The organism is Actinophytocola sediminis, assembly GCF_054779715.1.
Window position 1 is genome coordinate 1 of record NZ_BAAGXS010000022.1, and the last position, 49,634, is coordinate 49,634.

Here is a 49,634-nt window from a genome sequence, read left to right on the forward strand (position 1 = left end):
CCGCCGGGCGGCGGGGTCGAGCCGGGCAGCGGCGGGCCGCCGGGCAGGTCGCCCGCGCCCTGTGCGGTGCGCACCGGCGTCGGCTCCGGCTCCTCGCGGACCGGCGGCCACGGCTCGCCACGCTCCCTGGCCAGCTCGCCCTGGGTCTTGATGGGCGGCTTGTCCGACGGCGTGCGGCCACCGAACTCGTTGAACGCGGTGATCCGAGGACGCTTCTCCACCTTCGAGAAGATCCGCTCCAGGTCCTTGCGCTGGAGGGTCTCCCTGTCCAGCAGCTCGACCACGAGGTTGTCGAGCACGTCGCGGTAGGTGTTGAGCACGTCCCACGCCTCGGTGTGCGCGGCCTCGATGAGCTTGCGCACCTCCTCGTCGATCTCGTGCGCGACCTCCAGCGAGTAGTCCGGCGCGTGGCCCATGGAGCGGCCGACGAACGGGTCGCCCTGCTCCTGGCCGTACTTGACCGCGCCGAGCCTGGCGGACATGCCGTACTCGGTGACCATCGCCTTGGCGATCTTGGTCGCCTGCTCGATGTCGCTGGACGCGCCGGTGGTCGGCTCGTGGAACACCAGCTCCTCGGCCGAGCGCCCGCCGAGGGCGAACACCAGCCTGGCGATCATCTCCGAGCGGGTCATCAGCTGCTTGTCGTCCTCCGGCACGACCAGCGCGTGCCCGCCGGTGCGCCCACGCGGCAGGATCGTCAGCTTGTACACCGGCTCGAGGTCGGGCATCGCCCACGCGGCGAGCGCGTGCCCGCCCTCGTGGTAGGCGGTGATCTTCTTCTCCTTCTCGGAGATGATCCGCGACTTGCGGGCCGGCCCGCCGATCACCCGGTCGACCGACTCCTCCAGCGCGACACTGTTGATCATCGTGCCGTTTTCCCGCGCGGTGAGCAGGGCGGCCTCGTTGATCACGTTGGCCAGGTCGGCGCCGGACATGCCCACGGTGCGCTTGGCCAGGCCCTCGAGGTCGGCGTCCGGGTCGAACGGCTTGCCCTTCGAGTGCACCTCGAGGATCCGCCTGCGGCCCATCAGGTCCGGTGGGGACACCGGGATCTGCCGGTCGAAGCGGCCGGGACGCAGCAGCGCCGGGTCGAGGATGTCGGGGCGGTTGGTGGCCGCGATCAGGATGATGCCGCCGCGCGCGTCGAAGCCGTCCATCTCGACCAGCAGCTGGTTGAGGGTCTGCTCCCGCTCGTCGTGGCCACCGCCGAGGCCGGCGCCGCGCTGGCGGCCGACCGCGTCGATCTCGTCGACGAAGATGATGCACGGCGCGTTCTGCTTGGCCTGCTCGAACAGGTCACGCACCCGGGAGGCGCCGACACCGACGAACATCTCGACGAAGTCCGAGCCGGAGATCGAGTAGAACGGCACGGCCGCCTCGCCGGCGACCGCACGGGCCAGCAGCGTCTTGCCGGTGCCCGGCGGGCCGTAGAGCAGCACACCCTTGGGAATCTTGGCGCCGAGCGCCTGGTAGCGGCCGGGGTTCTGCAGGAAGTCCTTGATCTCGTAGAGCTCCTCGACCGCCTCGTCGGCTCCCGCGACGTCGGCGAACGTGGTCTTCGGCATGTCCTTCGGCAACTGCTTGGCCTTGGACTTGCCGAAGTTGAGCACCCGGTTCCCGCCGCCCTGGACGTTGTTCATCATCCACATCAGGAGGATGAGCAGCAGGCCGAGCGGGATCAGGAAGATCAGGATCTGGGTGAGGAAGGACTCGGTGGTCACCGTGGTGTTGAACTCGAGCTTGTCCCCAGCCCGTTCCTGCAGCTGGCGATAGATGTCGCCGGTGGCCGCGGACGGGAACTTCGTGATGATCTGGGTGACCTGCTGCCCGTCCTGTTCGACAGGCTCGCGCAGGGTCAGCTTGAGCTGTTGTTCCTTGTCCTCGAGCTCGGCCTTCTCGACGTTGTTCTCGGTCACCTGGGTGACGGCCTTGGAGGTGGGCACCTCGGTGTAGCCGCGGGTGTCGTCGAACAGCAGGGTGATCAAGAAGTAGAGCAGCAACACCACCAAGATCCACACCAGCGGGTTGCGCAGCAGGCGCTTGCGGTCCATCAACTTACGGCCGCGGTGCGGCCCGACCCTCCCTGACTTGCACGTAGGGCAATGGCGCCCATTACCCGGCCGGACAAGGCACTCCGGTCCACCCAGCGTACCGCCCGCACCACAGTGCCCACGTCGTCAAGTGCCCGGCGTGATGCTCCGCCCAACTCAACGGCCGTGGGGGCGAATCGGTTCCCACGACAGCTGTGCAGGTCAGAGCGGTTACCGCCGGTCGGAGGTGACTTCCCGGACCAGTTCGCCGAGGCGATGGCGCAGGGTGGCCGCGTCGGTCGGGGCGATGGTCGTCCAGCCGTCGCGGGTCTGGGTCAGGTAGCGACCGGTCTCGTTGTCGAACCAGGACAGCACCGGTGAGCGGCGCCGGCCACGCACGTCGGTACGGCTGTTGACCGCGAGCTGACCACCCCTGCGGTTGGCGAGCGTGGTCAGCTTGACCAGCGCCTTGCGCTCCAGCTCACTCGTGCGCTGGGAGCCGCCGGCAGCGACCAGCGCCAGCTCGTCGGCCGGCACGGAGATCGACTGCTCGGTGCCCCGCTGCGCCCCCGGCAGCAGGCCGACGATCGCCGAGACCAGGCCGTCGCGCGGGACGCTGCGCAGCCGCAGCTGCTGCTGGTGCTGCACGGCCAGCACGGCACCGGCCCGGCCGGCCGCGGCCAGCGCGAGCACCGGTGGCGCGGTCAGCTCCGGCAGGAAGACCGCGTCGATGCTCACGTCGGCCTGGGTGAGCGTGCCGAACCAGTCCTCCAGCTCCGGCTCGAGCCGGCCACGATGGTCGATCAGCCCGTCGGCGACCAGGTCCTCCCGCACCCGGCGGCGCAGCGCCGCCCGCTCGTCCATGGTGGTGCCGTGCGAGCGGACCTCGAGCGGATAGGGCAGCTCGCCCGCGCCGATCGCCTCCCAGAGGAAGTCCAGGGCCAGCGGGCCGAGCCGCCGCTCACCCGGCATGTCAGGCGTCCCCGTTGTCGCCGCCGATGACCGGCGGAGCGGCCAGCTGGTCGTTGCCGAACGCGCTGTCCGGGTCGCCCTCGATCAGGTAGGCGGGCCGGTCGTGCTCGTCGTCGTCCTCGCCGTTGGCCCGCCGGCCGCCGGCGCCCATGCCGCCGCCGGCACCCATGCCGCCTCGGCCGGCGCCACCGCCGGGAGCCAGCCCACCGGGTCCGCCCATGCCGCGCGGACCGGCGCCCTGGCCGGTGCCGGCACCCGAGCCGGCGCCGGTGCCGCCCGCACCACCAGCGCCCTGGCCACCGAAGTTGCCGAACGCGGGACCGAAACCGCCGGAGCCGGCCGCCGGCATCGACGGGCCACCGCCCGGCCCGAAGGCCGGTGCGCTCGGCGGGGCCGAGGTCGGCAGCGAGGTGGGGTTGTAGCCGGCGGTCGAGGTGCCGGGCAGGGTGCCCGGGATGTTCAGGTCACCGGCGTCGAGGTCCTCGTAGCCCGGGATGATGCCCGAGTTCGCGCCGCCCCCGGCGCCACCGGGGGCGATGCCGACATAGCCGCCGCCAGGGCCGCCGGTGCCGGTGCTGCCGGGGAAGTCGCCGCCGCCACCGGTGCCGGGGATCTGCACCCCGCCGCCGGTGATCGGCCCGCCGCCACCGGCCGCGGGGTTGATCTTGCCCGTCGGCGGCGGCACGAAGCTGGGGGTCTGCTCGTCGACCGCGCTCATCGCCTGGGTGTAGGCCTCGAGGTAGGTGATCTGCTCGCGCTTGACCGCGTCCGCGGCGTCCCGCTGCGCGCGCAGGTCGGCCTGCATGGCGGCCGGCCCGCCGGTGATCGCGGCCTGCAGCAGCTGCTGCTGGTCGAACTCCTCTGGCGGCGGCAGCTTGCGCACCTCGGTCGCGGCGGTCGACTGGCGGGACATCTGCACGCCCATCATCTGCGCGGTCTGCCCGGCCTGGCCCGCGGCCTGGGCCAGCGGCGAGAGCGCGGCGCGGGCCGAGTCCGACGCCACGCCGGTCCACGCGCCCTGGATGGCGGTGACCGCCTCGAACAGGCCGTTGGCCGCCTCGGCCAGCCGGTTGCCGCCGTCGTTGAACGCGCGGCCCAGGGAGTCGGCGGTGGACGGGCTGTTGTTCGTGGTGGCGAAGGCGTAGAGCTGCTTGCTGGTGTAGCCGTTCCAGTTGGGCACGTCGCCGATGACCCGGTCATCGCCCATCCGGACCTCGGTGGACAGCTCGGTCGCCTGGTAGTCGGTGACCGAGGTGCGCACGTCGGTGTAGGTGGAGCGGTCCTCGTCCGGCATGCGCTGCATGGCGCGGTAGGTGTCCGACGCGCGGTCGCCGGCGTACTCGTGCGTGTCGTAATGGTCGTGCTGCTCGTTGCCGTTGGGCGCCATCGCGCTCCCCCTTAGCTAGTCGTCCTTGACCCTCGGGATGGCGATGGCCGCGAACTCGTCTGCCACGGCACACGGTTCGTACTTGCCCTCACCAGCCGAGAGTGGCGCCGCGCTGACGCCGAAGAGGTTCTCACCCGGCAGTTCCACCACGATCTCGCAGGCGTTGATCGAGGCGGTCTGCTTCTTGACCGCGGTCAGGCCGTCGACGGTCGTCTGGGTGACGGTGACGTCCTCGGACGGGCGCACGCTGGACAGGTCCAGCCCTGGCTGCACGCCGGCGATCAACGAGGTCTCGTTCTCCCAGGTGCAGATGTCGTGCCCGTCGGAGATGCTGTTGCCCTCCCGGCCCTGCGCGGACCCGCCGAGCCGCTGCGCCTCCGCCGGCTCGAGCAACCCGCACAGCTGGGACAGGGAGTAGTCGGCCGCCGACTCGTCGCCGTCGGTCGACGGCGGCGGCTCGCTCGAGGTCTGGTCGACCTGGCGGTCGGCCGAGGTCGGCTCGCCGGCGGTCGACTCGCCACCACACGCGGTGAGCACCGTGAGGCTGGCGGCGCCGACAAGCAGCGCCGCCGTCGTCACGGCACGGTTCACGCCTGGCGTCCGTAGGTCTGCGCGAAGTCGTCGTCGACAGCGACGTAGTTGTCGATACTGCGCCGCAGAGCCTCCTCCGCCTTCTCCGTCTCGTCGAACAGCAGCCGCAGCGCCGCGACGAACGAGTCGTCGCCCTCGTAGCGGGCGACCGACTTGCTGGCCATGGCCTGGCCGACCGGGTTGGCCCCGAGCTGGACCTCCCAGCCACCACCCGTGCCACCGCTCTGCAGCAGCGAGGTGAGCTGGTCCTTGACCTTGCCTATCTTCGTCAACGCGTCCTCGGCGGCGGCGGCTTCGATGGACACCTGGCCGCTGGCAGCCGCGGCACTGAACGCGCCAACTGCGCTTCCGATTGACTCGAACACCCGTGCTCCCCATGGTGTGACCGGTCCGCACCGCCTAGACGCGACGCGCCACCGAGGTCGAGATTAGCTCACCGCCCCGACGGCCCGGAACGGAATCGCGGAACTTTTCGGGGCACCGACCAGCAGGCACTACGCACCGTGACTCGTCGAGGTGCGCGCCGGTCAGGTCAGGAGGAGTAGACCCGGGGGTCGAGCGTGCCGATGTAGGGCAGGTCGCGGTAGCGCTCGGCGAAGTCCAGGCCGTAGCCGACGACGAACTCGTTGGGGATCTCGAAACCGACGTAACGCACCGGCACCTCGACCTTCACCGCGTCCGGTTTGCGCAGTAGCGTGCACACCTCCAGCGACGCCGGGTTGCGCGACTGCAGGTTCTTGAGCAGCCAGGACAGCGTCAGGCCGGAGTCGATGATGTCCTCGACGATCAGCACGTGCCGGCCGGCGATGTCCCGGTCGAGGTCCTTGAGGATGCGCACCACACCCGAGGACGAGGTGGCCGAGCCGTAGGAGCTGACCGCCATGAACTCCATCTGCACCGGCACGGTCAGCGCACGGGCCAGGTCGGTCATGAACATGACCGCGCCCTTGAGCACCCCGACCAGCACCAGGTCGTCGCGGGCACCGGCCTCCGGGTAGTCGTCGGAGACGGTCTTCGCCAGCTCCCCGATCTTCTGGTCGATCTCTTTCTCGGTGATCAGCACGGAGGCGATGTCGTCGCCGTACACAAGGTCCCCTCTCCACTCACCCGGATACGGTGAGCCTGCCACGGACCCGGCTGACCTCAAAGCCACCGGGTAACCACACACCGCCCTGACCGCGCCACTCGCCGATCAGTGCGTCTACCGACCGGAGTTGCCCGTCGGTCAGCTCCCTTACCCCCATGCCGAGCAGCCATCGTCGCAGCACGCGGCGACGCAGCGCGGGCGGCTCCCCCGCCAGCTCGGCGAGGTCGAGTGCCTGGTCGTGCCGGGCGCGGTCGAAGACCCGCGCGGCCAGCACGTCGAGCGCCTCGGTGTCCTCGCGCAGCTGGGTGGCGGTCCTGGTCAGCGCGGCGGCGACGCCGCCGTGCAGGACGTCCTCCAGCAGGGGGAGCACCTCGAGGCGCAGGCGGACGCGGGTGAACGCGGGGTTCGCGTTGTGCGGGTCCTGCCACGGGTCGAGGCCAAGCTCGGCGCACGCGGCGGCGGTGGTCGTGCGCGGCAGGTCGAGCAGCGGTCGGCCCCACGGCGGGTCGAGACGGCGCATGCCGGCGATCGAGCGGGGACCGGAGCCGCGGCCGAGGCCGAGCAGCACGGTCTCGGCCTGGTCGTCGCGGGTGTGGCCGAGCAGGACGAGGGTGTCGGGCGCGGCCGTGCGTAACGCGGCGTAGCGGGCCTTGCGGGCGGCGGCCTCCGGGCCGCCCGGCCCGGTGACGTCGACCGCCAGCACGTGCGCCTCGGCCAGGCCGAGGCCGCGGAGTTGGGTGGCGGCGCGGGCGGCGACCTCGGCGGAGTCGTCCTGGAGGCGATGGTCGACGATCAGGCCGAGCACGGTCAGCCCGCGGCGCTCGGCGAGCTGCGCGGTGGCCGCGGCGAGCGCGAGGGAGTCCGCGCCACCGGACACCGCGACCGCGACCCTGGCCGGGCTACCGGCATCGTCAAGCAACGAACGCACCGACCGCCGAACATCGTCAAGATCGCTCACTGTCCCGCCTCCCCGGGATTAATTGTTGTGGTCACGTTGAATCGATGGCTTCCGGATCCGTACGTACCGGGGGTTGAGTTGCGTTCCGTTCCCCTTGGGTGCGGTTGGGAACATCGCGGCTCGGGCAAGCTGTGACGTGCGGTTGACAGCGAGTGGCTCACCGGTGGACGCGGTGGACCCAGGCTGCGGGGTCGCCGAGTTCGGCGCGGAGCGGGAGGGTGTCCGGGGAGGTCCACACCGCGTTGAAGCCGTCCATGCCGACCGCGTCGACGACGTGGCGGGTGAACGCCGCGCCGACGGCGTACTGCTTGACCTTGGCGTCGACGCCGAGCAGGGTGCGCAGGATCCGGTCGAGCATGCCGCCGCCGCGTCTGCGGGCGGTGAACCGGGCGCGGATGGTGGCCACGGTGGGCACCACGGTCGGCCCGACCGCGTCCATCACGTGGTCGGCGTGGCCCTCCAGCAGCGTGGACAGCGCGATCAGCCGATCGAACACGGCGCGCTGGCCAGGGGTCTGGAGCAGCTCCACCAGCCCGACCGGCCCGCCGCTGGAGGTGGTGTCGTCCTCGGAGCGGCGACGGACGGCCTTGATCATGTCCGGCAGCCGGTTCAGCGAGCCGGAGGTGGACTCGTCGAGGCCGGTGAGGAAGCCGCGGACCTCGCCGGCGAAGTAGTCGCGCAGCCACGGCACGGCCGTGAACTGCAGCCGGTGGGTGCATTCGTGCAGGCAGACCCACATCCGGAAGTCCTCGCCCGGCACGTCGAGGGCGCGCTGGGCGGCGATGATGTTGGGCGCGACCAGCAGCAACCGGCCGCCGGCGCCACTGAACGGGTCGTACTGGCCGAGCACCCGGCCGCCGAGGTAGGCCAGCACCATGCCGGCCTGGACACCGGCGCTGCCGGCGAGCACGCCGCCGACGGCCTTGTTCGAGCCGGTGGTCGGCAGGGCGCCCTCGGTCAGCGCCTCGAGGCCCTCGGCCGCGGCGGCCACCCAGCCGCGCCGGTCGACGACCTCGCCCTGCGGCAGCGGCAGGCCGGCGCCGAGGCCGGTCAGCTCGCGGACGTGGGTCTCGGCGACGCCGGTGACCTCGCGCAACTGCTCGACCGTGCGGTTGGCCTCCTCCATGGGGACCACCGGACCCGGCTTGATCAGTCGGTGGGCGGTGGCCACGGCGATACCCCAGTCGACCGGCGTGCGGTTCCCCGTCGACTCATCCGACTCCGCGGCAGCACTCACACCAGCGACGCTACCCGACGAATCGTGCGCGGGCGCCGCGGTGCCTACCCGCATCCGCAGCCGCGGAGGGTGGCGGCGATGGCGTCCAGCGCGGGGCGCGCGCTGGAGTCGGTGTCGCCGGTCATCATGGCAAACACCATGACCCGGCCGTCCTGGTTCAGCACGACCCCGGCGAGGGAGTTGACGCCGGACAGGGTGCCGGTCTTGGCGCGGACGTAGCCCTTGCCGGCCACCGCTTCCCCGGAGACATAGCGATTGTTGAGTGTGCCACTACCGCCGGCCACCGGCAGGCCGCCGAGCATCGGGCGCAGCTTGGCGGTGCGCGGGTCCTCGCCGTCCGGCGCGGCGGCGACCTTGAGGATCTCGCCGAGCAGCTTGGCCGGCACCCGGTTCTCCGTCGACAGTCCGCTGCCGTCGGCCAGCTCGACCCCGGTCACGTCGAAACCGTTGTCGCGCAGTACTTCCAGCGTGGCGTCCCGGCCGCCGTCAAAGGAGACCTCCTTGCCGGCGACCCGCGCGACCTCCCTGGCGATGGTTTCCCCGAGCACGTTGTCCGAGGTGCGCAGGATGGTGTCGACCTGCTCGACCATCGACGCGGAGCGGACCTCGGCGAGCACCTTGGCATCCGCCGGCGCGGTCACCTCGGCTTCGGCGGACACGGTCGCGCCCAGCCGGGCGGCGAACTCATCGGCCAGCGCCCGCGCCGGGTTGGCGGTACGGGTGCCGTTCTGTGCCTTGGCGTCGGCCCGCCCGCCGTCGAGCATGGCGGGGACGATGGGCGTGATGTACCCGGCGCCGATGTCGACGGACAGCCAGCCGCGGGCCGAGCTCTCGCCGGAGTAGCGGCTCAGGTCGACCTGGACGGTCTGCACGGGTGTGCCACTGGCCTTGACCTGGTCGACCAGGTCACTGAGATGGGGCGCGCCCGGGTAGACCGAGACGACGTCCGGCTTGAGGGAGGACAGCGTCGGGTCGCCGCCGCCGACGATGACCACCGAGCCAGGTTCGCTGCCTTCGACGACCTTGGTGCTGAGCTGGGCGGTGTGGTCGACGCTGAGCAGCGCGGCGGCCGCGGTGAGCAGCTTGGTGGTGGAGGCGGGGGTCAGCGGGGTGTCCGGGTCGCTCTGCCAGAGGGTCTCGCCGGTGACCGGGTCCAGGACGATGCCGGTGAGCGTGCCGAGCGCCGGTGCGGCGGCCGGGCCGGCGAGCGCGGCCTGGACGCCGGCGGCGGTCGGTGCCGGGCCGTCGGCGCCGGGGGCGCGCAGGCTGGGGGCGAACTCGATCGGCGCGGCCGGCGGGTTGATGGCGACGTCGGGTTCGCCCTCGGTGAGGCCGAGCCGGTCGGACAGTCCCGGCACGCCGAAGATCACGCCCGCGGCGATCCCGAGCACCGCGACCACGGCGATGGCGGTGATGAGCAGGCGTTTGCGGTTGGCCGGGGTGGCGGGGCGATCGGCTGGTTCGGGGGTGGGTGCCGGTTCGGGGTCGGGCTCGATCCGTTGTGGGGCGGCGCGGGGTGGTTCCGGCGGGGGCCACGGGTCCTTGCGGGGAGCCGCTGGCGGTTGGTCCCAGAAGGCGGTGCCGTTGGCCGGGCCTGGCGGGGGTGTGACGGGACGAACGCGGATGGTCGCCTCGCCCGGGGCGTTGGGGCGGTAGGCGGCCGGCCGTTCCTGACGGGGCTGTTCGTGCCACAGGTGGTCGCGACGGGGTTGGTCCTGGCGGGGCCCGTGAGTCGGCTGGTCTGGGCGGCCGAGCCCCTGGGGAGGCTGGTCGGGGCGGCCGGGTCTCTGGCGGGACTGGTCGAACCGCTGGCCCTGCTGGCCCTGGTCTGGACGAGGGTCGTCCTGGCGGGGCTGATCCCAGCGGACCTGTTCTTCACGGGGCTGGTCCCGACGAGGCCGAGTCAGATTCTGGCGGGTCCGGTCCTCGTCAACCCGGCCCCAACGACCATGATCCGCACGAACCTGGTCCTGGCGGGGCTGGTCCTCCTGCGACTGATCCGCACCGGGCCGACCGACCAGGTTCTCGTCCGATCGCTCCGCCGCCGGCTCGCCGAACCACGCCTGCTCCCGAGCCTGTTCCGGCGCCCGCGCCGGCTCCTCGGGCTGCTCGGCCCGAGCCGCCGCCACCGGAGCGGCGTCCCGGTCATCGTCGTCCGCAGCGGGCCGATCGGCCGGAGCCTGGTCCTGCCCGAAGGCACCCGAACCAGCAGAAGCGCCCCGCGCCGTCGGCGAATCCGGCCATGCCGGGTCCCGCCGATCACCCTCCGCACCCGAGGTCTCCGGCTGCGCCAGGTCCTGGGGCACCTCGTCACCGGGTCGGTCGTCATCGGCATCAGCCGACGCCGGCAGCGGCAAATCCTCGGTCACCGCATCACCAGGCCGATCACCACCGGCGCCAGGCGACGCCGGCTCCTCCGCCACCTCGTCACCAGGCCGGTCATCATCGGCATCAGCCGACGCCGGCAGCGGCAAATCCTCGGTCACCGCATCACCAGGCCGATCACCACCGGCATCAGGCGACGCCGGCTCCTCGGCGACCGCATCACCAGGTCGGTCGTCCTCGGCGTCCGGCGACTCCGCCAGCGGGTCCTCATCCCCGGGCCGGTCATCACCGGCATCAGCCGACGCCGGCAGCGGCAGGTCCTGAGTCACCGCGTCCCCACCGGCGGACTCCGGGACAGGCAGATTCTCGGTCGCCGCCGCACCAGGCCGCTCGTCCTCGGCCTCCGCCGGCTCCGGCAGTGGCAAAGCCTGGGTCACCGCGGCACCAGGCCGGCTCTCGTCAGCACCCGACTCCGGCTCGGCCGCGGCCTGCTCGTCATCGACCGGCTCCGGCCAGGCAGGCTCGGCCGCCGGCACCGGCAACTCCTCCGTCGGGCCGGCGGCAGGCGAACCGTCGTCATCGACGGTCGGCCAGCCATCCCCTGACTGCGGCACATGCCCTCCCCGGTGTGGTTCCCTCCGGTGCATCACACTAATGGCACCAGAAGATCAGCCGACCTGAGCGAGGGGCAGCGTGGAGTTCGACGTAACGATCGAGATCCCCAAAGGGGTGCGAAACAAGTACGAGATGGATCACATCACGGGGCGCATCCGGCTCGACCGGACCCTCTTCACCGCCACGCAGTACCCGGCCGACTACGGCTTCGTCGAGAACAGCCTCGGCGAGGACGGCGACCCGCTGGACGCCCTGGTCCTGGTCCAGGAGCCGACCTTCCCCGGCTGCCTGATCAAGTCCCGGGCCATCGGCATGTTCCGGATGACCGACGAGAAGGGCGGCGACGACAAGGTCCTGTGTGTACCCGCCGAGGACCCGCGCAGCGAGCACCTACGCGACATCCATCACCTCGCCGAGTACCACCGCCTGGAGATCCAGCACTTCTTCGAGGTCTACAAGGACCTCGAACCCGGCAAGAGCGTCGAGGGCGCCACCTGGGTCGGCCGCACCGAGGCCGAGGCCGAGATCGTCCGCTCGTACCAACGCCTCAAGGACGAGGGCATGCCGCACTAGCGACGAAAAGGCCCCGCACATCCGTCCACTGTGGAACGAGATGTGCGGGGCCCCACCTCCCCCGGTCCTCAGTGGACGGCCGCGGGCGCGTCCGCCTCGTCGTCGGCGGCCCGCTGGATGCCCGACTTGTCCGAAAGCGGCACCTCCTTGAGGAACCACATCAACAGGAACCCGACGGCGACCACGATCCCGCCGACGGTGAACACCGTGTCCACGCCGCTGGTGAACGCCTCCAGGATCGGCCGCGACTGCTCCGGCGGCAGCGAGTTCAGGAACGACGTGTCGTTCAGGTCGATCCCGCCCTGCGCGCCACCGCCCGGCAGGTTGTTGAGCGTCACGGTGAACAGGATGGACAGGAACACCGCGGTGCCGACCGTGCCGCCGATGGAGCGGAAGAAGGTCGCCGACGAGGTGGCCACGCCCATGTCCTTGGCCGGCACGTCGTTCTGGATCGCCAGGATCAGCGTCTGCATGCACAGCCCGAGCCCGATCCCGGCCAGGCCCATGAGCAGCATCGTCTGACTGAGCGGGGTGTCCACCCCGATCTGCCCGAACAGGAACATCGACGCCGAGACGATGCCCAGCCCCGCGATCGGGAAGCGCTTGTACCGCCCGGTCCGGGAGATCAGGATGCCGCTGCTCATCGACGCGACCAGGATGCCGGCGGTCATCGGCAGGCTCAGCAGCCCCGACTCGGTCGGCGTCGCGCCCTTGACGATCTGCAGGTACAGCGGCAACGACATCATCATGCCGAACATGCCGAGGCCCATGATGAAGTTGATCAGGTTGGTCATGGTGAACACCGACCGCCGGAACAACCGCAGCGGCAACAGCGCCGCGTCACCCATGTGCCGTTCCACCAACAGGAACAGCACGATCCCGAGCACACCGATCCCGTACATCGCGAGCGAGGTGGTCGATCCCCAACCCCACTCGCGGCCCTGCTCGGCCACGATCAGCAGCGGCACCAACGCCATGGTGAGCGCGCCCGCGCCCCAGTAGTCGACCCGTTGCTTGACCTTGACGTGCGGCACGTTGAGGAACTTGGCGACCACGAACAGCGCGACGATCCCGATCGGCAGGTTCACCAGGAACACCCAGCGCCAGCCGTCGATCCCGGCGAAGGTGCCGACGCCGGCGAAGAACCCGCCGACCACCGGACCGGCCACACTGGACAGTCCCCAGACACCCATGAAGTAGCCCTGGTACCGACTGCGTTCCCGGGGCGAGACCAGGTCGGCGATGATCGCCAACGCCAGCGACATCAGACCGCCGGCGCCGAGCCCCTGCACCGCGCGGAACGCGGCCAGCTCGTACATGGAGTTCGCGACCCCGGAGAGCACCGAGCCGACCAGGAACAGCGTGATCGCCGCCAGGTACATCGGTTTGCGCCCGAGGATGTCGGACAGCTTGCCGTACAACGGGGTGGAGAGCGTCGAGGTGATCAGGTACGCGGTGGTCACCCAGGCCTGGATGGTCTGCCCGTGTAACTGGTCGGCGATTGTCTTGGTGGCCGAGGCCATGATCGTCATGTCGAGCGCGGCGAGCAGCATGCCGAGAATGAGCCCGGCGAGCACGGTCAGGATCTCGCGGTGTGACAGTACGGTCCGTCTCCCCGAAGACGAACCATCCACCTCGGGCGCGTCGCGCGAGGTTGGTTCGGACATCTACTACTCCCCTTCGGAACGCGCCTTGGCGCATTCGCTGATCATCATCGGTAACGCGTGTTCGTGGTCGGCCACGAAGCGCTCGAGCAGCGTGAGGAACTGGGACACGTCTTCGGGCTCCCACTGCTTGACCACCCCGGCCAGCGCCAGCCCGAGCCGGCGGCGCTGCTGTTCGAGCAGTTGGATGCCGGCCGGTGTCGGCGCGAGCACGCTGGCCCGGCCGTCATCCGGGTCCGCGCGCCGCTCCACCAACCCGTCGCGGACGAGCCCAGCGATCTGCCGGGAGACCGTGGACGGGTCGGAGTGGATCGCCGTGGCGAGTTCGCTCGACCGGCTTGGGCCAACGGCGACCATGGTCTTGAGCAGGATGATCGTCGAGCGGTCGACGCCGCCCACCCGGCTCATCCGGTTGCCCAGGGTCGCCTGCTGCTTGCCCAGCCCGAAGATGGCACCCGCGAGGCGGCGACCGACCTCGACGTCCTCGTCGGTCGGCTTGCCCAGCGGGGTCTCCGGAGCGACCATGAATGCTCTCCCATTGCGTGCATCATCCAACTAGTTGCTCGATACAAGCATGAACCTCTGACGGCCCGCTCGACAACTGAAAATTCTGTGAGCCCGATCGCTCTCGTGAAGGATTCAGCATCATTGAGGTCGATTCGTTAACTCTCCACGGTTCCCTGGTGCCCGCCGAGCAAGCAGACTCTGCCCATGCGTCGAGTTCTCTGTGTCCTGTTGACCGTCGCCGCCGCGCTGCTCTGCGCCCCAGCGGTCTCGGCCGCCGCGCCGTCGGGCGGGACGCACTGCCCAGCACCCGACCCGCGAACGCCCAAGCAGCAGCTGCGCGCCGAGTGGATCGCCAGCGTGGCCAACATCGACTGGCCGTCCCGCACCGGGCTCACCGCCGCACAGCAGCGGGCCGAGCTCGTCGGCTGGTACGACGAGGCGGTCGAGCTCGGACTCAACGCCGTGGTCGTGCAGGTCCGGCCGACGGCGGACGCGTTCTGGCCGTCGCCGTTCGAGCCGTGGTCGCACTGGCTGAGCGGGGCGCAGGGCACCGATCCCGGCTACGACCCGCTCGCGTTCGCGGTCGCCGAGGCGCACAAGCGGAACCTGGAGTTCCACGCCTGGTTCAACCCGTACCGGGTCTCCATGGGCACCGACGTGAACGCGCTGGTGCCGACCCACCCGGCGCGCGTGCACCCCGAGTGGGTCATTCCCTACGGCGGGAAGCTGTACTACAACCCCGGGATCCCGGCGGTCCGCGAGTTCACCATCGACGCGATCATGGACGCGGTGCGCCGCTACGACGTGGACGCCGTGCACTTCGACGACTACTTCTACCCGTATCCGGTGGCCGGCCAGACCTTCGCCGACGCGGACACCTACGCCGAGTACGGCGGGGCGTTCGACACCATCGCGGACTGGCGGCGGGACAACGTCGACCGGCTGATCGCCGAGCTGTCGGCCGAGATCCGGGCGGTCAAGCCGCACGTGCAGTTCGGCGTCAGCCCGTTCGCCATCTGGCGCAACGCCTCGACCGACCCCACCGGCTCACCTACTCAGGGTGGCGTGCAGACCTACGACGACCTGTACGCGGACACCCGGAAGTGGGTGCGCGAGGAGTGGATCGACTACATCGTGCCGCAGGTCTACTGGAACATCGGCTTCACCGTCGCCGACTACGCCAAGCTCGTGCCGTGGTGGTCGGACGTGGTCGCCGGCACCGATGTGGCGCTGTATGTCGGGCAGGCCAACTACAAGGTCGCCGACCCGGCGCAGGGCGCGCCGTGGCACGACCCGAACGAGATGAGCGGGCACCTGACGTTCAACCGCGACCATCCGCAGGTCCGCGGCGACATCTACTTCTCGGCCGCCCAGGTGCGCAAGAACGCGTTGGGGCACATGGACATCGTCAAGTCCGAGCACTACGCCGACCCGGCGTTCACGCCGACCCCCGGCCGGCTGGCCGCCCGCGGCCCCCGGACCCCGGTGCTCGTCGACGTCGACCGGACCAGGGACGGCGCCCGGCTGCGCCTGGTCGGCACCGACCGCCGCACGGCGGCCTACGGGGTCTACCGGGTCGAGGGCACCCAGGCACACTGCGCGACCGTCGACGGCCGCAACCTGGTGGCCACGCTGCGCGCCGACGCCGGCCCGGTGACGTTCGTGGACCCCGGCGCACAGCACGGAACGAAGTACACCTACGTGGTAACCGCACTAGACCGAGCACACAACGAGAGCACCGCCAGCCACCCCCGCACACTCAGGTAACCATGCCCTGAATGAGGCATTGAGGACGTTGAGCGTCCCGAATGCCCCATTCAGGGCGGTGAGCCTAGGCCCAGCCGGGCATCGGGTAGCCGGCCAGCAGTTCGGCGATCTCGGCGGCGATCGTGCCGAGCGCCTGCTCGTCGGCGCTGTCAGCGGCGGCGATCGCGCGGTCCATCCACTCCGCGACCTGCGGCATCTGCTCGACGCCCAGGCCGCGGGTGGTGATCGCCGAGGTGCCGAGCCGCAGGCCGGACGGGTCGAACGGCTTGCGCGGGTCGAACGGCACGGTGTTGTAGTTCAGCTCGATGCCGGCCAGGTCGAGCGCCTTGGCCGCGGGCTTGCCGCCGATGCCCTTGCTGGTGAGGTCCATCAGGATCAGGTGGTTGTCGGTCCCGCCGGAGACCAGGTCGAACCCGCGGGCGGTGAGCGCGTCGGCCAGCGCGGCCGCGTTGGCGACCACCGCCGCCGCGTACTCGCGGAACGACGGCTGGGCCGCCTCGGCCAGCGCGACCGCGATCGCCGCCGTGGTGTGGTTGTGCGGGCCGCCCTGCAGGCCGGGGAACACGGCCTTGTCCAGGGCCTTCGCGTGGGCCGCGTCGGACATCAGCATCGCGCCGCGCGGGCCGCGCAGCGTCTTGTGCGTGGTGGTGGAGATGACCTCCGCGTAGCCGACCGGCGAGGGGTGCGCGCCCCCGGCGACCAGGCCGGCGATGTGCGCGATGTCGGCCACCAGGACCGCGCCGACCTCGCGGGCGATCTCGGCGAAGGCCGGGAAGTCGATGGTCCTCGGGATGGCCGTGCCGCCGCAGAAGATCAGCTTCGGGCGCTCGGCGAGAGCAAGGTCACGCACCTCGTCCAGGTCGATCCGGCCGGTGTCCTTGCGCACGCCGTACTGCACGGCGCGGAACCACTTGCCGGTGGCCGAGACCGACCAGCCGTGGGTGAGGTGGCCGCCGGCGGGCAGCGCCATGCCCATGATGGTGTCGCCGGGGGCGGCGAGCGCGAGGTAGATCGCCAGGTTGGCGGGCGAGCCCGAGTACGGCTGCACGTTGGCGTGGTCAACCCCGAACAGCGACTTCGCCCGTTCGATGGCCATCGACTCGATCGGGTCGATGAACTGTTGCCCCTCGTAGTAACGCTTGCCGGCGTAGCCCTCGGAGTACTTGTTGGTCAACACCGTTCCGGTGGCCTCGAGGACCGCGGTGGACACATAGTTCTCCGAGGCGATCAGCCGCACCTTGTCGAACTGGCGCTTCGCCTCGCCTTCGATGAGCTGGGCGAGCACTGGATCGGCCGCGGCCAGGTGCGAGATCGCCGGCTGGTGCATGGTGCGTGCCTCCATGAACGGGGTTTACGTGCGCTCAAGACACTATCGGCCCGTGCGGTAGAGGTGGGCTCGCAGGCTGACGGCCAGTCGGGTGGCGTCGTCGTGGTCGCCGAGCGGCGCGTCCGGCCACTCGTCCAGCCGCGTCCACCAGTACTCGCGCGGCGTGCCCGGGTACCTCGGGATCAGGTGGAGGTGCAGATGGTCGACCGCGTGCCCGACGACCATGGAGTACACGTGCTCGGCGCCGGCCACCGTCCGCAGCGCCGCCGCGCCGCGCGCCAGCCACCGCCCGACCGCGGCGGCCTCGTCCTCGGTGAGGTCGCCGAGCCCGGCCACATGCCGGCGAGGTTCGACGATCAGGTGGCCGAGATAGACCGGCGAGCCGTCCTGTCCCGGCGCGTCGGTCGAGGTGTGCGAGACGACGACCAGGTCGTCCTCGGCGACGGGCCCGCCGGGCATCGAGGTCGGGTTCCGGTGCTTGGCACAGACGAAGCAGTCCACGCCGCCGACGGTACAAATCCGCTTGCCGCGCATGTTGGACTTCTCGGTATGACTGACCCGATCCTGGCCGCGTTCCACACCCAGCTGCGCGATGTGGTCCGGCCGTCACTCGACGGCGGCATGTTCGAGCGCGTCGGGCCGGTGATCCGGTGCACGAGCAAGGAGCCGGACGGGTGGAACGGGGTCGAGTGGTCCGCGCTCGACGCGTCGACCGCCGACGGGGTGATCGCCGAGCAGCTCGCGTACTTCGCCGAGCGGGGCAGGCGGATCGAGTGGAAGTACTACTCCTACGACCAGCCTGCCGACCTCCCCGACCGGCTGCGGGCCGCGGGGCTGGCGGCGGGACCGGTCGAGGCACTGATGATCGCCGAGGTCGCCGACACCCCGCTGGACACGCCGCCGCCGGCCGGGATCGAGTTCCGCATCGCGACCTCCGACGAGGACCTGGCGCTGGTCAAGCAGGTGCACGACGAGGTGTTCGGCGGGGACCACACGCTGTTGGTCGAGGAGTTGCGCGCGCGGTCGCGCAGCACCCCCGAGGCACTCGCCGCGGTACTGGCCGTGGCCGACGACGGCCAGCCGGTATGCGCGGCCAGGGTCGACTTCCACGTCGGCACGGCGTTCGCGAGCCTGTGGGGCGGCGGCACGTTGCCGGCGTGGCGCCACCGGGGGGTGTACCGGGCGATGGTCAGCTACCGGGCACGGCTGGCCGCCGAGCGCGGGTACCGGTACCTGCGCACCGACGCGTTGCCGACCAGCCGGCCGATCCTGGAACGGTTGGGGTTCCGGCAGATCTGCACCACCACCCCGTTCACGCCGGCCGCCTAGCACGGTCGACGAGCTCTCGGATGAGGTCCACGACCTCGTCCGGGGTGAAGTCCATGGCGTTCTCCGAGACCGTGAACTCGAACTTGCACTGGCCGGGCTGCGGCTGCGGTTGCGCCCGCGCCAGCACCTGAACGCCCCGCGCGGCGATGATCTCCCGATTCGCCCGGTCGGCCTCATCGGCGGCGACCGGCAGGAAGACATGGAACATCGGCGTCTGCGGCGGGTTCGGGTGGACGACGGCGGTTCCGTCACCGGTGATCGCGGCGGCGATGGCGACGGCGTGGTCGCGGTAGGCCGCCATGCTGGCCGGTCGTTCGTCGAGCCCGATCAGCGCGGCGAGCGCGAGCGGCCACGGCGTTGGCAGCGTTCCGCCGAGCCGGTGGCGCCACACCGCGGCCTCGTCGATGACGTCGGACGGCCCGGCGAGCATCCCACCGCTCACGCCTTCGAGTCCTTTGTAGAGGGACACGTACACGGTGTCGAACAGCGCGGCGATCTCGGCGTACGGCCGGTCGTAGAAGGGCTGGGACTCCCAGAGACGGGCGCCGTCCAGGTGCACGGCCGCGCCGTGTTCGCGCGCCCAGGCGGTCTGGGCGACGAGTTCCTCCCAGGACGGGAGAAGTCCACCGATCTCCCGCTGGGGCAACTCGAGCAGCAGCGCGGCCGCCGGCTCGGTCACCACGGTGGCGAGGTGCTCGAGCCGCAGCAGCTCGTGCGGCTCACCGACCGGGACGAACCGCAGCCCGTGCACGGCGGAGTAGCCGTGTGACTCCCAGAGTTCGAGGTGGTTGGCCGGATGGGCGAGGAAGGCGCGCCGCCCGGTGCGCTCGGCGTGCACGCGGAGGGCGACCTGCTGGGTCATGGTGCCGGTGGGGAAGAACAGCGCGCGGGGCTTGTCGAGCAGCTCGGCGATCCGCTGCTCGAGCGCCTCGACCGGCTCCGCCACCGAGGTCTCCTCGGACACCTGGTCGAGCATCCGCCGCAACATCACCGCCGGCCGCCGACGCAGCGGGGCGTGACTGACCAGGGAGCGCTGGATGTCCATGCACCCAGTGTGTCGGGCCTGTCGAACGACTTGCCGACCCAACGGTGCGGTGTAATCCAATAGAATTCACTACATGACAAGCAGAGGCGGCAGGGGATGAGACTGACCGCTGCAGAGGTTGGATATTTCGAGGACTACCAGGAGGAGGAGGCCCTTGAGGTAGGAATCATCGGCATCGACGAGCTTGGCGTTCGGAGATCCTTGTCGTTCCAGCGATCCTCCTTCGACGAGCCGGATCAACAGGATGTCGAGAACGAAATGGATTCCTATAATATCTCAACTGAACGAGGGTTCACGATCTACGGCGGCCTGCGGAGTGTGCGACTCGCCCGGTCGCAGCTCACCGTGGAGTTTGCCGCCGAAGACGCGCGAATTCTGGGCATCACGACACCGGTGGAAGTTGATCTGAGCGGGTCAGGGGCAGACCTGCTGACCCTTTCGGCAAAACTTCGCAACATCCTGGACTGGGGCGCCCAGGACAAACGACCGGAGATGATCGGACTGTGATGCTGGTCGACTTCTACTACCGCGCGCGGAGGAACGTGCGGAGTGTCGCGAGCAGCGTGCGAAGATCGGTACGCGTGAGGGTGATCGCGGCACCGGTGTAGTTGTGCCTGATGACGACCGTCTCGCCGTCCAGGGACAGGTGACACGCGTCGCCGGCGAACTGCCAGGTCCGGTCGTGGCGAACATGGTGGTCGACCAGGTCGAGCGTGGCGTCGTCCGTGCCGATCTCGGACTCGAGGAAATCGTCGAGCGGGGTCAGCGCGGTTGGCGCGGACACTTCGAGTTCGTGGTCGACAATGGCGAACTGAACCTGCGTTGTCCCGTAGCTCATGAAGGTTCCCGCGGCTTCCGCACACCACGCGGGTAAGCGGTGACGATGTCACAAATTCGCGGCACGGCCGGACCGGATTTCAGATGACCCTCGATCAGCACATCCCGGTACGTGCCCCGAAAACGACGCTTGGTCGCGTCGTAGCCGTCATGCCGCATGGCGTCGAGAAAAGCCTGCCGAACGGCGTGAAGAACTTCAGCACGCGACCACGAGTCAGGAAAGAACATACTGACCTTGGTCATGGCCGACGGAATATGCGGGCCGCAGACCTGGGCCTTGTAGACCCCGTGCTGATCCGGTCCCGCGATAATTTTCGCAACACGCAACCCACCTCCGTCGACACCACCTTCACGATGGTGATACCCGGTGCAGCGCTCCTTACTCGGCCGATAGTGACCGTAGAAGATGTGCTGGGCCAACCGCGGCGACAGTCGATCCAACCCATCCCAGCGAAGCCGCTTACGCACCTTGGCGATGGCGACCGCCCAGTCGTGCGGATCGTCGCGCAATGTCGCGGGATCGAACCAGGTCCGCGCGGCAGGCGGACGCAGCACGGCCCGTATCGCCGGCTCGGCGACGGAAGCATGCCCGGCGGTGACCGTCACCGGCTCCGACAACGGAACAGGCAACAACTCGGCGGCCGCCGAGATCGACGCCGCGGAATCGTTCCCCACGCTTTCCACCATGGCCAGCGCACGCCGGTACATGGTGACGGCCAGTTCCCGTTGGTCGACGCGAACAGGGTCCGGCTCGTCGGCGCCAGTGATCACCCCGGTGAGCTCCGCCTGCTGCGTCATGGTCAGCACGGGACGCGCGGCGGGCGCAGGTTCGAGCTTGTCCGTCGCGATGAGTTCGCCTGCCTGACGCTGCGCCCAGGCGAGAGTGGCGGCATAGGTATCGAGGGCGACCGCGACCTGACTGTAGGAATCGGCCATGGCCAGAAACCGTCGCGGCTGCTGTTCGAACCGGGCGTGAAACGCCTCGGCGGCCCGCCCGGACCAGCCGCCGTCGTCCAGCGCGCGAAAACCGTCGCCGACGTTCTCGTAGGAGGTGGCCATCCGGTTGTAGGAATCGGCGAGCAGCCAGATTTCCGCCGGGTCGCCCGGCACCAGGTCCTTGACATTCCGCGAACTCACGAGCCAATTCCTCCGAACCGGCTGACGCCCTCGTCATCTGCTTGTCGGTAGGTTTTGATCGTCTCGGCGAGCCGGTGGCGGATCGACTCCGCCTCACTGGCCAACTGCGACCGCCCCCGCTGCTCCTGAGTGGCGAACTCGTTGACCGCCTCGGTGAGTCGCCGGTGTCCGAACGTCTCGGCACGCGGGGCTTCCTGGGTTGGTTGCTCCGTCAGCTCCTCGGCCACCACGGCCACCCGGTCGCGCAGCACGCCAAGCGCCTCAAGGTCGACTGCGAACCCGTCTGAACTCACCCAGCCCTCCAACCCAGGTCACTTCAGTGCCCGAGCATTCTACAGCGCGGACCCGCAGCGGCAAGATCGACAAAGGAATGAGCGCCATCTTCATCAAAGGCAACTTTCTACGTTCTATGGCCGGCCAGACACCAATACCTCGGATGCACCGCGAACAATGACCCTCTTCAGCAGAGACAGACAGCTGAACGATCGCCTCTCAACCGGCCCGACCCAGGGTCACGGTGCGGGATCCGGGTGCGAAGTCACCGAAGGACTGTTGCCAGGACTCGCCGGGCCAGTAGTACGTCACCTGGCCCTCGACGGGCCGGTAGTGGGCTGTGTAGAGCGTTCTCGACCCCTGCTCGTCGACGGATCGATAAAGCGGCGGCTTCAACATCGCCGCCACGTCCGCACCCGCGGCGCGAATGGCGCGCAGCCGCTCCTGCGTCCGCATGGCCCGCTCCTGCTCGTCGGTCACCGGCAGGTGCTGGTGATTGGCGGCGCAGGCATCCGGGGCCACCGTCGGCGACATGTCCGGCCCCACGAACACCGTCACCGCCTTCGCCGCATCGACAAGGGTGAGGTTCTGGGGGACGGCGATCGGCAGGGACCGCAACCTGCCGACCGCCTCATCGACGGAGTCGCAGGTCTCCAGCAGGTAGCGGACCACGATGAGAATGGCGAAGCCGGGGCCGTAGGCGGAACGCCCGCCCCAGGTGAGCGAGACCGCGAGACCCGCGTCGTTCATCCCGTCCAGCAAGCCCCACAGCATGTCCTGCATCCCGATCACCGGGCGCAGGAAACCGGAGGACACGATGGTGCCCTCGCACTGATCGGGCCGTAGGTCATAGTTGCGCAGCAGAGTGCCGTTCCTGCTGATCTGGGTGCAGGCCGGGGAGAACGGCCGCAGTGCCGCGTGGGTGAGGAAGACTTCCGCCCCTGGCCGGTCGAGCTGGCCGGCCAGGCGGTCCAGCACCGGGACCAGTTCCGGCATGTGCGCACGAAACAGCGTCCGAACACGATCCGCGCCCGCCGGAGTCCGGCCCTCCGCGGTCAGCAGCCCCGCCATCTCCTGCCACCGGACCCGGGCGTGAGCGGCCCACCGCCCGTCGCCGCCGTCGCCGACCTCGATCGCCTGGAAGGTCATGGGTTGTTGGCGCATGGCTGCCGCTCCCCCGGTGAGAATCGGACGAGGAGAAGGCAACCTAACGAATTGGGCAGGCATTCGCCAGGTGTCCACCATCGGCGAATGCCCCCGTTAACGCCAAATTGGACCACGTTCGGGACCATGAAGGCCCGGAACGCGGTCCAACTCGACCGGTCAAACCCCGCGTGACCTGCGGAGCCGCCTAAGGGAATCGAACCCTTGACCTGCTCATTACGAGTGAGCCGCTCTGGCCGACTGAGCTAAGGCGGCGGACGGCGTCAAGTGTAGCGGGCCGTCCTGCGTCACCTGCAGGGCACCAGGCTCGTTAGGTGAGACGGACTCGCTTCTGGACAGGGAGGACCCGGCGATGCGTGCACGCTCACTCGTCGCGACGGCGTTGCCGCTGGTGGCCGTCATCCTGGTGTTCTCTGCCGCGCCCGCGCTCGCGCAGCCGGTCACCACCCCGGTGCCGACGCCGACCAATCCCAGCTCGCCGCCCATGTCGGCGCCGGTGGGGACGCCGCCGCCCGGCCGCGTGGTCGCCGACTCCGGTACCGGGCTCGGCATCGTGCGGATCCTGCCCAACTCCGTGCCGACCAAGGCGATCGTGCCGGGTGCGGAGGCCAAGTTGCCCAAGCAGCCCGCGGTGGAGCTGGGCTTCGGGATCTCCTCCGCTCAGGTCAACTCCGAGTCCTATCTCGAGTTCGAGCACGCCATCGCCCAGGCGGCGCCGGGTGGGCTCGCGCTCCAGGGCGGCACGCCGCAGACTCCGGGCTCGGTCACGCAGACCGCGCCGCCGAACAACGCGCAGCCGACGCACAGTGGGCTCACCCTGCCGGAGACGCCGCTGGACTCGCTGATCACCGCCAGTGCGTTGCAGGGCCAGGTGCACGCGCGGTGGGACGAGGCCCTCGGCCCGTGTGTCGGCACGATCTCCGACGCCTCTACCGAGGTCGCGAGCCTGTCGCTGGTCAACGCCATCCCGACGCTGCCGGACGTGACCGATCTCACCGGGGTGTTCGACGCGCCTCGGCTGGACGCGGCCGCCGATCAGGCGATCGTGGACGGGCTTGGCCGGCTCGCCGGGCCGTTGAGCACCCTTGGCGGCGTGCTGTCGGGCGACGGCGCACCGCGCGCCGACGGCGCCGGGTCCCTGCTGAGCCTGCCGAACACGCTCTCGACCCGATCGGTCGTGCGGCTGGTCGACATCCCCGGCTCGGCCAACAAGGCCGTGCAGGCCACCTCGACGCTGCAGGTGGCGGCGGTCAAGCTGCTCGCCGGCACGCCGTTCGCGATCGATATCCGGGTGGTCAGCCAGCCGACGTTGCAGGTCACGTCCACGGGTGAGGCGAAGACGTCGTCGGTGCGGTACACGGCGCCGGTGCTCGAGGTGTGGCAGGGCGGGCGGAAGATCGGCGGGCTGGACGCGGCGAACCCCACGGTGGACATCCCGATCGGGCTGCCGTTGCCCGGAGTGCCGGGTGCGGAGAAGCTGCCGATCATCGGTGAGCTGCTCGCCAACGGGCAGCGGGTCACCGACGCGGTGCGCAAGCTCGACCTCGGCGTGCTGCGGCTCGGGGTGGCGCAGCTGGACGAGAAGCGCGAAGCCATGACCGACCCGTTCACCGGCTACCAGCTGGGCGCCACCGCCAGGATGCTGGACCTCCAGGTCCTGCCGACCCAGGCGTTGGGGCTGCCGAACCTGCCCTCCGCGCTGGCGCAGGTGTCGATCGGTGAGCAGATCGCGCGGGCCTACGCGCCGGCGGGCGGGGTGGTCTGCCGCGCGGCCGACCAGCCGCAGCCGCCGCCGGAGCCTCGGCCGGAACCGCAGGGCAAGCAGCCGCCCGGGCTGGCGTACACGACCTTGGCCTACAAGACCGTGCCGATGTTCTGGGCGGGGACGGCGATGCTGCTGATCGGGGTGGTGCTGGTGGCCGCGGTGCCGGCGGTGCGCCTACCGAGGGCGTCTGCCGGCGGGCCGACAGACGAGCCCGACGGTCCCGTCGACCCTGAGCCACCGGCCGACGCGAGCGTGCCCGAGCCGGCTGAGGTTGACCCGCCCGCGGTCTCCCCGGACATCGCCGAGACAACCGACTCCGGTGAGGCCGGCAGCGCCGGGAAAACCGACCAGAACTGACTTCCGCAGGAGCCGAACGAGACCACGCCAGCCTGACCGGCGGTGTCACACAATGCGGTGGCGTATTCCGGCTGGGTCTGCCCCGCCGCCTCCCGCAGGGCGAACATACGAGGGTCCATTGTGGTCAACACGGGGGGAATGACGTGAATACACGTGTCGCAACGGTTGTCGGCGCACTTGCGATCGCTCTGGGAGGGATTATCACCTCCACCTCGGTCGCGTCCGCTTCAGCTGAGCAGTTTCACTGCGATCCGTTCGAGTACCTGGTCGGCAGTCAGGGGCATCACGGCGCGGCCATCAGCTGTCACGGCGCACCATTCACCGGGGTCATTGATTGCCGAATCGTGGAGAGTGGCTACATCTACCGGCATTTCGGCAACCGGGCCGGGGATGGCCAGGTATCGACCACCTGGTGCGGGCTCGGCGCTGAGGTTGTCTTCGCGGGTGGTACTCCCTCCTGAGTGGAGGGCCCTGCTTTCCGGCTACCCGTGGTGCATGGTCATCAGCATGGCCTCGATCGCGATGCGGGGCTTGACGTTCAACTCCATCGCCTCCCGGCAGGCGAGTACCGCCTCCAGGCGCCGGAGCGTCGAGTCCGGGTGCCATCGCGCCGCGGCCTGGCGGGTGTCCTGCGCCCGGTCCGGGTGGTTCAACACCGCCGTCGACCCGGCCGTGGTCACCAGTACGTCGCGGTAGAAACCGGCCAGGTCGACCAGTGCGAGGTCGATCGCGTCGCGTTGGGTTCTGGTCGCTCGTGACTTCTGGCGGCGCTCCAGGTCCTTGATCGCGGCCGCGCTGCCTCGGGTGGCCGACGCGGTGCCCTTGCCGGTGCCGCCGTGGCCCATGGCCGTCTTCAGCGCCTCCCGCTCCACCTCGTCCTTCGTGCCGCTGACCTGGCTCGCGTCGGCCTCGGCCGACTTGACCAGATCATCGGCGCAGGTGAAGACGTCGGACACGCGCTGCAGGCTCAGCGGGATCCGCAGCACCGACTCCCGGCGGCTGCGCGCCGCCTCGTCGGCCGCCAGCCTGCGCGCCCGGCCGACATGCCCCCCGCACACCGACGCCGCCCAGGTGGCCATCTCCGCCGGCAGGCCGTCGCGGGTGCGCAGCACGTCGGCGATCGCGGCCGCCGTCGGCGTGCGCAGCCCCAGATGCCGGCACCGCGACCGGATCGTCACCGGCACGTCCTCGGGATGGTCCGACGGCGCGCACAGCAGGAACACCGTGCGCTCCGGTGGCTCCTCGACCGCCTTCAGCAGTGCGTTCGCCGCGCCCTCGGTCAGCCGGTCGGCATCGGTGATGATCACTACCTGCCAGCGGGCGCCGGTCGGCCTGCGGGCCGAGATCTGCACCAGGGCGCGCATCTCGGCGACCGAGATCGACAGCCCTTCCGGCACGACGACGCGCACGTCCGCGTGCGTGCCGGCCATCGCCGTGCGGCAACCGGGGCACTCACCACAGCCGGCACCGGTCTCGCACTGCAACGCGGCCGCGAACGCCCGCGCGGCGACCGACCGGCCGGACCCCGGCGGCCCGGTGAACAGCCACGCGTGCGCCACCGCCGACGCCGAACCGCTGAACGTGCCGTCGACCATCGACGCGGCCACGGTCGCCGACGCGGTCAGTACCCCGACCGCCTCCGGCTGACCGACCACCTGCGACCAGACACTCACGTGCCTAAGTCTCCACCTTCGGCAACGCCGGCACCGGCACGGGGGCCAGGCTGTCGCTGGGCACCAGGCTGGCCAGCCGCCGACCGGCCAGCGCGGTCTGCACGGCGATCCGCACCCGCACCGCCACCTGCTCCGGGCTGCCGTCCGCGTCGACCACCACGTACCGGTCCGGGTCGGCAGCGGCCATCTCGGTGAGCACCCGCTGGACGTGCCAGTGGTGCTCGGTCGGCTTGCTTCTGGCCGCCGTCAGCAGACTCGGGTCGCGGTCCAGCAGGATCGTCACGTCCGGGCGCAGGCGCGCGGTGGCCCAGTCGGCCAGGCCCTCCAGCTCGGCCGGGTCCAGGCCGGCCGCCGCGGACAGGTGCGCCAACGGGCTGTCCACGAAACGCTCCATCACCACCAGCGCGCCCCGGTCGAGCGCTGGCCGGATCTGGCGTTCCACGATGTCGGCGCGCACCGCGGCGGCCACCAGCGCGTGTGCCCGCGCCCCGGTCAGCTGGGCGCCGGCGAGCACCGCCTGCAGCCGGTCGTCGTCCAGCGACGGGTCGCTGGCCAGCAGCACCTCCTTGGTGCCCGGCCGGCGCAGCCAGTCGGCCAGCAGGTGTGCCTGCACGGCCGTGTCCTGGGCGGTGTCGCCCTCCATCGCGACCAGCAGGCCGGTCGCGCGGCGGGGCTTGCGGCGGATGGCGGCCAGCAGGTCTGCCATGATCGGCTCGCTGCGGCGGTCGTCCATCTGCCGGTAGGCGATCACGCCGACCAGCGCCGCGAGCAGGCCGCTGGCCAGCAGCACCGGCCGGGTGCCGTCGATGGTCATCTCCCGGCCCCAGACGACCACGGTGCTCGGCCGCACCAGGCCGACCAGCACCGGCGTCAGGCCCATCGCGACAGCCAGGATGACCTTCATCAGCGCCTGGTAGATCGCGTTGATCCGGCCGCGGATGGCGTCCTCGATCTGCGAGCCGATGATCGTCACACCGGTCAGGAACGCCACCCCGGCGCACCCGCCGATCATCATCACCACGACCAGCGAGACGAACAGGTGCGGGGACAGCGCCACCAGGCACAACACCAGGCCGGCGAGCACGATCGCGACGCCGAACAGGCGGTTGTGCGGCAGCCGCCTGGCCAGCTTCGGCGCGCCGGCCATGCCGGAGGCCAGGCCGATGAACAGGGCGACGAGCAGCAGGCCGAACGCGGACTCGCCGCCGCGGAGGCTGTCGGCGTAGAGCTTGGCCGAGCCGATCAGCGCACCGGCCGCGGCGATCGCGCCGATCAGGCCGATGAGCAGACCGCGCACCAGTGGGGTGCTGCGCACGAACCGGGCGGCGTCGCGGATCATCTCGCGGAAGTTGGGTTTGTCCTCGTCGGCGCGCTGTTCCGACGTGCGGGTCGTCGACGGCGTGGCGGCCCGGATCGACAACTCGGGAATCCGGGTGGCCACCAGGATCGCGCTGGTCAGGTAGAGCAGGCCGTTGATCGCCAGGATGATCTTGGCCATGCCCAGGCCGTCCGGGTCCGGCTGTAGGTCCAGGTTGGTGGTGATGCCGGTGATCGCCGCGTACAGGCCGAAGCCGCTGATCGCCGCGATGCCGTAGGTCATCACCAGGCCGAGCTGGCTGGCCGTCTCCACCTGGTCGGGCCTGCGCAGCAGGTTGGGCACCGCGGCGTCCTTGGACGGGATCCACATCAGCGCACAGCAGCCGATGAGGAAGTTGCCGGCGAACAGCCACCACGTGGTGCCGACGACCGCGATCGACAGGAACAGGCCGCAGCGCAGTACGTCGCAGACCACCATGACCTTGCGCCGATCGAACCGGTCGGCGAACAGGCCGCCGAGCGGGGCGAACAGCAGGCCGGGCAGCAGCTGGGTGAGCACGACGCCGGCGAACGCGAAACTCTCGGCCGGATAGCCGTCGGTCAGTTTGGTGAGCAACCCGGTCAGGGCAAGTAGCGACAGCCAGTCACCAATACTGCACAAATAGGTGACGCCCCACAGTCTCCGGAAACCTCTGATGGCGAGCACGCTGCGCGCGCGGTGCGTAATGGACGCGTGCGACTCGGCCGGCGCACTGACACCGGTATCCGAGCCTGAACCCGTTCCCCCGCTGATTCCAGCCACCCCATCTCCACGGAGCCCGCGCCACCAGGGTAGCCGGCACGCGAGCACGTCTGGATGATCGGACGGTAGTAGGTGTCCGGTCGCACAGTTCTTCGGGGTATATCGACTTAGCTGAAAATAGACGCGATTGTGTCAATCAGACTGGCAATGACCACGATTGCGATCACCGCGACTACCACCAGTAGCAACATGATGATCGCGACACTCGGTGCGGAGGATTTTCGGCCGGCGGCCCCGGCCGGGCGTGCCGCCGGTTCGCCGCGACGCATCCTCGGCCAGCCGATGGGCAGCCGCCGCGGCGGCGCCACCGATCCCGGCGCGCTCGCCTCCCCGGTCTCCTCGGCGGTCTTCGCCAGCTTCTGGGCCTGGATGCCGAACGGCGGCGTCGGCGTCGGATCTGACGACGGTTCGGCCGGCGGCGCAGGCTCCTCGGCCGGCGCGGCGGTGTCGGCGGGTGGGTCGGCCGGTGGCGCCTGGGCCGGGATCTTCGGTTCGGCGACGAGCCCGAGATTGAGTTCGGAGTCCTCGTCGAGCATGCCGGCCATCGCCTCGCGGACCGCGCTGATGTCGGGCATCGGCGGCTCGACCACGCGCACCTTGAGCGGCTCCAACTCGCTGCGACTGCCGGTGACCAGGCCGGACAGCGGATCGGCGAGCATGGGTGGCGGCCCGGGTTCCTGAGTGCCGTCGCTGGTCATTCGGGTCTCCCTGAGCTAACTGTCGGTGACGGTCTGCTTATCAGGGTAGGAGGCTTCCGCGCGTCGGGCCAGATAAACCTGCCGAACCGCCAGGCTCACCCGCACATCGGCCAGCAGCGGATCGAAGAACGCCTTGCGGTAGTGCGGATCCGTGGCCGCCGACGCGGTGAAGTACAGGCCGGAGAACACCGACAGGAAGATCGAGACCTGCACCAGCGCCCGGCTCACCGGCAGCTCGACCCCGAACAGCCGGCCATCGGCCAGCACGTCGACGCCGAGCCAGGTCTGCACCACGGTCTCCCGGATCGCGAGCGCACCGAACAGGACGAACAGCACGAACACCAGCATCGCGAGCACCGCGATCTGCAGGGCCTGGGCGACGAACAGCACCACGGTGACGTTGACGCGTTCGGCGCGGGACAGCGGTTGCGGGTCGACCGGGGCGTCGGCGGTGGCGAGGTCGGCCAGCGGGGTGCCGCGCAGCTGGGCCGCGAGGTCCTCGACCCGGCCGGTGCTGGCCCGGTCGGTCATCGTGCCGAGCTCGTCGGCCTGGGTGGCGATCATGAACAGCACCGAGAGCCCCGCCAGCAGCGCGACCACGGCCCACAGCTGAGGGCGGGGCAGGGCATCGGCGATCTGCCACATCTCGGTGGAGAAGAAGGCGAACATCACGACCAGCACCAGCAGCGGCAACGCCTTGGTGGCCATGGTGCCGACGGTGCCGAGCTGGCGCAGCGCGTTGCGCAGTCCCCAGCCGAGGATCGACCCGGCGCCGACGTAGACGGCGAACAGCACGACCAGCGTGGCGCCGATGTTGATGGTGAGGCTGACCCACAGGTAGCTGCGCAGCCCGATCGCCCAGTCGACCACCGGCAACACCAGCACGTTGAGCGCGAGCGCGGCGATGGCCAGTAATCGGCGGCCCCGCTGGTCGAGGCGGCGCAGCCACTTGGCGACCCACCAGGCCAGGAACGTCGGCAGCACCAGCGCGGCGACCGCGACCACCACGAGCTGGCCGATGACGAAGGCCGGGTTGGCGAGCAGCCGTTCGAGCTCGCCCGCCGGCAGATCCAGCACCGCGGCCAGCGCGGAGACCAGCGGGTCGATGGTCAGCAGGAAGACCAGGGCGGGCACGGCGCGCTGGATCAGCGCCGAGCCCCGCCGGTCCTGCCGGACGACCAGTGGCAGTCCCCGGCGCCGAAACCACGCCTCAACCGCTCGGCGGTCGAGCTCGGGCGGTTGCGGCGCCAGGTCCGGGGCGTCGTTCACCCGGCGAGGCTAACGCCAGGGTCAGGCCTTCGACTTGGCGGTGGACTTCTTCGCCGTGGTCGACTTCGCCGGAGCCTTGCGCCGGGTGGTGGTGGCCCGCTTGGGCGCCGGTCCCTTGGCCCGCTTCTCCGCCAGCAGCTCGGCCGCGCGCTCGTCGGTCAGCTCCTCCACGCTGTCGGACTTGCGCAGCGACGCGTTGTACTCGCCGTCGGTGACATACGGCCCGAACCGGCCGTCCTTGACCACCATCGGCTTGCCGGACACCGGGTCGTTGCCCATCTCCTTGAGCGGCGGCGCGGACGCGGCCGCCTGCCGGCCCCGGCGCTTGGGCTCCGCGTAGAGCTTGAGCGCCTCGTCGAGGGTGACGGTGAAGATGTCCTCCTCCTTGGCCAGCGACCGGGAGTCGGTGCCCTTCTTCAGGTACGGGCCGTAGCGGCCGTTCTGCGCGGTGATCTCCTCGCCACTTGTCGGGTCGTTGCCGACCACCCTGGGCAGCGACAACAGCCGCAGCGCCTCCTCGAGCGCCACCGACTCGACCGACATCGACTTGAGCAGCGAACCCGTACGCGGCTTGACCTTCTTGGCCTTCGGGTCCTCCTGCTCCGGCAGCACCTCGGTGACGTACGGGCCGAAGCGGCCCTCCTTGGCGACGATCTCGTGCCCGGTCACCGGATCGGTGCCCAGCGATCGGCCCTCCACCGGCGTGGCGAACAGCTTCTCCGCCAGCTCGACGTTCAGCTCGTCTGGCGGCAGGTCCTCTGGCAGGTTCGCCCGCTGCGGCTTGTCCGCCCCGTCCGGGCCGTCGCCGTCGCGCTCCAGGTACGGGCCGTAGCGACCGACCCGGACCACCACCGCGCGCCCGGTCTCGTCGGCGAACAGCGGAATCGAGTTGATCTCGCGCGCGTCGATGGTGTCCACACCGGACCCGACGAGCGTCTTCAGTCCCCCGGCGCGACCGACCGAGCCCTGCGGGCCGACGTCACCGCCGAAGTAGAAACCGGTCAGCCACTGGGTGCGCTGCTGCTCGCCGGACGCGATGAGGTCCAGCTCGTCCTCCATGGCCGCGGTGAAGCCGTAGTCGACCAGCCGCCCGAAGTGCCGCTCCAGCAACCCGACCACCGAGAACGCGATCCAGGACGGGACGAGCGCGGAGCCCTTCTTCCACACGTAGCCGCGGTCCTGGATGGTGTTGATGATCGACGCGTAGGTCGACGGCCGGCCGATACCCAGCTCCTCCAGCGTCTTCACCAGGCTGGCCTCGGTGTAGCGCGGCGGCGGGCTGGTGGTGTGCCCATCCGGGTTCAGCTCGGTGGCCGTCACGCCCTGGCCCTTGGCGAGCCTGGGCAGCCTGCGCTCGGCGTCGTCGGCCTCGCCGCCCTCCTCCGAGTCGACCGCCTCGACGTAGGCCCGCAGGAAACCGGCGAAGGTGATGGTCCGGCCGGACGCGGCGAACGTGCACTCCTCGCCGGAGGCGGCCGTGCCGGTGATCCGCACGCTCATCGTGGTGCCGCGCGCGTCGGCCATCTGCGAGGCCACCGTGCGCTGCCAGATCAGCTCGTAGAGCCGGAACTCGTCGGACTCCAGCTCGCCGGCGACCTGCCCCGGGGTGCGGAAGACCTCACCGGCCGGCCGGATCGCCTCGTGCGCCTCCTGGGCGTTCTTGACCTTGCGGTTGTACTGGCGCGGCTGCGGGGAGACGTAGGCGTCCCCGTACAGCTCCCGCGCCTGCGCCCTGGCCGCCGAGATCGCCGTCTCCGACAACGTGGTGGAGTCGGTACGCATGTAGGTGATGTAGCCGTTCTCGTACAGCCGCTGGGCGACCCGCATCGCCCGCTCCGCCGAGAACCGCAGCTTGCGGCCGGCCTCCTGCTGCAGCGTCGAGGTCATGAACGGCGCGTACGGCTTACGGGTGTACGGCTTCTCCTCGACGTTGGACACCGTCAGCGCGGCGCCGGTCAGCGCCTCGGCGAGCCGGCGGGCCTCTGGCTCGTCCAGCCGCAGCACGTTCGTGCCCGACTTGAGCTGGCCGTCCTGGCCGAAGTCGCGGCCGGTGGCCAGGCGGGTGCCGTCGACCGAGAGCAGGCGGGCGCCGAAGTTCCTCGGCTCGGCCTCCTCACCGGCGTCGAGCTTGGCGGAGATGTCCCAGTACGAGGCGGGGACGAACTTCATCCGCTCCCGCTCGCGGTCCACCACGATCCTGGTGGCCACCGACTGGACCCGGCCGGCCGACAGGCCACGGGTGATCTTCTTCCACAGGACCGGGCTGACCTCGTAGCCGTAGAGGCGGTCGAGGATGCGGCGGGTCTCCTGGGCGTCGACGAGGTCCTGGTCCAGCGGTCGGGTGTTCTGCGCCGCGGCGCGGATGGCCGACTCGGTGATCTCGTGGAACACCATCCGGCTGACCGGGACCTTCGGCTTGAGCGCCTCGAGCAGGTGCCAGGCGATCGCCTCGCCCTCGCGGTCACCGTCTGTCGCGAGGTAGAGCTCGTCGACGGTCTTGAGAGCTTCCTTGAGCTCGGTGACCGTGGACTTCTTGTCCGGGGTGACGATGTAGATGGGCTCGAAGCCGTTGTCGACGTTGACGCCGAGGTTGGACCACGACTCGCCCTTGTACTTCGCCGGCACCTCGGCCGCCTTGCGCGGCAGGTCGCGGATGTGGCCGCGGGAGGATTCCACGACGAAGTTCCGGCCGAGGTAGGAGGCGATCTTGCGCGCCTTGGCCGGCGACTCCACGATCACCAACCGGCGCGGCTCTGCCCCGTTGGTCGTGCCGCCGCTCTTCGTCCCCGTAGACCCTGCCACTCGTGTCCCGCTCTCTTGTCAAGCCCACTCTCAGCTCGACAGTGTGCACGTTGCTGTCCGTGTTACCTACCCCCAGGTGCTTCCCAGCACACTTCGCTGAGGCGGTAGTCACCGTTACCTGGGTAGCACACGTTCACGCCGTCTGGCGCACCCGGGATACCGCCGGCCAGGTCGGCTCGGCTGCTTCGAGCGGCGGCCGACCGACGAGTTCGGCCAGTCGCGCCAGCCGGCGGCGACCCGATATTCGCAGGCCCGGACCCTCGTCGCGACCACAGTGGAGGGTGGCGGGCAGACCGGCGCGACCGACCGCGTCGATCAACCGCTCATGGGTTGACGGCGCGAGCGGGTCGAGCGCGAGCCGGTAGCCGCCGTCGGTCCAGCCGCCGACGGCGAGCACCCACAGTCGTAACGCTCCGCCACCGAGAGTGAGGCCGGGCGGCGCGGTCTTCGCGTCGTCGCCGGTGGTCCAGGCGGCGGCCAGCGGGCTGAGGTCGGCGCGGAAGGCCGTGCGCACCAGCAGGCCGTCGGGACACGTGTACAGGCTCGCGTCGACGCCCCGTTCGGCCATCGCCCGGACCAGCGCCCGCGCCCGCCACAGCTCCCCGACGGTGACCGACAGGCGCGCGGCGACGCCACCGAAGCCGCTCAGCCGACCCGGTCCGCACAGCAGCCCCGCGAGGTCCCCCGGTGCCGGCGGGTTCGCCTCGGCGGAGTAGAACGACAACTGCGCCACCCGGCCAAGGGTAGAACACCCGTTCGATCCCGGGAAGCGCTAACCGTGATCGCGGTGGAACAGTCTGCCATCGGCCACCCGGACGAGCGATCAGCCAGGCACCACGCAGCCGGGCGGCGGGTCGGGCAGCGCGGCCGCGGATCCGGCCGGCAGCCGCCACAGCCCGGTGCTGGACATGACCAACACGGACGTGTCGCGGACCGGCACGATCGCGTTGACCGTGCCGACCGAGAACGGCGCCGTCGCGTGCATTTCGCCCTCGCCGGTCACCCAGAGCAGCCGGGTTCGCCGGTCCTCGGTGATCGCCAGCCACCAACCGTCCTCGCCCACCGGCGCGACCGCGTCGACCTCCGGCAGGTAGGACTCGGCGGCGCTGGCGGTCAGCCCACAGCGCTCGTCCAGCCCGCCGGCGAGCGGCGTCCACTCCTGGTCGCCCGGGGCGGCGGTGAACAGCCGGTCGCTCGGCAGGCTGCTGTCGCCGGCCACGATCCGCCGGGAGCCGGGGTGTTCGAGCAGGTGTCGCAGGCCGAACCGCCCGTCGTCCACGCGGGCCGCGCGCGGCAGCCGCACGACCGGCAACGAGGTGGCCTCGACGATGGCCCCGGCCGCCAGCGAGGAGACCTCCAGCCGGCGCACCGTGGGGTCGTGGGCGTCGCCGGTGGTCAGCAGCAGCACACCCGCACTGGACAGCGACCCGACCGCCAGCGAACCGTTCACCACCGCCGGTTTCCCGCCGGGCGCGACCACCCGCACCTCGCGCCCGCGGAACGCGGCGACCAGCCGGTCGTCGACCACGCCGAGTAACGAGGTCCTGGTGTCGTCATTGCGCACGAGCACGGTCACCCGGCCATCGTCGACGGCCAGGATGCCGCCAGGCAGCGCGATGCCGGTGCCGCCGTTGGCCGGGACCAGGGTGTACACCCAGCTGGTCGACGGGAGAACCGACGCGCCACCGCGCGGCGGGCCGCCGTCGATACCTTGCGCCCCGGGGATCACCTGTCGCAGCGGGCCACTGGTCAGCGCGACGGCCTCGGGCGCCTGGGCCGGCACGAACCACACCGGGATCGCCAGCAGCACCGTCGCGGCCGGCAGCAGCCGCGACCAGCCCGCCAGCGAGCGGACCAGCGTGACCAACGCCACGCCGGCCACCGCCAGCCCGGCCACCAACGTCACGGCCGAGCCCGGTGCCATCCCCCACGATCCGGCGGCCGCCACCGCGACCGTGACCAGCGCCACGCCGGCGCCGGCCAGCCACCACCAGCCGGCCCGCGACCGCGTCCGGACACCGTGGGCGACGGCCAGGAGCACGACAAACGCGGCGAGCACGACCAGCCAGGAGCCCGCCGACCCGACGACCTCGGTTCCCGGCAGGCCGTCGCGGCCGTCGTCGGTCAGCGTGCCGTCGGCGTAGCGGTAGGTCGCCTTCGGCGAGCGCCACCACGGCAGCCACAGCGCGACCACCGCCAGCACCGCGAGCAGGGCCGCACTCCAGGCGGTCCACCGAGTCCAGCGCACGATTTCCCCCGGTCACTTCCCCCGCGATGACGACGACGGCGGTCCTGCCCCGGATCATGCCGGGTCAGGACCGCCGTCGTCGTGCGCTCAGCTCAGGAAGAGGCCTGCTCCAGTTCCTTACAGGCCGGCGCCTCCTGCAGCGCCTTGTTCAGCTCCTCGTTGTCCTTGAAGTTGCCCGTCGGGTCGATCTCGGACAGCGCCTGCAGCTCCTCCATCGCGGACATGACGGCGGTCTGGAAGCCGCTGGCGTCCTCGACCGTCGCGTCCTCGACCGTGGTCTTGGCCTTGGTCACCGACTCCTTGGCGGTGCCAACCTGGTCGACGAAGTCGCTGACGGCCTGCTCACCACCGTCGACCGGCGGGGTGCCGGCGTCCTCGAACGCGCTCGCCATGCCGTCCAGCGACGTCTCGAGCGTGCCGAGGTAGGTGACCAGTGCGTCCTTGGCCGCCTGCGGGTCGGCCGAGCCGAGGTCGGGCTGCGTGCTGATCGCCTCGATGTCGTCCTTGACCGACGTGCACACCGTGTCGGCCCAGGCGTTCGGGTCGCTGCTGCCGGAGTCGCCGCCGGCGGAGTCACTCTCTCCGCCTCCGCAACCGGTCACCGCGAAGGCGAGCACGGCCGCGAACGCGGTGATAACCCGTGACTTCATCGTTCTCCTTTAGTTTGTTTGGTTCAGGAGACGCCGTTGGCGACCGGCGTGTCCGCCGGGTCCTCCGCGATCGCGGTGCCGCGCCGCTTGGACACGATGATCGCACCGATGATCAACAGTGCGGCGACGACCGCGATGGTCACTCGCAGACCGGCGTTGGCGTCCGCACCGACGGAGAAGGTCACGATCGCCGGCGCGATCAGCAGCGAGACCAGGTTCATCACCTTGATCAGCGGGTTGATCGCCGGACCGGCGGTGTCCTTGAACGGGTCACCGACAGTGTCACCAATGACGGTCGCCGCGTGCGCCTCGGAACCCTTACCACCGTGGTTGCCGTCCTCGACCAACTTCTTGGCGTTGTCCCACGCGCCGCCGGAGTTGGCCAGGAAGACGGCCATCAACGTACCAGTGGCGATCGCGCCGGCCAGATAGCCCGCCAGCGGACCGACGCCGAGGCCGAAGCCGACCGCGATCGGCGCGAGCACCGCCATCAGCCCAGGGGTCGCCAGCTCGCGCAGCGAGTCGCGGGTGCAGATGTCCACCACGCGGCCGTACTCCGGGCGGACGGTGCCGTCCATGATGCCGGGGTTGGCGTGGAACTGACGACGTACCTCGAACACCACCGCGCCCGCTGCTCTGGACACCGCGTTGACCGCGAGACCGGAGAACATGAACACCACGGCCGCGCCGATCAGGATGCCGACCAGCACGTCGGGGCTGAACACGATGAAGTCGGTCAGGTCGAGGTTCGACGACGCCTCGATCAGCGCGTCGGTGATCGCCGTCAGGTAGGAGCCGAACAACGCGGTCGCCGCCAGCACGGCGGTCGCGATCGCGATGCCCTTGGTGATCGCCTTGGTGGTGTTGCCGACCGCGTCCAGCTCGGTCAGGATCGCCGCGCCCTCGCCCTCGACGTCACCGGACATCTCGGCGATACCCTGCGCGTTGTCCGAGACCGGGCCGAAGGTGTCCATGGCGACGATGACGCCGACCGTGGTCAGCAGGCCGCAGCCGGCCAGCGCGATCGCGAACAGCGCCACGAACAGCGAGCCGGACAGCAGGAACGCGCCGTAGACCGAGGCGCCGATGACCAGCGCGGTGTAGACGGCGGACTCGAAGCCGACCGAGATGCCGGAGAGGATCACGGTCGCCGCGCCGGTGAGCGAGGACTTGCCGACGTCCTTGACCGGCTTGTACTCGGTGCCGGTGAAGTAGCCGGTGAGCCAGAGGATCACGCCGGCGAGCACGATGCCGATGATCACCGCGACGGCCGCGATGAGCGCCGGGCTGCCGACCAGGTTCGGCTCGGCGGAGTCGGTCAGCTCGGAGAACGAGTTCGGCAGGAAGACGAAGGCGGCGACGGTGCACAGCAGCGCGGAGATCACCGCGGAGATGTAGAAGGACCGGTTGATCGCCGTCAGGCCGCTCTCGCCCGGCTTGGCGCGGGTGATGTAGACGCCGATGACCGCGGTGATCACGCCGAGTGCCGGCACGATCAGCGGGAACAGCAGGCCCTGGGCACCGAACGCGGTGGAGCCGAGGATCAGCGCGGCGACCAGGGTCACCGCGTAGGACTCGAACAGGTCCGCGGCCATGCCGGCGCAGTCGCCGACGTTGTCCCCGACGTTGTCGGCGATGGTGGCGGCGTTGCGCGGGTCGTCCTCGGGGATGCCCTGCTCGACCTTGCCGACCAGGTCGGCGCCGACGTCGGCGGCCTTGGTGAAGATGCCACCGCCGACCCGCATGAACATGGCGATCAGCGCGGCGCCGAAGCCGAAGCCCTCGAGCACCTTGGGCGCGTCGCCCGCGTAGACCAGCACCACGACCGCGGCGCCGAACAGGCCGAGACCGACGGTGGCCATACCGACCACACCACCGGTGCGGAAGGCGACGCGCATGGCGATCTCGCGGCCACCCTCCTCCCGTGCGGCGGCGGCGACCCGCAGGTTGGCCTGGGTGGCCAGCCACATGCCGAGATAGCCGATGCCGAACGAGAACACCGCGCCGATCACGAAGAACAGGGAGCGCCCGATCCGCTCGCCCCAGCCCTCCGCTGGCAGGAAGAACAGGACGACGAACACGATCGACCCGAAGATCATCAGCGAGTTTCGCTGACGCTTCAGGTACGCGCCGGCGCCCTCCTGTACGGCCTTGGCGATGTCCTGCATCTTCGAGGTGCCCTGGCCTGCGGCCAGCACCTCCTTGAGCAGCACGTAGCCAACGGCGAGGGCAGCGAGAGCGATCACGGCCACCACGACGATGACGCCGCGATCACCGCCGGTCAGCGGCGGGCCTTCCGCTAGGTACTGCCAGGACATCGGGCCTCCAGGTACTTCTGCCTGATGTTGGCGCGATCACCGGCCGGCCTGGAGCGGCCGGGGCAAAGTCCCTGTTCGGGACGGGTGCGCCACCAGGTATTGATGGGACGACGGCGGAGTCTATTGGTTGGACTCACGCCGCCCGCGAGCCGTCCCGACAAGTGGGTTTTCGGCGGCTTTCGGCTGGCCAGCCATGATCGATCCAGAGTATCGATCCAGAATTCGGCGCCGACGGCGTCGCCTGACCTGTCGGTGCCGTGTGCGAAGCTCCTGGCCGTGGGGACGCAGGCAGCCGTTGGCCGAGGCACCCGGTTACTCGAGCGTGTGCTCGCCGGGGTGCCGGCTGGGGAGAATCCGCTGCGGCATGTGCGGGAGCTGCCAGCACGCGCGGCCACCGAGGTGCCGTGGCCGGCATGGGTGCCCGAGCCGCTGCGCGCGGCGCTGGCGCGGGGTGGGGTCGACGCGCCGTGGGCCCACCAGGCCGAGGCGGCCGAGCAGGTGTGGGCCGGACGGCATGTGGTGATCTCCACCGGCACGGCGTCCGGGAAGTCGCTCGCCTACCAGTTGCCGGTGCTGGCGACGCTGGCCGCGCGGCCGAAGGCGACCGCGCTGTACCTGTCGCCGACCAAGGCGTTGGGTGCCGACCAGCTGCGGTCGCTGTCGGCGGTGGCCGATCCGGCCGTGCGGGCGGCGGCCTTCGACGGGGACACGCCGATGTCGGAGCGGGACTGGGTGCGGGCGTACTCGCGGTGGGTGTTCACCAACCCGGACATGCTGCATCGCGGGATCCTGCCGGGGCACGCGCGGTGGGCGCAGTTCTTCCGGCGGCTCAGCCATGTGGTCGTGGACGAGTGTCACGGCTATCGGGGGGTATTCGGCTCGCACGTGGCGTTGCTGCTGCGGCGGCTGCGGCGGGTCGCGCTGCGGTACGGGTCGGATCCGGTGTTCGTGCTCGCCTCGGCGACGGTGTCCGACCCGGCGGCGTCGGCGTCGTTGCTGGCCGGGGTGCCGTGCGTGGCGGTGACCGAGGACTCCTCGCCGCGCGGGGCGCGGACGGTGGCGTTGTGGGAGCCGCCGCTGTTGCCGGAGCTGGCCGGGGAGAACGGCGCACCGGTGCGGCGGTCGGCGGGGGCGGAGACCTCGCGGATCCTGACCGACCTGGTGGTCGAGGGCGCGCGGACGTTGGCGTTCGTCCGGTCGCGGCGGGGGGCGGAGCTGACCGCGCTGACCGCGCGGCACGCGCTGGCGCAGGTGGATGCCTCGCTGCCCGCGCGGGTGGCGGCGTACCGGGCGGGGTTCCTGCCGGAGGACCGGCGGGCGCTGGAGAGCGCGCTCGCCGACGGGACGTTGCTGGGGGTCGCGAGCACGAACGCGCTCGAGCTGGGGGTGGACATCGCCGGGCTGGACGCGGTGGTGGTCGCCGGCTATCCGGGAACGCTGGCGTCGTTCTGGCAGCAGGCCGGCCGGGCGGGCCGGGCGGGCGATGGCGCGTTGGTGGTGTTCGTGGCCCGCGACGACCCGCTGGACACGTACCTGGTGCACAACCCGACGGCGGTGCTGGACAAGCCGATCGAGGCGACGGTGATCGACCCGTCGAACCCGTACGTGCTGGCCCCGCAGCTGGCCTGCGCCGCGGCCGAGCTGCCGCTGACCGAGGCGTGCCTGCCGGCGTTCGGCGCGCCGGGCGCGGTGCGCCGAGTGCTCGACGACCTGGTGGCCGACGGCGCGCTGCGCCGCAGGCCGACGGGCTGGTTCTGGACCGCGCGCGACCGCCCGCACTCCACTGTGGACATCCGGGGTTCCGGTGGGGACCAGGTGGCGGTGGTGGAGGGCGACTCGGGCCGGATGCTGGGCACGGTCGACTTCGGCTCGTCGTTCACCACGGTGCATCCCGGGGCGGTGTACCTGCACCAGGGGACGTCGTACGTGGTGGACGAGTTGGACCTGGAGTCGGGGTTGGCGTTGGTGCACCAGGAGGATCCGGAGTGGACGACCCAGCCGAGGACGGTCGTGGACATCTCGGTCCTGTCGACCGAGACGCACGGCGAGTTCGCCGACGAGGTGTCGGTATGTCTCGGTGAGGTCGCGGTGACCTCACATGTGGTCGGCTTCCTGCGCCGGCTGCCGACCGGCGAGGTGCTCGACCAGGTGCCGTTGGACCTGCCGGAGCAGACGCTGCACACCAGGGCGGTCTGGTACACGCTGAGCGAGCGGGTGTTGGCGGCCGCCGGGCTGTCCACGGCGGAGGTGCCCGGCGCCCTGCACGCGGCCGAGCACGCGGCGATCGGTCTGCTGCCGCTGTTCGCGACCTGCGACCGGTGGGACATCGGCGGGGTGTCCACCGCACTGCATCCCGACACCGGTGAGGCGACGGTCTTCGTCCACGACGGACATCCCGGTGGCGCCGGCTTCGCCGACCGTGGGCACGCGGCCCTGGTGCCATGGCTGACCGCGACCAGGGACGCGATCGCCGCGTGCGAGTGTCCGGCCGGTTGCCCGTCGTGCGTGCAGTCTCCCAAGTGCGGCAACGGGAACGAGCCGCTGGACAAGGCGGGTGCGGTGGCGGTGCTGACCGAGGTGCTGCGGGTCGTCGACGCCGAGCGGACAGCGGCCTGACTGTCCTTTGTGGACTCTGTGGACTTCTGGGTTCGGCTGAAGCAACGCGCCGGGGGCCGGAGCGGGTTCCGGTGTCCCCCGGCGCGTTGCGTTACGCCAGGCGCGCGAGGAGCGGTCTGCTACCGCTCGGGTCGTCACGTGACCAGTGGTCGCCATCGGCCGGGTGCCCATCACGCACGGAGATTTCGGGGAGGCTGAGCCCTCCGTGTGCGATGGCCATCCCTGGGGCCAGGTTATCGCCGATGGCCCGGTGTTGATCACGCTGCGGGAGGCCGCTTCCTCCAGCGAGCGCCTGACATGCCGCCCGTTCCTGGTCCGACCGCCTGGTTGCGGGAGCGGCGTGGACCGATGGAACGGGTTTCTTCGCGGTGGCGCGACATTTCTGTGCGCGCCCACCGCGCGTTCGCCGGGAGGGTGCTCCCGGCGAAGCCGGTGTTGCTGGCACAGCGGAGCGCAGCCCACTCATCCGCGGTGCCGGTCGTCTCTAGTCCGCGGTCACCAGCCCGGCGACCGGCCGGGCGGAGGTGACGTCGTGGGCGAGTGCGTCGAGCAGCGCGTCCTGGACGATGCTCGAGGCCGGCATCTGCCAGCCACACACCTCGGGACGGACCCGCCAGTGCACGACACCGTGCTGGAGCGGGGTCGGCGGCAGCGGGACGTAGCTGCCGGCCGTGTGGTGGACGAGGTCGGGGAGGTCGGCGAGCGTGCTGGCCAGCGGCTGGCCGGCGTCGACCAGGAAGGTCCAGCGGTCGTCCGGCGTCGCGATGATCGGCACGGGCAGCCCGACCGCGCGGAGCTCACGCGCGGCGGCGCGGCCGAGGTGGCCGGGGACCTCGATGGCGTCGAGGGTGACACCCGTGGCGAGCAGGACGCTGTAGGGGTGACCGCTCCACCAGGTGGCGACCTGCTCCGGTGCGGAGCCGATGCGGTCCTGCCAGTCCTCGTGGACGGGGTGCGGCCCGGTGTCCTCGGTGTGCTCACGGCCCGCCCAGTGCGAGCCCGCCGGATAGGTGCCGGGCAGTACCGACCAGCCGCGCCACGCGAGGCCGATGGCCTGGGCCCGCAGCTCGACGCGGAACGCTCCGCGCCAGCTGTCCGACCATTCCGTATCCAACATGTCGGGTACATGCCTCCTTGTGCTTCGAGCGCTCGCTTCACTGCGAGGCGCTCTGCAACTCACTTAACGACAGAGCGGACGTTCTACGTAATGTGCTGTCGACAACTGGTCGTTGTGGCACGGTGAGCGAATAACGAAAAGATGACGGGCTGAAGCCGCTCGCACCGGTCGTCGCAGGATGTTCGACCAGGGACCTGCCGCTTACCGTGCGGAGACGACCGTTCGCCTTGGACCGGAGTTCTGTTCGGCTGGCCCCGCCCTGGCCCGGGCCGCCGCCGGACCGAAACTGACCAGCACGCCGGGCGGTAACGCGGTGACCTCCACGAATGCGTCCCAGCCCGCGAGCCGGCAGGACTTCATGGTGGCGCGCATGCGGGTGCTGACCCACCGGGCTTTGTCGCACGCCGACCGTTCGCCGCTGATCACGTTGGCGGCAGCGGCGAGGGCCGCCAGATCGGCGGCCGCCGCCGCGCGATGTCTGGTGTCGACGGCGGCCGCCGCCCAGAAGACGGCGACGGTCACCACGAGCACGACCGCGATCCCGCCGACGGCCCCCAGAGTGGCCGACCCCCGGTCGGTCGACGGCCCGTCGCGCGCGGTGGGGATGGCGGTGGGGATGGTGGTGTCCGGGCGTTCGGTCATGGTGGAGGCTCCTTGGGTCAGGGAAGTTGTTCCGGGTTGGGTTCCGCGATCGCATAGGCGTCGGCGCTGAGTTCCAGGCCGGGGATCAGGCCACTGGCCGGGGCGGCGGTCACCGAGACGTGGATCTTGTCGCCGGTGGTGCTGATCCGCACGACCGCGTCGTCCGGGGCGATCTGGCGGGCGGTGGACACGGCTTTGTCCTGCTCGCCCCTCGCGGTGAGGCGGGCGGCCTCTCGTGCGGCGTCGGTGCACTTCAGTTGGTCCATCGCCGCCGCGATGCTGCTCAGGCACAGTGCGAGCACCAGTACGAAACCGGCGAAGACCATTCCCGCCTCGACCGTGACCATGCCGCTGTCGTTGTCGGGCTTTCCAGGGGCGGGCATCAGTTCAGCGAGAAGGCCTGATCGATCATCGCCCGCAGTTTCATCATCACTTCGCCGCCTTTGATCACCAGCAGGAGAATCCCGGCGAGGGCGGCCGCGGCGAGCATGGTTATCACGTACTCGATGGTGGTTGAGCCGTCGTCGGCGAGGAGGAACTCGCGGCGCGGGCGGGGCGGGGTCAGCATTGTGGGTTCTCCCGGTAAGTGGGTGTGCTTGCTTTCTCAGGTGGACAGATGAGTGGCCAGGCCGGTCACCACCGGGGCGACGCCGAGGCAGACGAAGGACGGCAGGAAACACAGGCCAAGCGGCGCCGTGATGAGGACGCCGGCTCGTTGGGCCATGGCCTCGGCCGCGTCGGCGGCGTGCCCACGGGCGGTGGTCGCCAACGTGGTGACCACGTCGGCCAGTGCGGTGCCGGAGCGGGTGGTGTGCCGGGCACTTCTGGCCAGCGCCGCCGTGTCCGGGCAGCGCATCGCCGGCAGCCAGGCGTCGACCGGGTCGGCACCCATGGCCAACAGGTCGGCGGTGGCCCGTAAGGCCTTCGCCGCGTGGTCGGGTAAGTCGTCGAGTACCGCGGTCACCGCGGTAGCGACGGGAAGGCCGGCGCGTAGACAGGCGGCAAGGAGATCCCACGTCGCGGCGAGGGCGAGCGGATCGGCGGTGGGGACCCGGGTGCGAGTCGACCGGCGGGCCAGCCACCAGGTCGCGGCCGCCACCAGCGCACCGAGCGGTGGGCCCTGGGGCAGCCCGGTCAGGACGGCGGTCAGCAGACCCAGGGACGTGGCGAGGGCGACGCGGGTGTGGCGGGGGTTCGGTGTCCAGGTCGTGCTGGCTCCGTGGAGGGTTTTCAGGCGGGCTTTCGCCGTGGCGACGGGAACGGTGAGCACGAGGGCGGCGGCCAGGAGGAGCGGTGTCGAGGTCATCTGGCCACCGCCTGGTTGGTCAGGCGGGCGCACCAGGCGATACCCGCGCAGAGGAACACCGCACCCAGTAGGAGCATGACCCGGCCGGCGGGCGTGGCGGTCAGCACGTGCAGTGGGTTGGCACCGATGAGCTGGCCGATGGCGATGCCCAGGGCGGGCAGCACGGTGAGGACGGTGGCGCTGGTGCGTGGCCCGGCCATGTTTGCCAGGACCCGGCGGGTGAACCGGACGCGTTGGTCGAGGTCGCGGACGACCGCGTCCAGCACGTCGGCCAGCGGCAGACCGTGGCGTTGGGCCAGCGCCCAGGCGCGAGAGAGCCGGGCGAGCACGGTCGGCAGCGTTGTCGGCAGACCGGTGGCGGCCGTGCGCATGGCTCGGTCGAGGTCGCCGTCCAGCCGGGCCGCGGCGGCGATCGCGCGCATCGGCCCGGCGGCCGACGGGTGGGCGTCCTCGGCGGCCGACTCGGCGGCGTCGGCCGGGTGGGCGCCGGCGCGTAGTGCCGCCACGAGGGAGCGGGTCGCGTCGGCGATGCCTTCGGTCGCGGTCAGGGAACGGGTGTGGTCGCCGCGAGCGCGCCAGCGGCGCATGGCGGTCGCCGTGGTCAGCGCGGCCGCCGCGGCGGCGAGCGGGCCGGCGATGAGCCAGCCGACGACGACCGAGGCGCAGGTGAGGGTGACCGCGCCGGGGCGTGGCGGGCGCCTGCGCCAGCGGGGCCGAGCGGGCGGACGGAGGGTGTGTAGGCGGGTGCTCGTCGGCCGGGTTGGCCAGCAGAGCACGGCCAGGCAGAGCACGGCGGCGCTCACCATGGTGGGGTCACTCCCCTGGCGCGCAGCAGGTCGGCGAGTTCGGCGGTGGCGGTGGGGTCGCCGTCGCGCCAGGCCGGGAGCACTCGGACGTCGTGCTGGTGGCGGTCCAGTACGCCGATCTCGGACAGGCGGCGGGTGCCGTCGGCGTGCCGGCGCATGTGCAGCACGACGTGGAAGGCGGCCGCCAACTGGCTGTGGAGGGCGGATCTGGACAGGCCACCCAGCGCGGCGAGGGCCTCCATCCTGGCGGGGAGCTCTGCCGGGGAGTTGGCGTGCACGGTGCCGGCACCGCCGTCGTGGCCGGTGTTCAGTGCGCTGAGCAGCTCGCAGATCTCCTGGCCTCTGGCCTCGCCGACGACGAGTCGGTCGGGGCGCATGCGTAGGCCCTGACGCACCAGGTCGGCGAGACTCACCTCGCCCGCGCCCTCGACGTTGGGTGGCCGGGCGATGAGGCGGACGAACTGGGGATGGTCGGGCGCCAGCTCACCCGCGTCCTCGATCGAGACGATGCGTTCGAGCGGGTCGACGCTGGTCAGCAGTGCGGACAACAGCGAGGTCTTGCCGGCGCCGGTGCCGCCGGTGACCACGAACGCGAGCCGGGCGTCGACGATGGCGATGAGCAGCCGGTGGCCGAGGGCGTCGAAGGTGCCGAGCCCGCGCAGCGACTCGAGGGTGTGGCCGGCCCGGCGGAGTACCCGCAGTGACAGGCAGGTGCCGTCGGCGGCGATCGGTGGCAGGACCGCGTGCAGCCGGACGCGGCCGTGCACGCCGACCGGCAGCCAGGCGTCGACGAACGGTTGGGCGTCGTCGAGTCGGCGGCCGCAGGCGAGGGCGAGGCGTTGGGCGAGCCGGCGAACGGCGTCCTCGTCGGGGAAGGTGACCTCGGTGCGCCGCAGGCCGCCCGCGCCGTCGAGCCAGACCTCGTCCGGCGCGGTGACCAGGACATCGGTGACGCCGTCGGCGCGCAGCAGGGGATCAAGCGGGCCGGCGCCGACGAACTCCTGGCGCATCAGGCGAAGCGCGCTGAGCATGTCGACGTCACCGACGACGCCGCCGGCTTCCGCGCGGACGGCCTCGGCGACGACCGCCGAGGTGATCTCGGTGGCGGTGCTGGCCAGCCGGCCGCGCACGCGGTCGACCAGAGTGGTGTCGTTCATGGTGCCTCGACTCGGGGTTCGGCTCGGGGTGTTGGAGGTGGTCATGCCGCCGACCCGCCGCCGCACGGAGAGCACAGGGTGGTGGCGGTCGCCAGGCACTGCCACGGGCCGGGGGTGCACTGGCGGCAGCGCACCGGCGGGCACGGACCGCGGCGAACAGGCGTGCGGCCGCCGGTGAGCCGGGCTGTTCGGCGTCGTTCGGCCAGGTCGATTACCGCCGCCAGGCCCCGCGGGTAGGGCAGGGCGCGACAGTGGGGACAGGGCGCTTGACCGGGTTGGTCGATGGGGCTGGTCATGGGATGGCTCGCAGGATTCGGGGCTCGCGGGGCGGTTGGGCGGACAGTTCGGCCAGCGTGGTGCGGGCCGCGCGGGTCAGCGGTCCCCTCGGGCGCGGGGCGAAGTCGCCTCGGTCGAGGGACTGGGGCAGGTAGGGCTCGGGCCGCATGGCGGCCAGCAGCGGGCGGCCGACGGCCTTCGCCACCTCCTCCGGGGTCAGGCCACCGGGCGAGGGGCCCCGGACGATCAGGCTCACGGTCACGCCCAGTTCCGACAGGCGTTCGGCGAGCAGCCGGGCGGACACGCACGCGCGCACCTCGCCAGGGACGACCATCACCGTCAGGTCCGCGCGCGACAGCGCGGCGGTGGCGGCCTGGTCAGGCGCGCGCGGCAGATCGCAGACCACGGTCTCGCCCGCGCGCCGGCCGGCCTCGAGGACCGCGGCCACCGCCTCCGGCGCGGGCGACACGCCCTTGCGCGCACCGGAAAGCACCGTGAGCCGGGCCTTGCCTCTCGTCCTGGTCGGCAAGGCGTCGTGCAGCGACGACGCGGCCACCCGGCCGGTTCTCAGGTGCATGTCCGGCCAGCGGAGGCCCTGTTCGGTCTCCGCGCCGAGCACCAGATCCAGGCCGCCGCCGAGCGGGTCGCAGTCGATCAGCAGGGCGTCGTGGCCGGTGCGCAGCGCGGTCAGGCCGAGCGCGGCGGCGAAGACCGACGCGCCGGCGCCGCCCCGCGCGCCGACCACGGCCACGGCTCTGCCGGTGGTCTGTGCGGGGGCCTCCGTCGCGTCGGCCATGGCGTTCACCAGCCAGGTCTCCGCGCCGGGGAGCTCGAGCACGCGTTCGGCGCCGATGTCGACCGCCAGTTCCCACAGCCGCTGCTCGGCCGGCTCGGCCGACACCAGGAACACCGTGTCCCGTCGTGGCAGCCCGGCCCGGTCGCATTCGCCGGCCCCCTCGGCGTCGAGCACGACCAGCGGTGCGGTCGACCAGCTCGGCCGGGCGGCGGCGACATCCGGCACGCATTCCAGGTCGCAGCCGGCGGCGGCCGCCAGCTTCAGCACGTCGTCGAGCAGGTCCTCGTCCTCGACGAAGGCCAGCGGGCGGATCTGCTCCACCTGAATCCCCGATCGTGTCCGTGGCCAGGCGGGTTCCCGGCCTCCAGCAACACGATCGGTGCGAACCAGCCACGCCTCAACCGCAGAAGATCAACATGTGGACAACGCCAGCGGTTGTGGACAACTACCCCGGCGAGGCCGTCGCGAGCAGCGAATTGTCGGCGGGCCGGAGTAGGATCGGTCGTTTGTCCCAAGTGGACATAGGCCGGATGAGGGACGACCCCCGTCAGGGGGGAGGGACGGGGGTCGTCAATGGTTCAGCCCCGGGGGGTCGGGCTGAACCCGCCCAGCAAAAGCTGGACGCCACCACTGTATCCCGTCCCATCGACGCTGTGGTTGCAACTTGCTCAACGCCGGCTTGCCCAATACAGACATCCGATGTCTCGCCAGCCTGGCTCGCCAGCACGAACGATCGCCCGCTCCTATGCTGGCCCGGTGACAAGAAGCGGTGAAAGCCCAGCGCAACCCCATCGCGAACCGCTACGGGCGGCGGCGTTCTTCGACCTGGACAAGACCATCATCGCCAAGTCGAGCACCCTCGCCTTCAGCCGACCCTTCTTTCGCAACGGGCTCATCAACCGCCGGGCCGTGCTCAAGGGCGCCTACGCCCAGTTCGTGTTCGCCGCCTCCGGCGCCGACGCCGACCAGGTCGAGCGGATCCGCGCCCACCTCACCTCGCTGTGCACCGGCTGGGACATCCAGCAGGTCCGGGCCATCGTCGACGAGACCCTGCACGACATCGTCGACCCGCTCGTCTACGCCGAGGCCACCGAACTGATCACCGATCACAAGGACGAGGGCCGGGACGTGGTCGTGGTCTCCGCCTCCGGCGACGAGATCGTCACGCCGATCTCCGAGATGATCGGCGCCACCCACAGCATGGGCACCCGCATGGTCGCCACCAACGGCCGCTACACCGGCGAGATCGCCTTCTACTGCTACGGCGACAACAAGGCCACCGCGATCAAGGAACTCGCCGCCGAGCACGGCTACGACCTCGCCGAAAGCCACGCCTACTCCGACTCGATCACCGACCTGCCGATGCTGGAGGCGGTCGGCCACCCCACCGTGGTCAACCCCGACCGGGGACTGCGCGCACTGGCGCTCGAACGCGGCTGGCCGATCCTCGAGTTCACCAAGCCGGTGTCGCTGCGCTCCCGCTTCACGACACCGTCGGGCACGACCGTCGCGGTCACCGCGATCGGCATCGGCGCCATCGCCACCGCCGGCGCGACCTGGTACGGCATCCACCGCAGGCGCAGGCGCTGATCGATCCAGCGGGAAACTACCCGATGAGCTGCGGAAAGAGCCCACAGAATACGCCCAGAACAGGTATTCGTCGACACCTGTCGGTCTCTTTAACGGTGCACCCCAATGTGGGCTTGAAGTGACCTCCCTCACTGGGTAGAAAGGACCTGCGGACCCCCGACCGGCCAGGGCCGGAGCGGAAGAGAAGTTCCCGACCACCCCGGGTGGGGCTCCGTGCACGGAACACCGGGCACCCACGCGCAGCAAGCCGCGGGAGGCATGTCGTCAAGGGACTGCGTACCGGGACGCCGGACGCCGAGGCCAGGTAGGTACGACACAGTTGCACGCTTGGTAACCCGAGCGTTCCGTGCTGGGCGATTGGGCGATCTCTGTCCGCGGAATGCGCGGACGGGATCGCCCAGTTCAATTTCTGGGGGGCGACCCCCCAGACCCCCACGGTGCGTGCTTTTTGCCGACCCGGCGTGTGGGATTTGGGGATTTACTAGCGGGCTTTTTGGGTTCTTGTTTCATTTTTTGGGGTGGGGCTTGCTTTGGTTTGGCTTGCGGTGGGGGACGTCTGCGGTTGGTGGGGGTCTGTGGTGGGCTGGCGGGTATGGGGTGGGGG

General features: G+C 70.8%; 43 protein-coding genes and 1 tRNA gene. 8 read left to right on the forward strand and 36 right to left on the reverse strand.

What is annotated here, in order from left to right:
- The 9 genes from ftsH to dacB form a co-directional block, all read right to left on the reverse strand.
- Positions 1 to 2,051: ATP-dependent zinc metalloprotease FtsH (gene ftsH / locus ACYVIP_RS14875; RefSeq protein ID WP_460396409.1), on the reverse strand; the 2,051-nt coding region annotated here is incomplete at its 3' end.
- Between the two features lie 210 nt (positions 2,052 to 2,261).
- Positions 2,262 to 3,002, reverse strand: coding sequence for an ESX secretion-associated protein EspG (locus ACYVIP_RS14880; protein WP_460396411.1), 741 nt, complete (start codon positions 3,000 to 3,002; stop codon positions 2,262 to 2,264).
- 1 nt (position 3,003) lies between these two features.
- Positions 3,004 to 4,389 carry a hypothetical protein gene (locus ACYVIP_RS14885; protein WP_460396413.1) on the reverse strand — a complete coding sequence of 462 codons (1,386 nt, stop codon included), beginning with the start codon at positions 4,387 to 4,389 and terminating at the stop codon, positions 3,004 to 3,006.
- Positions 4,390 to 4,404: 15 nt separating this feature from the next.
- The gene (locus ACYVIP_RS14890; RefSeq protein ID WP_460396415.1) at positions 4,405 to 4,980 is read right to left on the reverse strand and encodes a DUF3558 family protein; all 576 of its coding nucleotides are present in this window, start codon (positions 4,978 to 4,980) and stop codon (positions 4,405 to 4,407) included.
- Complete coding sequence (locus ACYVIP_RS14895; RefSeq protein WP_460396417.1) at positions 4,977 to 5,345, reverse strand: hypothetical protein; 369 nt, start codon at positions 5,343 to 5,345, stop codon at positions 4,977 to 4,979. The genes ACYVIP_RS14890 and ACYVIP_RS14895 overlap by 4 nt, the downstream gene beginning before the upstream one ends.
- A 167-nt stretch (positions 5,346 to 5,512) precedes the next feature.
- Entirely contained in the window at positions 5,513 to 6,067 is a 555-nt protein-coding gene (gene hpt / locus ACYVIP_RS14900) for a hypoxanthine phosphoribosyltransferase (RefSeq protein WP_460396419.1), read from the reverse strand.
- Positions 6,068 to 6,083: 16 nt separating this feature from the next.
- Positions 6,084 to 7,025 carry a tRNA lysidine(34) synthetase TilS gene (gene tilS, locus ACYVIP_RS14905; protein WP_460396421.1) on the reverse strand — a complete coding sequence of 314 codons (942 nt, stop codon included), beginning with the start codon at positions 7,023 to 7,025 and terminating at the stop codon, positions 6,084 to 6,086.
- 157 nt (positions 7,026 to 7,182) lie between these two features.
- Positions 7,183 to 8,262, reverse strand: a complete 1,080-nt coding sequence (locus tag ACYVIP_RS14910) for a zinc-dependent metalloprotease (RefSeq protein WP_460396423.1) — start codon at positions 8,260 to 8,262, stop codon at positions 7,183 to 7,185.
- Between the two features lie 44 nt (positions 8,263 to 8,306).
- The gene (gene dacB / locus ACYVIP_RS14915; protein WP_460396424.1) at positions 8,307 to 11,201 is read right to left on the reverse strand and encodes a D-alanyl-D-alanine carboxypeptidase/D-alanyl-D-alanine endopeptidase; all 2,895 of its coding nucleotides are present in this window, start codon (positions 11,199 to 11,201) and stop codon (positions 8,307 to 8,309) included.
- 79 nt (positions 11,202 to 11,280) lie between these two features.
- Here dacB and ACYVIP_RS14920 point away from each other — a divergent pair, with 79 nt between their 5' ends.
- Positions 11,281 to 11,775 (forward strand): inorganic diphosphatase, encoded by a 495-nt coding sequence (locus ACYVIP_RS14920; RefSeq protein ID WP_460396426.1) that lies wholly within the window; start codon positions 11,281 to 11,283, stop codon positions 11,773 to 11,775.
- A gap of 68 nt (positions 11,776 to 11,843) precedes the next feature.
- Here the strand turns inward: ACYVIP_RS14920 and ACYVIP_RS14925 are convergent, their stop codons facing one another.
- On the reverse strand, positions 11,844 to 13,442 hold the full coding sequence (locus ACYVIP_RS14925) for an MDR family MFS transporter (protein WP_460396428.1): 1,599 nt from the start codon (positions 13,440 to 13,442) through the stop codon (positions 11,844 to 11,846).
- Positions 13,443 to 13,445: 3 nt separating this feature from the next.
- Complete coding sequence (locus tag ACYVIP_RS14930) at positions 13,446 to 13,964, reverse strand: MarR family winged helix-turn-helix transcriptional regulator (protein ID WP_460396430.1); 519 nt, start codon at positions 13,962 to 13,964, stop codon at positions 13,446 to 13,448.
- A 186-nt stretch (positions 13,965 to 14,150) separates the two neighbouring features.
- Here ACYVIP_RS14930 and ACYVIP_RS14935 point away from each other — a divergent pair, with 186 nt between their 5' ends.
- Complete coding sequence (locus ACYVIP_RS14935; protein WP_460396432.1) at positions 14,151 to 15,713, forward strand: glycoside hydrolase family 10 protein; 1,563 nt, start codon at positions 14,151 to 14,153, stop codon at positions 15,711 to 15,713.
- Between the two features lie 64 nt (positions 15,714 to 15,777).
- Here the strand turns inward: ACYVIP_RS14935 and glyA are convergent, their stop codons facing one another.
- Together glyA and ACYVIP_RS14945 are read right to left on the reverse strand one after the other, a co-directional pair.
- Positions 15,778 to 17,040: a serine hydroxymethyltransferase gene (gene glyA / locus ACYVIP_RS14940; RefSeq protein ID WP_460396495.1), complete on the reverse strand. Its 1,263-nt coding sequence runs from the start codon at positions 17,038 to 17,040 to the stop codon at positions 15,778 to 15,780.
- A 42-nt stretch (positions 17,041 to 17,082) separates the two neighbouring features.
- On the reverse strand, positions 17,083 to 17,574 hold the full coding sequence (locus ACYVIP_RS14945; protein WP_460396434.1) for an HIT family protein: 492 nt from the start codon (positions 17,572 to 17,574) through the stop codon (positions 17,083 to 17,085).
- A 15-nt stretch (positions 17,575 to 17,589) separates the two neighbouring features.
- On the opposite strand from ACYVIP_RS14945, the gene ACYVIP_RS14950 reads away from it, so the two are divergent.
- Positions 17,590 to 18,369, forward strand: a complete 780-nt coding sequence (locus ACYVIP_RS14950; protein ID WP_460396437.1) for a GNAT family N-acetyltransferase — start codon at positions 17,590 to 17,592, stop codon at positions 18,367 to 18,369.
- On the opposite strand, the gene ACYVIP_RS14955 is transcribed toward ACYVIP_RS14950, so the two are convergent.
- Positions 18,353 to 19,414: a threonine aldolase family protein gene (locus tag ACYVIP_RS14955; RefSeq protein ID WP_460396439.1), complete on the reverse strand. Its 1,062-nt coding sequence runs from the start codon at positions 19,412 to 19,414 to the stop codon at positions 18,353 to 18,355. The two genes, ACYVIP_RS14950 and ACYVIP_RS14955, sit on opposite strands and share 17 nt — an antisense overlap.
- Positions 19,415 to 19,510: 96 nt before the next feature.
- Between ACYVIP_RS14955 and ACYVIP_RS14960 the strand changes: the two genes are divergently transcribed.
- Complete coding sequence (locus ACYVIP_RS14960; RefSeq protein ID WP_460396441.1) at positions 19,511 to 19,921, forward strand: Imm10 family immunity protein; 411 nt, start codon at positions 19,511 to 19,513, stop codon at positions 19,919 to 19,921.
- Between the two features lie 16 nt (positions 19,922 to 19,937).
- On the opposite strand, the gene ACYVIP_RS14965 is transcribed toward ACYVIP_RS14960, so the two are convergent.
- From ACYVIP_RS14965 to ACYVIP_RS14985, 5 genes are all read right to left on the reverse strand, one after another.
- Positions 19,938 to 20,252, reverse strand: coding sequence for a hypothetical protein (locus ACYVIP_RS14965; RefSeq protein WP_460396443.1), 315 nt, complete (start codon positions 20,250 to 20,252; stop codon positions 19,938 to 19,940).
- Positions 20,249 to 21,388, reverse strand: a complete 1,140-nt coding sequence (locus ACYVIP_RS14970; protein WP_460396445.1) for a putative T7SS-secreted protein — start codon at positions 21,386 to 21,388, stop codon at positions 20,249 to 20,251. Before ACYVIP_RS14970 ends, ACYVIP_RS14965 begins: the two co-directional genes overlap by 4 nt.
- Entirely contained in the window at positions 21,385 to 21,681 is a 297-nt protein-coding gene (locus tag ACYVIP_RS14975; protein WP_460396448.1) for a hypothetical protein, read from the reverse strand. The genes ACYVIP_RS14970 and ACYVIP_RS14975 overlap by 4 nt, the downstream gene beginning before the upstream one ends.
- 199 nt (positions 21,682 to 21,880) lie before the next feature.
- Positions 21,881 to 22,825, reverse strand: a complete 945-nt coding sequence (locus ACYVIP_RS14980) for a C45 family autoproteolytic acyltransferase/hydolase (RefSeq protein ID WP_460396450.1) — start codon at positions 22,823 to 22,825, stop codon at positions 21,881 to 21,883.
- Positions 22,826 to 23,006: 181 nt separating this feature from the next.
- Positions 23,007 to 23,080, reverse strand: a tRNA-Thr gene (locus ACYVIP_RS14985).
- Between the two features lie 97 nt (positions 23,081 to 23,177).
- Between ACYVIP_RS14985 and ACYVIP_RS14990 the strand changes: the two genes are divergently transcribed.
- A complete protein-coding gene (locus tag ACYVIP_RS14990) occupies positions 23,178 to 24,947 on the forward strand; it encodes a hypothetical protein (protein WP_460396452.1) in 1,770 nt (589 codons plus the stop codon).
- 143 nt (positions 24,948 to 25,090) lie between these two features.
- Positions 25,091 to 25,408, forward strand: a complete 318-nt coding sequence (locus tag ACYVIP_RS14995) for a hypothetical protein (RefSeq protein ID WP_460396454.1) — start codon at positions 25,091 to 25,093, stop codon at positions 25,406 to 25,408.
- Between the two features lie 21 nt (positions 25,409 to 25,429).
- Here the strand turns inward: ACYVIP_RS14995 and ACYVIP_RS15000 are convergent, their stop codons facing one another.
- The 9 genes from ACYVIP_RS15000 to ACYVIP_RS15040 all read right to left on the reverse strand — a co-directional run bounded on the left by ACYVIP_RS15000 (position 25,430) and on the right by ACYVIP_RS15040 (position 38,724).
- Positions 25,430 to 26,620: a DNA polymerase III subunit delta' gene (locus ACYVIP_RS15000; protein ID WP_460396456.1), complete on the reverse strand. Its 1,191-nt coding sequence runs from the start codon at positions 26,618 to 26,620 to the stop codon at positions 25,430 to 25,432.
- A gap of 4 nt (positions 26,621 to 26,624) precedes the next feature.
- Positions 26,625 to 28,739, reverse strand: a complete 2,115-nt coding sequence (locus ACYVIP_RS15005) for a bifunctional MFS transporter/dTMP kinase (protein WP_460396458.1) — start codon at positions 28,737 to 28,739, stop codon at positions 26,625 to 26,627.
- A gap of 107 nt (positions 28,740 to 28,846) precedes the next feature.
- Positions 28,847 to 29,437 carry a hypothetical protein gene (locus ACYVIP_RS15010; protein ID WP_460396460.1) on the reverse strand — a complete coding sequence of 197 codons (591 nt, stop codon included), beginning with the start codon at positions 29,435 to 29,437 and terminating at the stop codon, positions 28,847 to 28,849.
- Positions 29,438 to 29,452: 15 nt separating this feature from the next.
- Positions 29,453 to 30,706, reverse strand: coding sequence for a hypothetical protein (locus ACYVIP_RS15015; protein WP_460396462.1), 1,254 nt, complete (start codon positions 30,704 to 30,706; stop codon positions 29,453 to 29,455).
- A 21-nt stretch (positions 30,707 to 30,727) separates the two neighbouring features.
- Positions 30,728 to 33,508 (reverse strand): type I DNA topoisomerase, encoded by a 2,781-nt coding sequence (gene topA, locus ACYVIP_RS15020; RefSeq protein ID WP_460396464.1) that lies wholly within the window; start codon positions 33,506 to 33,508, stop codon positions 30,728 to 30,730.
- 133 nt (positions 33,509 to 33,641) lie between these two features.
- Positions 33,642 to 34,241, reverse strand: coding sequence for a hypothetical protein (locus ACYVIP_RS15025; protein WP_460396466.1), 600 nt, complete (start codon positions 34,239 to 34,241; stop codon positions 33,642 to 33,644).
- 90 nt (positions 34,242 to 34,331) lie between these two features.
- The gene (locus ACYVIP_RS15030) at positions 34,332 to 35,756 is read right to left on the reverse strand and encodes a hypothetical protein (RefSeq protein ID WP_460396468.1); all 1,425 of its coding nucleotides are present in this window, start codon (positions 35,754 to 35,756) and stop codon (positions 34,332 to 34,334) included.
- 92 nt (positions 35,757 to 35,848) lie between these two features.
- Entirely contained in the window at positions 35,849 to 36,406 is a 558-nt protein-coding gene (locus ACYVIP_RS15035; protein ID WP_460396470.1) for a hypothetical protein, read from the reverse strand.
- 23 nt (positions 36,407 to 36,429) lie between these two features.
- On the reverse strand, positions 36,430 to 38,724 hold the full coding sequence (locus tag ACYVIP_RS15040) for a sodium-translocating pyrophosphatase (protein WP_460396472.1): 2,295 nt from the start codon (positions 38,722 to 38,724) through the stop codon (positions 36,430 to 36,432).
- A gap of 276 nt (positions 38,725 to 39,000) precedes the next feature.
- Here ACYVIP_RS15040 and ACYVIP_RS15045 point away from each other — a divergent pair, with 276 nt between their 5' ends.
- Positions 39,001 to 41,340 (forward strand): DEAD/DEAH box helicase, encoded by a 2,340-nt coding sequence (locus ACYVIP_RS15045; protein WP_460396474.1) that lies wholly within the window; start codon positions 39,001 to 39,003, stop codon positions 41,338 to 41,340.
- A gap of 484 nt (positions 41,341 to 41,824) precedes the next feature.
- Here ACYVIP_RS15045 and ACYVIP_RS15050 read toward each other — a convergent pair whose 3' ends face one another.
- The 8 genes from ACYVIP_RS15050 to ssd all read right to left on the reverse strand — a co-directional run bounded on the left by ACYVIP_RS15050 (position 41,825) and on the right by ssd (position 47,761).
- On the reverse strand, positions 41,825 to 42,457 hold the full coding sequence (locus ACYVIP_RS15050; protein WP_460396476.1) for a bifunctional DNA primase/polymerase: 633 nt from the start codon (positions 42,455 to 42,457) through the stop codon (positions 41,825 to 41,827).
- Positions 42,458 to 42,658: 201 nt separating this feature from the next.
- Positions 42,659 to 43,099, reverse strand: a complete 441-nt coding sequence (locus ACYVIP_RS15055; RefSeq protein ID WP_460396478.1) for an Rv3654c family TadE-like protein — start codon at positions 43,097 to 43,099, stop codon at positions 42,659 to 42,661.
- Between the two features lie 17 nt (positions 43,100 to 43,116).
- The gene (locus tag ACYVIP_RS15060; RefSeq protein ID WP_460396480.1) at positions 43,117 to 43,482 is read right to left on the reverse strand and encodes a TadE family type IV pilus minor pilin; all 366 of its coding nucleotides are present in this window, start codon (positions 43,480 to 43,482) and stop codon (positions 43,117 to 43,119) included.
- Positions 43,482 to 43,667 (reverse strand): DUF4244 domain-containing protein, encoded by a 186-nt coding sequence (locus ACYVIP_RS15065; RefSeq protein WP_460396482.1) that lies wholly within the window; start codon positions 43,665 to 43,667, stop codon positions 43,482 to 43,484. Before ACYVIP_RS15065 ends, ACYVIP_RS15060 begins: the two co-directional genes overlap by 1 nt.
- A 36-nt stretch (positions 43,668 to 43,703) precedes the next feature.
- Positions 43,704 to 44,405, reverse strand: coding sequence for a type II secretion system F family protein (locus tag ACYVIP_RS15070; RefSeq protein WP_460396484.1), 702 nt, complete (start codon positions 44,403 to 44,405; stop codon positions 43,704 to 43,706).
- Positions 44,402 to 45,211 (reverse strand): type II secretion system F family protein, encoded by an 810-nt coding sequence (locus ACYVIP_RS15075; RefSeq protein ID WP_460396486.1) that lies wholly within the window; start codon positions 45,209 to 45,211, stop codon positions 44,402 to 44,404. Before ACYVIP_RS15075 ends, ACYVIP_RS15070 begins: the two co-directional genes overlap by 4 nt.
- Positions 45,205 to 46,368, reverse strand: coding sequence for a TadA family conjugal transfer-associated ATPase (locus tag ACYVIP_RS15080; protein WP_460396489.1), 1,164 nt, complete (start codon positions 46,366 to 46,368; stop codon positions 45,205 to 45,207). Before ACYVIP_RS15080 ends, ACYVIP_RS15075 begins: the two co-directional genes overlap by 7 nt.
- Before the next feature lie 292 nt (positions 46,369 to 46,660).
- Complete coding sequence (gene ssd, locus ACYVIP_RS15085; protein WP_460396491.1) at positions 46,661 to 47,761, reverse strand: septum site-determining protein Ssd; 1,101 nt, start codon at positions 47,759 to 47,761, stop codon at positions 46,661 to 46,663.
- A gap of 435 nt (positions 47,762 to 48,196) precedes the next feature.
- Here ssd and ACYVIP_RS15090 point away from each other — a divergent pair, with 435 nt between their 5' ends.
- Entirely contained in the window at positions 48,197 to 49,030 is an 834-nt protein-coding gene (locus ACYVIP_RS15090; RefSeq protein WP_460396493.1) for an HAD-IB family hydrolase, read from the forward strand.
- Positions 49,031 to 49,634: the final 604 nt, after the last annotated feature.

Excerpts from the sequence above, each read along its gene's own strand:
- ACYVIP_RS14880 (WP_460396411.1), bottom strand. The coding sequence starts at position 3,002 with ATGCCGGGTGAGCGGCGGCTCGGCCCGCTGGCCCTGGACTTCCTCTGG.
- ACYVIP_RS14885 (WP_460396413.1), bottom strand. The coding sequence starts at position 4,389 with ATGGCGCCCAACGGCAACGAGCAGCACGACCATTACGACACGCACGAG.
- ACYVIP_RS14925 (WP_460396428.1), bottom strand. The coding sequence starts at position 13,442 with ATGTCCGAACCAACCTCGCGCGACGCGCCCGAGGTGGATGGTTCGTCT.
- ACYVIP_RS14930 (WP_460396430.1), bottom strand. The coding sequence starts at position 13,964 with ATGGTCGCTCCGGAGACCCCGCTGGGCAAGCCGACCGACGAGGACGTC.
- ACYVIP_RS14935 (WP_460396432.1), top strand. The coding sequence starts at position 14,151 with ATGCGTCGAGTTCTCTGTGTCCTGTTGACCGTCGCCGCCGCGCTGCTC.
- glyA (WP_460396495.1), bottom strand. The coding sequence starts at position 17,040 with ATGCACCAGCCGGCGATCTCGCACCTGGCCGCGGCCGATCCAGTGCTC.
- ACYVIP_RS14945 (WP_460396434.1), bottom strand. The coding sequence starts at position 17,574 with ATGCGCGGCAAGCGGATTTGTACCGTCGGCGGCGTGGACTGCTTCGTC.
- ACYVIP_RS14950 (WP_460396437.1), top strand. The coding sequence starts at position 17,590 with ATGACTGACCCGATCCTGGCCGCGTTCCACACCCAGCTGCGCGATGTG.
- ACYVIP_RS14955 (WP_460396439.1), bottom strand. The coding sequence starts at position 19,414 with ATGGACATCCAGCGCTCCCTGGTCAGTCACGCCCCGCTGCGTCGGCGG.
- ACYVIP_RS14960 (WP_460396441.1), top strand. The coding sequence starts at position 19,511 with ATGAGACTGACCGCTGCAGAGGTTGGATATTTCGAGGACTACCAGGAG.
- ACYVIP_RS14965 (WP_460396443.1), bottom strand. The coding sequence starts at position 20,252 with ATGAGCTACGGGACAACGCAGGTTCAGTTCGCCATTGTCGACCACGAA.
- ACYVIP_RS14980 (WP_460396450.1), bottom strand. The coding sequence starts at position 22,825 with ATGCGCCAACAACCCATGACCTTCCAGGCGATCGAGGTCGGCGACGGC.
- ACYVIP_RS14990 (WP_460396452.1), top strand. The coding sequence starts at position 23,178 with ATGCGTGCACGCTCACTCGTCGCGACGGCGTTGCCGCTGGTGGCCGTC.
- ACYVIP_RS15010 (WP_460396460.1), bottom strand. The coding sequence starts at position 29,437 with ATGACCAGCGACGGCACTCAGGAACCCGGGCCGCCACCCATGCTCGCC.
- ACYVIP_RS15035 (WP_460396470.1), bottom strand. The coding sequence starts at position 36,406 with ATGAAGTCACGGGTTATCACCGCGTTCGCGGCCGTGCTCGCCTTCGCG.
- ACYVIP_RS15040 (WP_460396472.1), bottom strand. The coding sequence starts at position 38,724 with ATGTCCTGGCAGTACCTAGCGGAAGGCCCGCCGCTGACCGGCGGTGAT.
- ACYVIP_RS15050 (WP_460396476.1), bottom strand. The coding sequence starts at position 42,457 with ATGTTGGATACGGAATGGTCGGACAGCTGGCGCGGAGCGTTCCGCGTC.
- ACYVIP_RS15055 (WP_460396478.1), bottom strand. The coding sequence starts at position 43,099 with ATGACCGAACGCCCGGACACCACCATCCCCACCGCCATCCCCACCGCG.
- ACYVIP_RS15060 (WP_460396480.1), bottom strand. The coding sequence starts at position 43,482 with ATGCCCGCCCCTGGAAAGCCCGACAACGACAGCGGCATGGTCACGGTC.
- ACYVIP_RS15065 (WP_460396482.1), bottom strand. The coding sequence starts at position 43,667 with ATGCTGACCCCGCCCCGCCCGCGCCGCGAGTTCCTCCTCGCCGACGAC.
- ACYVIP_RS15070 (WP_460396484.1), bottom strand. The coding sequence starts at position 44,405 with ATGACCTCGACACCGCTCCTCCTGGCCGCCGCCCTCGTGCTCACCGTT.
- ACYVIP_RS15075 (WP_460396486.1), bottom strand. The coding sequence starts at position 45,211 with ATGGTGAGCGCCGCCGTGCTCTGCCTGGCCGTGCTCTGCTGGCCAACC.
- ACYVIP_RS15080 (WP_460396489.1), bottom strand. The coding sequence starts at position 46,368 with ATGAACGACACCACTCTGGTCGACCGCGTGCGCGGCCGGCTGGCCAGC.